The 57,671-nt window shown below is 61.5% G+C and carries 52 protein-coding genes and 2 pseudogenes (1 of these 54 running past the window's edge); 28 read left to right on the top strand and 26 right to left on the bottom strand.

The annotated features are described in order from the left end of the window. Positions 1-160 precede the first annotated feature (160 nt). The 3 genes from ATY77_RS02490 (at position 161) to ATY77_RS02480 (ending at position 4,373) form a co-directional block, all read left to right on the top strand. Entirely contained in the window at positions 161-1,615 is a 1,455-nt protein-coding gene (locus ATY77_RS02490) for an APC family permease (protein WP_088685928.1), read from the top strand. Between the two features lie 64 nt (positions 1,616-1,679). Continuing rightward, the gene (locus ATY77_RS02485; RefSeq protein ID WP_088685927.1) at positions 1,680-3,158 is read left to right on the top strand and encodes an aldehyde dehydrogenase; all 1,479 of its coding nucleotides are present in this window, start codon (positions 1,680-1,682) and stop codon (positions 3,156-3,158) included. A 33-nt stretch (positions 3,159-3,191) separates the two neighbouring features. After that, on the top strand, positions 3,192-4,373 hold the full coding sequence (locus ATY77_RS02480) for a cytochrome P450 (RefSeq protein WP_088685926.1): 1,182 nt from the start codon (positions 3,192-3,194) through the stop codon (positions 4,371-4,373). Positions 4,374-4,390: 17 nt separating this feature from the next. Here ATY77_RS02480 and ATY77_RS02475 read toward each other — a convergent pair whose 3' ends face one another. Together ATY77_RS02475 and ATY77_RS02470 are read right to left on the bottom strand one after the other, a co-directional pair. Further along, positions 4,391-4,903, bottom strand: coding sequence for a flavin reductase (locus tag ATY77_RS02475; RefSeq protein WP_088685925.1), 513 nt, complete (start codon positions 4,901-4,903; stop codon positions 4,391-4,393). Positions 4,904-4,913: 10 nt separating this feature from the next. After that, on the bottom strand, positions 4,914-6,476 hold the full coding sequence (locus tag ATY77_RS02470; protein ID WP_088685924.1) for a 4-hydroxyphenylacetate 3-hydroxylase N-terminal domain-containing protein: 1,563 nt from the start codon (positions 6,474-6,476) through the stop codon (positions 4,914-4,916). Between the two features lie 92 nt (positions 6,477-6,568). Between ATY77_RS02470 and ATY77_RS02465 the strand changes: the two genes are divergently transcribed. Beyond that, positions 6,569-7,441, top strand: a complete 873-nt coding sequence (locus tag ATY77_RS02465) for a helix-turn-helix domain-containing protein (RefSeq protein WP_088685923.1) — start codon at positions 6,569-6,571, stop codon at positions 7,439-7,441. Between the two features lie 12 nt (positions 7,442-7,453). Here the strand turns inward: ATY77_RS02465 and ATY77_RS02460 are convergent, their stop codons facing one another. The 3 genes from ATY77_RS02460 to ATY77_RS02450 all read right to left on the bottom strand — a co-directional run bounded on the left by ATY77_RS02460 (position 7,454) and on the right by ATY77_RS02450 (position 11,583). Continuing rightward, a complete protein-coding gene (locus tag ATY77_RS02460; protein WP_088685922.1) occupies positions 7,454-9,226 on the bottom strand; it encodes an SLC13 family permease in 1,773 nt (590 codons plus the stop codon). A 126-nt stretch (positions 9,227-9,352) separates the two neighbouring features. After that, positions 9,353-10,645: a mechanosensitive ion channel domain-containing protein gene (locus tag ATY77_RS02455; RefSeq protein ID WP_088686243.1), complete on the bottom strand. Its 1,293-nt coding sequence runs from the start codon at positions 10,643-10,645 to the stop codon at positions 9,353-9,355. Between the two features lie 134 nt (positions 10,646-10,779). Further along, positions 10,780-11,583, bottom strand: a complete 804-nt coding sequence (locus tag ATY77_RS02450) for a potassium channel family protein (protein ID WP_088685921.1) — start codon at positions 11,581-11,583, stop codon at positions 10,780-10,782. A gap of 207 nt (positions 11,584-11,790) precedes the next feature. On the opposite strand from ATY77_RS02450, the gene ATY77_RS02445 reads away from it, so the two are divergent. After that, a complete protein-coding gene (locus tag ATY77_RS02445; RefSeq protein ID WP_088686242.1) occupies positions 11,791-12,687 on the top strand; it encodes a GGDEF domain-containing protein in 897 nt (298 codons plus the stop codon). 240 nt (positions 12,688-12,927) lie between these two features. On the opposite strand, the gene ATY77_RS02440 is transcribed toward ATY77_RS02445, so the two are convergent. Beyond that, complete coding sequence (locus ATY77_RS02440; protein WP_245314270.1) at positions 12,928-13,425, bottom strand: DUF5086 family protein; 498 nt, start codon at positions 13,423-13,425, stop codon at positions 12,928-12,930. Between the two features lie 397 nt (positions 13,426-13,822). Between ATY77_RS02440 and ATY77_RS02435 the strand changes: the two genes are divergently transcribed. The 4 genes and pseudogenes from ATY77_RS02435 to ATY77_RS02420 all read left to right on the top strand — a co-directional run bounded on the left by ATY77_RS02435 (position 13,823) and on the right by ATY77_RS02420 (position 16,496). Then, a complete protein-coding gene (locus ATY77_RS02435) occupies positions 13,823-15,010 on the top strand; it encodes a hypothetical protein (RefSeq protein ID WP_088685919.1) in 1,188 nt (395 codons plus the stop codon). Between the two features lie 152 nt (positions 15,011-15,162). Further along, positions 15,163-15,786 carry a hypothetical protein gene (locus tag ATY77_RS02430; protein WP_088685918.1) on the top strand — a complete coding sequence of 208 codons (624 nt, stop codon included), beginning with the start codon at positions 15,163-15,165 and terminating at the stop codon, positions 15,784-15,786. A 93-nt stretch (positions 15,787-15,879) separates the two neighbouring features. Continuing rightward, positions 15,880-16,165: pseudogene (locus tag ATY77_RS02425) on the top strand (type II toxin-antitoxin system RelE/ParE family toxin). Between the two features lie 13 nt (positions 16,166-16,178). Next, on the top strand, positions 16,179-16,496 hold the full coding sequence (locus ATY77_RS02420; protein WP_088675824.1) for a HigA family addiction module antitoxin: 318 nt from the start codon (positions 16,179-16,181) through the stop codon (positions 16,494-16,496). Positions 16,497-16,612: 116 nt separating this feature from the next. Here the strand turns inward: ATY77_RS02420 and ATY77_RS02415 are convergent, their stop codons facing one another. Both ATY77_RS02415 and ATY77_RS02410 read right to left on the bottom strand, forming a co-directional pair. After that, positions 16,613-18,796 carry a DUF1217 domain-containing protein gene (locus ATY77_RS02415; protein ID WP_088685917.1) on the bottom strand — a complete coding sequence of 728 codons (2,184 nt, stop codon included), beginning with the start codon at positions 18,794-18,796 and terminating at the stop codon, positions 16,613-16,615. Positions 18,797-19,045: 249 nt separating this feature from the next. Then, positions 19,046-19,693 (bottom strand): TetR/AcrR family transcriptional regulator, encoded by a 648-nt coding sequence (locus ATY77_RS02410; RefSeq protein ID WP_088685916.1) that lies wholly within the window; start codon positions 19,691-19,693, stop codon positions 19,046-19,048. 164 nt (positions 19,694-19,857) lie between these two features. On the opposite strand from ATY77_RS02410, the gene ATY77_RS02405 reads away from it, so the two are divergent. The 8 genes from ATY77_RS02405 (at position 19,858) to ATY77_RS02370 (ending at position 27,818) form a co-directional block, all read left to right on the top strand. After that, complete coding sequence (locus ATY77_RS02405; RefSeq protein WP_088685915.1) at positions 19,858-20,724, top strand: EF-hand domain-containing protein; 867 nt, start codon at positions 19,858-19,860, stop codon at positions 20,722-20,724. Positions 20,725-21,048: 324 nt separating this feature from the next. Then, positions 21,049-22,341 carry a flagellar hook protein FlgE gene (locus tag ATY77_RS02400; RefSeq protein ID WP_088685914.1) on the top strand — a complete coding sequence of 431 codons (1,293 nt, stop codon included), beginning with the start codon at positions 21,049-21,051 and terminating at the stop codon, positions 22,339-22,341. Between the two features lie 13 nt (positions 22,342-22,354). Further along, a complete protein-coding gene (flgK, locus tag ATY77_RS02395; protein ID WP_088685913.1) occupies positions 22,355-23,815 on the top strand; it encodes a flagellar hook-associated protein FlgK in 1,461 nt (486 codons plus the stop codon). A 2-nt stretch (positions 23,816-23,817) separates the two neighbouring features. After that, the gene (locus tag ATY77_RS02390; protein ID WP_088685912.1) at positions 23,818-24,864 is read left to right on the top strand and encodes a flagellar hook-associated family protein; all 1,047 of its coding nucleotides are present in this window, start codon (positions 23,818-23,820) and stop codon (positions 24,862-24,864) included. 10 nt (positions 24,865-24,874) lie between these two features. Next, positions 24,875-25,249, top strand: coding sequence for a hypothetical protein (locus ATY77_RS02385; protein ID WP_088675817.1), 375 nt, complete (start codon positions 24,875-24,877; stop codon positions 25,247-25,249). Between the two features lie 154 nt (positions 25,250-25,403). Next, positions 25,404-26,297 (top strand): DUF6502 family protein, encoded by an 894-nt coding sequence (locus ATY77_RS02380; RefSeq protein WP_088685911.1) that lies wholly within the window; start codon positions 25,404-25,406, stop codon positions 26,295-26,297. Then, positions 26,294-27,340 carry a DUF5666 domain-containing protein gene (locus tag ATY77_RS02375; protein ID WP_088685910.1) on the top strand — a complete coding sequence of 349 codons (1,047 nt, stop codon included), beginning with the start codon at positions 26,294-26,296 and terminating at the stop codon, positions 27,338-27,340. Before ATY77_RS02380 ends, ATY77_RS02375 begins: the two co-directional genes overlap by 4 nt. A gap of 229 nt (positions 27,341-27,569) precedes the next feature. Further along, positions 27,570-27,818 (top strand): hypothetical protein, encoded by a 249-nt coding sequence (locus ATY77_RS02370; protein WP_088685909.1) that lies wholly within the window; start codon positions 27,570-27,572, stop codon positions 27,816-27,818. Positions 27,819-27,878: 60 nt separating this feature from the next. On the opposite strand, the gene ATY77_RS02365 is transcribed toward ATY77_RS02370, so the two are convergent. Further along, complete coding sequence (locus ATY77_RS02365; RefSeq protein WP_088685908.1) at positions 27,879-28,127, bottom strand: type II toxin-antitoxin system VapB family antitoxin; 249 nt, start codon at positions 28,125-28,127, stop codon at positions 27,879-27,881. A gap of 192 nt (positions 28,128-28,319) precedes the next feature. Between ATY77_RS02365 and ATY77_RS02360 the strand changes: the two genes are divergently transcribed. Beyond that, complete coding sequence (locus ATY77_RS02360; protein WP_088685907.1) at positions 28,320-30,137, top strand: HAMP domain-containing methyl-accepting chemotaxis protein; 1,818 nt, start codon at positions 28,320-28,322, stop codon at positions 30,135-30,137. 145 nt (positions 30,138-30,282) lie between these two features. Next, on the top strand, positions 30,283-30,678 hold the full coding sequence (locus ATY77_RS02355) for a DUF4112 domain-containing protein (RefSeq protein WP_088685906.1): 396 nt from the start codon (positions 30,283-30,285) through the stop codon (positions 30,676-30,678). 52 nt (positions 30,679-30,730) lie between these two features. On the opposite strand, the gene ATY77_RS02350 is transcribed toward ATY77_RS02355, so the two are convergent. The 6 genes from ATY77_RS02350 to ATY77_RS02325 form a co-directional block, all read right to left on the bottom strand. Next, positions 30,731-31,768: a Gfo/Idh/MocA family oxidoreductase gene (locus ATY77_RS02350; protein WP_088685905.1), complete on the bottom strand. Its 1,038-nt coding sequence runs from the start codon at positions 31,766-31,768 to the stop codon at positions 30,731-30,733. A gap of 155 nt (positions 31,769-31,923) precedes the next feature. Beyond that, positions 31,924-32,709, bottom strand: a complete 786-nt coding sequence (locus ATY77_RS02345) for a ThuA domain-containing protein (RefSeq protein WP_088685904.1) — start codon at positions 32,707-32,709, stop codon at positions 31,924-31,926. A 62-nt stretch (positions 32,710-32,771) separates the two neighbouring features. Beyond that, entirely contained in the window at positions 32,772-33,797 is a 1,026-nt protein-coding gene (locus ATY77_RS02340; RefSeq protein ID WP_088685903.1) for an ABC transporter ATP-binding protein, read from the bottom strand. A gap of 11 nt (positions 33,798-33,808) precedes the next feature. After that, the gene (locus ATY77_RS02335; protein ID WP_088685902.1) at positions 33,809-34,639 is read right to left on the bottom strand and encodes a carbohydrate ABC transporter permease; all 831 of its coding nucleotides are present in this window, start codon (positions 34,637-34,639) and stop codon (positions 33,809-33,811) included. Next, the gene (locus tag ATY77_RS02330; RefSeq protein WP_088685901.1) at positions 34,639-35,625 is read right to left on the bottom strand and encodes a sugar ABC transporter permease; all 987 of its coding nucleotides are present in this window, start codon (positions 35,623-35,625) and stop codon (positions 34,639-34,641) included. Before ATY77_RS02330 ends, ATY77_RS02335 begins: the two co-directional genes overlap by 1 nt. Before the next feature lie 65 nt (positions 35,626-35,690). Further along, the gene (locus ATY77_RS02325; RefSeq protein WP_088685900.1) at positions 35,691-36,956 is read right to left on the bottom strand and encodes an ABC transporter substrate-binding protein; all 1,266 of its coding nucleotides are present in this window, start codon (positions 36,954-36,956) and stop codon (positions 35,691-35,693) included. 109 nt (positions 36,957-37,065) lie between these two features. Between ATY77_RS02325 and ATY77_RS32740 the strand changes: the two genes are divergently transcribed. Next, positions 37,066-37,239: a hypothetical protein gene (locus ATY77_RS32740; protein ID WP_190237563.1), complete on the top strand. Its 174-nt coding sequence runs from the start codon at positions 37,066-37,068 to the stop codon at positions 37,237-37,239. After that, positions 37,226-38,239 (top strand): substrate-binding domain-containing protein, encoded by a 1,014-nt coding sequence (locus ATY77_RS02315; RefSeq protein ID WP_088685898.1) that lies wholly within the window; start codon positions 37,226-37,228, stop codon positions 38,237-38,239. The genes ATY77_RS32740 and ATY77_RS02315 overlap by 14 nt, the downstream gene beginning before the upstream one ends. A 108-nt stretch (positions 38,240-38,347) precedes the next feature. Here ATY77_RS02315 and repC read toward each other — a convergent pair whose 3' ends face one another. The 6 genes and pseudogenes from repC to ATY77_RS02285 all read right to left on the bottom strand — a co-directional run bounded on the left by repC (position 38,348) and on the right by ATY77_RS02285 (position 43,842). Continuing rightward, complete coding sequence (gene repC / locus ATY77_RS02310) at positions 38,348-39,649, bottom strand: plasmid replication protein RepC (protein WP_088685897.1); 1,302 nt, start codon at positions 39,647-39,649, stop codon at positions 38,348-38,350. A gap of 153 nt (positions 39,650-39,802) precedes the next feature. Beyond that, the gene (gene repB / locus ATY77_RS02305) at positions 39,803-40,804 is read right to left on the bottom strand and encodes a plasmid partitioning protein RepB (protein WP_088685896.1); all 1,002 of its coding nucleotides are present in this window, start codon (positions 40,802-40,804) and stop codon (positions 39,803-39,805) included. A 2-nt stretch (positions 40,805-40,806) separates the two neighbouring features. Further along, positions 40,807-42,000, bottom strand: coding sequence for a plasmid partitioning protein RepA (gene repA / locus ATY77_RS02300; RefSeq protein ID WP_088685895.1), 1,194 nt, complete (start codon positions 41,998-42,000; stop codon positions 40,807-40,809). 275 nt (positions 42,001-42,275) lie between these two features. Beyond that, positions 42,276-42,464, bottom strand: a pseudogene (locus ATY77_RS02295) (hypothetical protein); the annotation flags it as partial. A gap of 335 nt (positions 42,465-42,799) precedes the next feature. Beyond that, complete coding sequence (locus tag ATY77_RS02290; protein ID WP_088675802.1) at positions 42,800-43,015, bottom strand: AbrB/MazE/SpoVT family DNA-binding domain-containing protein; 216 nt, start codon at positions 43,013-43,015, stop codon at positions 42,800-42,802. Positions 43,016-43,089: 74 nt separating this feature from the next. Continuing rightward, complete coding sequence (locus ATY77_RS02285) at positions 43,090-43,842, bottom strand: NAD(P)H-binding protein (RefSeq protein WP_088685894.1); 753 nt, start codon at positions 43,840-43,842, stop codon at positions 43,090-43,092. Positions 43,843-44,181: 339 nt separating this feature from the next. Here ATY77_RS02285 and ATY77_RS02280 point away from each other — a divergent pair, with 339 nt between their 5' ends. The 7 genes from ATY77_RS02280 (at position 44,182) to ATY77_RS02250 (ending at position 51,616) form a co-directional block, all read left to right on the top strand. Continuing rightward, a complete protein-coding gene (locus tag ATY77_RS02280) occupies positions 44,182-47,814 on the top strand; it encodes a PAS domain-containing protein (protein ID WP_088686241.1) in 3,633 nt (1,210 codons plus the stop codon). Continuing rightward, a complete protein-coding gene (locus ATY77_RS02275; RefSeq protein ID WP_088685893.1) occupies positions 47,811-48,452 on the top strand; it encodes a response regulator in 642 nt (213 codons plus the stop codon). The genes ATY77_RS02280 and ATY77_RS02275 overlap by 4 nt, the downstream gene beginning before the upstream one ends. Positions 48,453-48,454: 2 nt before the next feature. Continuing rightward, the gene (locus tag ATY77_RS02270) at positions 48,455-48,817 is read left to right on the top strand and encodes a response regulator (protein WP_088685892.1); all 363 of its coding nucleotides are present in this window, start codon (positions 48,455-48,457) and stop codon (positions 48,815-48,817) included. A gap of 14 nt (positions 48,818-48,831) precedes the next feature. Continuing rightward, positions 48,832-49,524: a response regulator transcription factor gene (locus tag ATY77_RS02265; RefSeq protein ID WP_088685891.1), complete on the top strand. Its 693-nt coding sequence runs from the start codon at positions 48,832-48,834 to the stop codon at positions 49,522-49,524. A gap of 216 nt (positions 49,525-49,740) precedes the next feature. Then, a complete protein-coding gene (locus ATY77_RS02260) occupies positions 49,741-50,094 on the top strand; it encodes a metalloregulator ArsR/SmtB family transcription factor (RefSeq protein WP_088685890.1) in 354 nt (117 codons plus the stop codon). A gap of 231 nt (positions 50,095-50,325) precedes the next feature. Further along, entirely contained in the window at positions 50,326-50,991 is a 666-nt protein-coding gene (locus tag ATY77_RS02255) for a nitroreductase (protein WP_088676078.1), read from the top strand. Positions 50,992-51,043: 52 nt separating this feature from the next. After that, complete coding sequence (locus tag ATY77_RS02250) at positions 51,044-51,616, top strand: NADPH-dependent FMN reductase (protein ID WP_088685889.1); 573 nt, start codon at positions 51,044-51,046, stop codon at positions 51,614-51,616. Between the two features lie 64 nt (positions 51,617-51,680). Here ATY77_RS02250 and ATY77_RS02245 read toward each other — a convergent pair whose 3' ends face one another. The 5 genes in view from ATY77_RS02245 to ATY77_RS02225 are tightly spaced (at most 12 nt apart) and all read right to left on the bottom strand, a layout consistent with a single transcriptional unit that may run on beyond the window. Then, positions 51,681-52,868 carry a galactarate dehydratase gene (locus ATY77_RS02245; protein ID WP_088676077.1) on the bottom strand — a complete coding sequence of 396 codons (1,188 nt, stop codon included), beginning with the start codon at positions 52,866-52,868 and terminating at the stop codon, positions 51,681-51,683. Between the two features lie 12 nt (positions 52,869-52,880). Then, complete coding sequence (locus tag ATY77_RS02240) at positions 52,881-54,098, bottom strand: mandelate racemase/muconate lactonizing enzyme family protein (protein WP_088685888.1); 1,218 nt, start codon at positions 54,096-54,098, stop codon at positions 52,881-52,883. Further along, positions 54,095-55,816, bottom strand: a complete 1,722-nt coding sequence (locus tag ATY77_RS02235; protein ID WP_088685887.1) for an ABC transporter ATP-binding protein — start codon at positions 55,814-55,816, stop codon at positions 54,095-54,097. Before ATY77_RS02235 ends, ATY77_RS02240 begins: the two co-directional genes overlap by 4 nt. 7 nt (positions 55,817-55,823) lie before the next feature. Further along, positions 55,824-56,945 carry an ABC transporter permease gene (locus tag ATY77_RS02230; RefSeq protein ID WP_088685886.1) on the bottom strand — a complete coding sequence of 374 codons (1,122 nt, stop codon included), beginning with the start codon at positions 56,943-56,945 and terminating at the stop codon, positions 55,824-55,826. A gap of 9 nt (positions 56,946-56,954) precedes the next feature. Further along, positions 56,955-57,671, bottom strand: the 3' portion of a protein-coding gene (locus tag ATY77_RS02225; protein ID WP_088675792.1) for an ABC transporter permease. 270 nt of this gene lie beyond the right edge of the window; only the last 717 of its 987 coding nucleotides appear in the window; the start codon falls outside the window, past its right edge — the gene reads right to left on this strand; the stop codon is at positions 56,955-56,957.

Raw genomic sequence — 57,671 nt, 5'->3', positions numbered from 1 at the left:
ATATTTGAAGCTGAGGTTCAAATAATGAACCATAAGCTCTGACGGCGGCAAAATCAACAAAAGCCGAAAACACCCGCTCGTCAGTCCGGTTCTGGTGGAGGTCGCCTGCGCGCAATCGCAGCGATGATCGGATACTCTTACGCAAGGGGAACGAAGACAGATGAATACGCAAAATTCGCAAGGCCCGGCTGAGAACCAGCTGCGCAAAAACAGTCTCGGCGTCGGCGCCGTGACCTTCCTGGTGGTTTCGGCCGCCGCACCGCTGACGGCGGTCGCTGGCGGCGTGCCGCTGTCGATGATGCTCGGCAACGGAGCGGGCATTCCGCTGACCTTCCTGCTAGTGACCGGCATCCTGCTGCTGTTTGCCGTCGGCTATGTCGCCATGGCGCGCCATATCCGCAATGCCGGCGCCTTTTATGCCTATACCGCGCAGGGGCTCGGCGGCCTGATGGGTGGGGCGGCGGCGCTGATCGCGATCCTGGCCTATAATGCCATGCAGATCGGCGTTCTCGGCCTCTTCGGCGCGGCGACCAAGGGCTTTTTCGCCGAGCAGATCGGCCTCGACCTTCCCTGGTGGGTCTGGAGCTATATCGGCATCGCCTTTGTCGCCGTCTTCGGCTATCGGCGGGTCGATCTTTCAGCCAAGGTGCTGATGGTTCTCGTTATTCTCGAATATCTCGTCGTCCTCGTCATCGACGCGGCGATCGTCGTCAAGGGCGGCGATGCCGGCCTTTCCGGCGCACCCTTCACGCCGACTGCTTTCTGGAGCGGAAACGCCGCAGTCGGCATCCTGTTCTGCTTCGCCGCCTTTATCGGCTTCGAGGCGACGACGATCTACAGCGAGGAAGCGCGCGAACCGCACAAGACCGTGCCGCGCGCCACCTATATCTCGGTGCTGATCATCGGCCTCTTCTACATGCTGACCTCCTGGCTGATGGTGAACGGCGCCGGCGTCGACAAGCTGGTGCCCGAGCTTCAGGGCCTCGCCGATCCCACGACCTTCCTCTTCGGCCTTGCCGAGCGTTATATCGGCCACTGGATCACTATGGTGATGAGCGTCCTCTTCATCACCAGCCTGTTTGCCGGCGTCCTTGCCTTCCACAACGGCGTTGCGCGCTACATGTATGTCGCCGGTCGCGAAGGCCTGCTGCCGAAGTCCGTCGGCGTCACGCATCCGGTCTTCCAGAGCCCGCATATCGGCTCGCTCATCCAGACCGTCATTGCGGTTCTCGTCGTGGCGCTGTTTGCGCTGACGGGGCAGGATCCGGTTCTGGCGCTGTTTTCGTGGCTGACCAATGTCGCGACGCTTGCCATCATCCTGCTGATGGCCTTCACGGCCTTTGCGATCGTCGTGTTCTTCAGCCGCAATCCGGGGCTCGAACACAATGTCCTGGCCGTCAAGATCTTGCCGGTCGTGACAGGACTGATCCTGCTGGCATTGGTCTATTATATCTCGGCGAATTTCGGCGCCATCGCCGGCGCCAATGGCGTGCTCGCCGTGTTCCTGCCGGGTCTGGTGCTGATCGCCGGAATTGTCGGGCTGCTGGCGGCGGCGCGGCTGAAATCGGCGGATGCCATCGGTTTTGCCCGGCTCGGCGCCGGGCAGGAAGCCTGACACGAACCCCATCAATGGTGGCGGATATATATATCCGCCACCCTTTTTCTTATGAGGGCATGATATGCAGGACAAAATCGATCAGCTCCGGACATTGTCCGTTCCCTCCCAATCGCTGTTCATCGACGGCGCCTGGCGCCCGGCCGTCAGCGGCGCCGCGATGGATGTCATCTCGCCGATCGACGGCATGAGGCTGACGACGATCGCCGATGCCGGCGCCGAAGACGTCGATCGGGCTGTCAAGGCGGCGCGCTGCGCCTTCGAAAAGGGCGGCTGGTCGCGGGCAGCCCCTGCCGAGCGCAAGAAGGTGCTGCAGAAGATCGCCGAACTGATCGAGAAAAACGCGCTCGAACTCGCCGTGCTCGGCGTGCGCGACAACGGCACGGAAATCTCCATGGCGCTGAAGGCCGAGCCCGGCAGCGCCGCTGGCACCTTCCGCTACTATGCCGAGGCGATCGACAAGGTCTATGGCGAGATCGCACCGACGGCCGACAATATTCTCGGCCTCGTTCACCGCGAGCCGGTGGGCGTCGTCGCCGCCATCGTGCCGTGGAATTTCCCGATGATGATCGGCGCCTGGAAAATCGCGCCCGCACTTGCGGCCGGCAATTCCGTGGTGCTGAAACCGGCCGAGGGCGCGTCGCTGACGCTGCTGCGGCTTGCCGAACTCTGCGCCGAAGCGGGATTGCCGGATGGCGTGCTCAACGTCGTCACCGGACGCGGCGCCGTCAGCGGCGAAGCACTCGGACTGCACATGGATATCGATGTGCTGGCCTTTACCGGCTCCGGCCCGGTCGGGCGGCGTCTGCTCGAATATTCGGCGCGTTCCAATTTGAAGCGCGTCTATCTGGAACTCGGGGGCAAATCGCCGAATATCGTCTTTGCCGATGCGCCGGATCTCGATCAGGCCGCCAAGGTCTCGGCCTACGGCATCTTCCGCAATTCCGGCCAGGTCTGTGTCGCGGGCTCCCGCCTGCTTGTGGAGAAATCGATCCACGAGGAATTTTCAGCAAAGGTCGCCGGCATTGCCGCGGCCATGAAGGTCGGCGACCCCCTGCAGCTTTCCACCGAAGCAGGCGCGATTTCAAGCGAGATCCAGCTGCAGAAGGATCTCGGCCACGTCGCCCAGGCCTTGTCGGAAGGTGCTCGATTGCGCACCGGCGGCGCACGCATTCTGGAAGAGACGAGCGGCTATTACATGCGCCCGGCGGTCTTCGATGTCACGCCATCCATGACGCTTGCCCGCGAAGAGGTCTTCGGGCCGATCCTGTCGATCATTCCGTTCGAGACGGAGGCGGAAGCCCTAGAGATCGCCAATGCCACGGAATACGGCCTCGCTTCCGCCGTCTGGACCTCGAACCTGTCGCGCGCTCACCGCATGGTGCGCGGTATCCGCGCCGGCGTCGTGCACGTCAACACCTATGGCGGCGCCGACAACAGCGTGCCGCTCGGCGGCGTCAAGCAATCGGGCAACGGCCACGACAAATCGCTGCATGCGCTGGATAAATATGTCGATCTGAAAACGGCATGGATTCAGCTCTGAACCGGAATTTCGGCCAGCAGGAGGAGGCTGCCCATGACTTTCCCCGAAACCATTACTGTCGAGGACCTCGAAGCCGATCCTTATCCGATCTATGCCAGATTGCGACGCGAGATGCCGGTCGCCTATATCCCCGCTGTCAATCTCTGGTTCGTGACGCGTTTCAAGGATGTCGAATACCTGTCGAAGACGCCGGAAATCTTCACTGCCGCGGTCCAAAGCTCGCCGCTCGACCGGAGCTGGGGCAAACCGACCATCCTGACCGCTGACGGTCCGGTGCATAAGAATCTTCGCAGCGGCGTCGATCCGAAATATCATCCAAAGCGTGTTGCCGCCTATATGGACGATCTGGTCCTGCCGATCGCCCGGGAATACCATGAGCGTTTGCGAGACAGTGGCGGCGGCGATCTGATGTCGGACTATTTCGAACCGATTTCGATCCTCAGCCTCGCTCGTTCACTCGGGCTCGGCCATGTCGATCTCGAAACGCTCAGGCGCTGGTTCTTCGGCCTGGCACAGGGGGCGATCAATTTCGAATGCGATCCCGAGCGGCAGGCCGTTGCCGATGCGATCAGCACGGAAATCACCGGGATCGTGACGCCCGTGATGCAGAAACTCATCGAAGAACCGGACGATTCCGCCTTGTCGCATATGCTGCATGACGGCATGCCGGAGGGCGAGGTCCGCACGATAGAATTCGTGCTGCCGACCCTCAAAGTTCTGCTGCTCGGCGGCATGCAGGAGCCTGGCCACGGAGCGGGTTCGATCATGGCTGGGCTTTTGCAAAACCCGGCTCAGCTCGCGGAAGTGAAGGGCGATCCCGACGCGCTTCTGCCGCGCGCCGTCGACGAAGGCTTGCGGTGGGTGACGCCGATCGGCACGCAAACGCGGCAGACGACACAGGCTGTCGAAATCGGCGGCGTGACAATCCCCGCCAATCAGCCGGTCGCGGCCGTGCTCGCTTCCGCTTCGCATTGCGAGAGCCGGTTCACGGATCCGGGACGCTTCGACATTCACCGCAACGAAGGAAGTCATGCGGCTTTCGGCTTTGGCCATCACTTCTGCGCAGGGCGATGGTTTGCCCGGCAACAGATCACTTCGGCACTCCGATATCTGATCGACCATTCGCCCGAGATCGCGCTCCGTGATGATGGCCCGGTGCGGTTTCGCGGTTGGGAATTCCGTGCGCCTTCGGCATTGAACGTCACGCTGCGATAGGTGTTACAGCCGATGCGCTAGCCTCCGAAGCTCCCCACCTGTGTCGGCACATTGATGTAGTTGCGGTCGAAGTAAAGCAGTGCATTTCCATCCGTCCGCGAGCGAATGCCAATGACCTGGCCGATGAAAATGTGGTGCGTGCCGACCAGGCGGGCCTCGGTAAGCCGGCAGTCGAAGGAGACCATGGCGCCGGCCAGCGCCTGGCTTCCCGACGGCATGTCGACCCATTCCGCCGCGGCATAGCGTGCCGCCATATCCGACTGGCGGCCGGCGAAATAGCCGGCGAGCTCCTGGTGGTCATCGGCGAGTACGTTGACGCAAAAGCGGTGGTTTTCCAGGAAGAGGGCACATTGGGCCGAACGGCCGTTCATGCAAACCAGCAGCGTCGGCGGCTCGTCGGTGACGCTGCACATGGCGGTGGCGGTGAACCCGCCGCGCCCGGCAGGTCCGTTGGTGGTGATGACGTTGACCGGGGCGCAGACCCTGGCCATCGCGTCGCGGAACTCGGTTTTCGAGACTTGCTCCTCCATGGCCATCTCCTCATTCGGCCGCGTTGCGGACGGCGGATGCCTGACCGAGCGGCGGCAGCCAGGTGTCACCGGTCCAGCCGGTTTCGTCGTAATCGCTCATGCATTGGTCGACAAGCGCTTCCATCTCCTTGAGCCGCCCGCCGCGCTCGGCACCTTTCAGCACCTGCAGCCGGACTTCCTCGGGCGCGCCGGCGTAATTGAGTTCGTAAAGCGCGTGACGGCCGCCGAATTCGGTGCCGGTCGCATCCCACAGCAGTTTCATGATCTTGATACGCTCGACATGGCCCATATCGTTGGAGCCGCGCACATATTGGGCGAGATAGCGGTCGATCTCGGGATTGCCGAAATCCTTGGCGGAGGAGGGGAGGTAGATCAGCCCCGAGGCAACGACCTTGCGCACCGTCTCGATGACGCGCGGATAGGCCTCCGACATGAAGGTGCGGTAGGAAAGGGCGGCCTCCATGTTTGGCAGGACGGCGCCGTTTGCCCATGGCTGCGGATTGTAGGCCATAGCATTGGAGAAGGACCAGAACATGTGGCGCAGCGCAATGACCTCGCCGAGTGCCGCCTGATTGCCGCGGAAGGCGTCGCCGCCGGTGGCGCGCAGCGCCTTGGCCAGCAACCCCGCCATAAAGTCCAGCTTGACGGCAAAGCGCGTGCAGCCCTGGAAGCAATAGCCGTGCATGAAGCCGGAGGCCGGGTGGAAGGACAGGATCTTGGCCGCATCGCGCAACACCAGCACGTCCTCCCAGGGCACGAAGACATTGTCGAGCACCAGGATCGCATCGTTCTCGTCGAAGCGCGACGACAGGGGATAGTCGAAGGGATGGCCGACCGTGTTGGCGGTCTGCTCGTAGGAGACGCGGCAGAACATCTTGATGCCAGGCGCATTCATCGGCACGATGAACATGACCGACAGAGAGGGGTCTTCCGTCACCGTCGCCGAGCTCTGGGCGAGGAAGTTGTAGTGGGTCAGGGCCGAGGAGGTCGCCACCACCTTGGCGCCTGACACGTAGATACCCGCATCGGTTTCCTTGGTGATGTGGACGAAGACATCCTTGACGGCGTCCGCCGGCTTGTGGCGATCGATCGGCGGATTGACGATCGCGTGGTTCATGAACAGAACGGATTCCTGCGCGCGCTTGTGCCAGGCGAGCGCGTTCTCCTTGAACGGCCCGTACCAGTCGGCATTGGCGCCGAGCGTGTTCATCAGCGCCGCCTTGTAATCGGCGGTGCGGCCCATCCAGCCGTAGGACATGCGCGCCCAATCGGCGATGGCGCCCTGCTGGGCCGCGAGTTCGGCGGAGGATTTCGCCACCCGGAAATATTTATGGGTATAGCCGCCATTGCCGGTATCGGTCGGCGAGGTCAGCCGGTCCTTGGTCTTCTCGTCATGCAGCGCGTCATACATCCGTGCGATCGAGCGGGCGGAATTGCGCATGGAGGGATGGGCCGTTACATCGGCGATGCGCTCGCCGTTGATATAGACCTCGCGCCCGTCGCGCAGGCTCGCGAGATATTCGGCGCCGGTAAACGGTCTTGTCTTGTCGCTGCGGTGATCTTCGGCTCGCATAAGCATCTCCTCCGTGAGATGGGACGAAACTAAGCCTGAACGGCGCGCGCAGCCATGGACAAAGCCCACAATTCGCTGGTACTTTTTCCGGAATGGTGATGCGAAGCGAGGTTCCGAATTTCTTCGTCTATGGCGAGCCGAGCCGTTCGCTCGAGGTCGGCTTCCTGCATGTCGAAACGGTGATGGAGCGGAAAACCGTGCATTTCGGCCATGTCTCTCCGCATAAACATCCGCTGATGGGACAGATCACCTACTGGTTTCAGGGCTCTGGAACCTATCGGATAGAAGACGAGAGTTGGAATTTTTCCGCTCCCGCCGTGAGCTTCGTGCCAAGCAATGTGGTGCATGCATTCGATGTCGGCGAGAACGCCGACGCGATCGTCGTGTCGGTCTCCGACGATATGCTGAAGGCGCTCGCGCCGCAGGTGGTGCTCGATCTCGACGCGCCGATCTTCCTGACCGGGCAGCCCGCAGATCCGGTATGGCCGAAGCTTAAGGTGCTGCTCGACATGATCTTCGAGGATTATCGCGAGCGGGGCGCTGAAGGCGAAAAGGTACTCTCCGGCCTGATATCGGTCGTGCTTTCGCTGATGGGCCGCATCGGCGGCCGCGCGGCTCTGCCGTCCACGTCGCTGACCGTCTCGCTCGGTCTGGCGCTGCGTCGCGAGATCGATCTGCATTATAGGAAGGATTGGCCGGTCGGGACCTATGTGACCCTGCTTGCGACCACGCCGCATCTTCTCGACAAGGCGGCCCGCGAGGTCTTCGGGCGGTCTGTCAAGGAGCTGCTGTTGGAACGGCGGCTGCTGGAGGCGAAGCGTCTCTTGTTGTTCACCATCCGCTCCGTCGAGGACATCGGCCATGAGGTCGGCTTTGACGACCCGGCATATTTCTCGCGCTTTTTCCGCAGAATGACGGGAGAGGCCCCAGCTGCGTGGCGCCGTCATCATCTGCGACAGGAATGAGCAAATACGTTTTTATCGAACCGGCCAGACATAAAGCAGAGCAGGCACGCTGACGAAAATGATCAGCAAGGAAAGGGGCAGACCCAGCCTTGGATAATCGGAAAATTTATAGCCGCCGGGCCCGAATACCAGCGTGTTGCACTGGTGGCCGACGGGAGTCAGAAAGTCGCAGCCGGCGCCGATGGCGACGGCCATCAGGAAGGGTTCGGGCCTGAAACCGAGGTTTGTCGCGAAACTTGCGGCGATCGGGCCCATCACCAGCACGGTCGCGGCATTGTTGAGAAATGGCGTTACCGCCATGGCGGTCACCAGGATCAATGCCAGCGCACCGCATGGCGGCAGACCTGCCGCAGCGCCGCCAAGCCAGCCTGCGATCAGCTCGCTGCCTCCTGATGTGCGCAGCGAATCCGAGACCGGGATCAAGGCTGCGAGCATGACGAGGATCGGGCCATCCACCGCCTTGTAGACATCGGCCAGCGGGATCGCGCGAAACACGACCATTCCGAGCGCGGCGGCAAAGAACGCGACGGGTACGGATGCGATGCCCACGGCCGTCGTCGCCATGGCGAGGGCGAGGATAACGAGCGGGACAAAGGCGCGACGCCGGGTGCCGAGCAAGACTTCACGCTGGGCAAGCGGCAACAGCGCAAAGTCCTGCAGCAAGGCGGTCAGGCTTGTGCGGCTGCCCTGCAGCACGAGCACGTCCCCCGTCGCCAGCGTCAGGCTACCGAGCCTCTCCTTGAGGCGTTCGCCCCCGCGGCTGATGGCCAGGAGATTGACACCACGGGTATAGGAAAGCGCAAGTTCCTTGGCCGACAGGCCCGCAAGCGAGGACTCCTGGCTGACGATCGCTTCCAGAGAAACAATGTCTGCTTGCGGCTGGCCGTTCTCGCGCAGGGGTTTTCCGGAGAGCTGAAGCTTGCCTCCCGATACAAGGCGGTCAATTGCGGCGGAGGGTCCTTCCAACAGGACAATGTCATTCTCCCGCAATCTGAGGTCCGGGAAGGGAGCCATGCGGGTCGCGCCGCGCAGCACGGCGGTGGCGATGACCTCGCCGTCACCTATTTTGAGCAATGCGCTCAACGGCTCCTCCCGCAGGATCGACCCCTCGGGGATCGTCACTTCGCTCGCATAGTTCTTGATTTCGATGGCGTCTTCGATCGAGCTGTTCTGCCTTGTGCGGCTCGGCACCAGCCAGTGGAAGAACAGAAGGAATGCGATGCCGACCACCGTCAGGATGGCGCCCACGGGGGTAAAGTCGAACATGGTGAAGGAAGATCCCGTCAGCTCCTCCCTCAGCCGCGATACGACAATGTTCGGCGAAGTCCCGATCTGGGTCATCAGCCCGCCAAGCAAGGCGGCGAATGCCATCGGCATCAAGTATCTCGATGGCGATACGCCTGACTTTTTCGCAAACTGGAAAGCGACCGGCATCATGATTGCCAGCGCACCGATGTTCTTGATGAAGGCGGAAAGCACGGCCACCACCACCATCAGAAGCGCGAGTTGGGTGTGCAGCGTGTTGAGGTTCGGGAAAAATTTCTTGATCGCCGTATCGACGATGCCGGACCGCGCGACGCCCGCGCTGACGATGAGGGCACTGCCGACGATGATGACGATATCGTCGGCAAATCCGGAGAACGCCTTGTTTGGCGGCACGATGCCGATGGCGACCGCGATGACCAGGGCGCAGCAGGCGACGATATCGTAGCGAAACCGGTCCCAGATGAACACCGCCATCATGACCGCGATGACGGAGAAGGCGAATATCTGTTGTGTCGTCATGGGGTTCCACAAAATAAGGCTGAAATGTCACGAACAGGCAGGCGATACAGAGACGCCGCTGCAAACGAAGCGGAGATCGGCAAGTTCCCAGATGCGATTCTCATCGGCAAGTGTTGGAGCAACAGATCAGTCCGGTTGTTTGATCTCGACAGGGCTCTTCAGGATGATTTCATGATGTGGGAACGGGATCGATATCCCGGCTTTCTTGAAGGCGTCCCACAGCGCCATCAGAACCTGGCCGCGAACGTTGGTCAGCCCGTTCGCCGGATCCGAAATCCAGAAGCGAAGCCGAAAGTCGAGCGACGAAGCGCCAAAGCCGGTCAGCCAGCAGACGGGTGGGTTGTACTGGTTTTCGACCCGGGCCACGGTTGACGCTGTCGCTATGGCGATCTTGGCGACCTGATGCGGATCGCTGTCATAGGAGGTCCCGAAGTCGACGTCGATACGGACGAAATCGCTGGAGAACGACCAGTTGACGACCTGCTGCGATATGAACTGTTCATTCGGAATGAGGTATTCCTTGCCATCTCTGGTGATCACGGAAACGAAGCGCGAGCGCAGATCACGGATCGAGCCGAATGTGTCGCCGAGTGTGATCGTGTCACCCGGCTTTATCGACTTGTCGAGCAAGATGATGATGCCGGAGATGAAGTTCGATACCACTTTTTGAAGGCCGAAGCCTATTCCGACGCCGACCGCGCCTGAGAAAACGGTGAGCGCCGTAAGGTCGACGCCCGTCGCCGACAAAGCGATGGCTCCCGCGATCATGATCAGGCTGATCTTGATGAATTTGCTGATCAGAACCTTGATGGAAGGCGACAGGTCGGCCGACCGCTGGACCGAATTGGAAAGCACATTTCCGACGAGAACGGCGATCCAGATCAAGGCTATCGCCAGGACCACGACTTTGAGCACAAGCAAAAGCGAGAATCGCACCGCGCCCAGATTGATCGCGAGCCCGTCGAGAGCAGACAGAGCCGGTCCATCGAGGCCGACTGCATAAAGAGCGATGTAGCTCCAGCTGGCGATGGCGACGGCCCGTGACAGGGTTGGATTGCGGATGATCTTGGTCAGGACTGATATGACGAACCATGCGGCCGCCAGCGTCAGAGCGGTGGAGACCAGCCAGCGTTGCGAGGGCCAGGCGCTCATGCTCAGCACGACATTGGCGAGCCACAGCCAGGCCACCAGGAAAAGCCACATAAGCCGGCGCATAAGAGCAATGATAACCCGAAGCAGGTCAGGATTGCCCTTGATCAGGCGCGCTCTTGCTTCCATCGCAGGCTCGGTGCGTGAGGCAAGGAAGGACGCAAAACCGTAGCCGGCCGCGATGATCGCGAGCTGATAGAACGTCCATTCGTTCAGGACGAATGTCGTCAGCCACCGCTCGGCGATCTCGGTCATCTGCTTGATATTCATGATGATGATCCGATGAATGTCAGCTGGATAAAGCGATCGCATGAGTTTAGTTCATTTGGAAGCAACACGCATCGCCATTCCTCCGAAGACTGAATGATCCTCAAGATCTCGGCCGCCGGACGCCAACAGGCCGGTCAGTCATCGAAGTCAGGGATGTTCAGCAGCTCGCCGCAAGCCTTGCAATGCACCGCGTCCACATCATGCCTCTGGAGCCCGCATTTGGGGCAGGGGAAGTTGACCTTGTGCGGGCGCACCACCGCCTGCGCAAGACGGACGAAAAGCGAAATGCCGACAATCATCGTCACCACCGAGGTCAGCTTTCCAAGCGTTCCCGGCAGGGTAATGTCTCCGAACCCGGTCGTCGTGATGGTCGCCACCGTGAAATAAAGGGCATCGACGAAACCCTCTCCACCCGGCCTGCCGTAAAAGAAACCGGTATACACAAAGCCGGTGACCAGAAAGAGAAAGACCAGGAAGTTGAGGCAGGCGCGCACGACATCCTGATACCGGATGCAGCCGGCGCGGCGCAGGCCTTCGCGCAGCAAAGGGCTCTTGCCGATTGCCCAGATCCGCATAGCGCGGAGGAAGGCAAAATTGAACAGCAAGTCCGGGAATAGGAGCGTCGCCAAAATGATGAGGTCCACCCACGTCATCAGCCGCCGCAGGAAGCTGGCGGGGCGGTCGGCGGCAAGCGCCCGCGCCGCCAGCTCGCAGCCGATCCAGGCAGCGATGGCATAATCGATGACCAGATAGGAGGGGCCGCTCCTGAAATAGGGGCCGAGAATGAAGAACACCAGGATGCCGACATCGATCGACGCCAGCAGCGCCTGCCACCGCAGCGCCCAGCGGTCCCGGCCACGCTCTATACGGCGAATGGTGGTCCTGAGACGGGCAAGCCTTCTGGGCAACGAGCGGTGCGGGCGACGAGGCAGATCCATCCCGGGGCAGATATGAGCCGATCGGCAGCGGTCAAGAACGCCGGAACGGCGCCTTCATCGTTTTCCCCTGCCGATGTTTCGCGGGCCTGCCCCGGCGCGCGCGTCACGCAGTGGATATAGCCAGCTGGGAGGCGGCTTTTGCCCGAAAGGTCTTTTCTCCCGGAATCCGCGCGATATGATGCCAACGGCAACCAGGCGGGGGTCGATATGGACGAGATCGTCGAACAGCTTCTGCAGCTCTCTGCGAATACCTCGACGCTCATGGCGGTCTATGATGCCGATGACCGGCTGCGATATGCCAACAGGGCGTTCCGTTCGGCCTATTTCATCCAACCTGACGAGAGCCCGCTTTGGCCGGATCTGATGCGGCGGAATTTCGAGCTCGGACGGGGCACGGTCATTCACGCGAGCAATTTCGAGGAGTGGCTGCGCTCGACGCAGTCCCGCCGGGGCAAGATCGGCTACAGGGCATTCGAAACCGACCTGGCGGACGGCCGCTGGCTCTGGATGACCGAGGCTGTCCAGAAGAGCGGCTGGATGCTGTGTGTCGCAAGCGATATCACCAGCCTGCGCGCCGAGGAGCGAAGCGTCCGGCAGGACCGGGACCTGGCTATCAAGGCTTCTCAAACCGATGAGCTGACCGGAGTTGCCAACAGGCGCTTCGTCATGGCGCGGATAGAGGACATGCTTGTCGCCGCCGGAGACGGCGGCCTGGGATGCCTGGCCGTGTTCGACATCGACAATTTCAAGCACATCAACGATAGGCTCGGCCATCACGCCGGCGATCTCGTGCTGCGCGACTTCGCGCAGCGAATCCACCAGCATGTTCGGCGCACCGACTGCTTCGGGCGCGTGGGAGGAGAGGAATTCGTTCTGGCGATGCCTGGAACCTCTGTGGAAGACGCCGTCGAGATCATCGAACGCATGCTGATGATGGTCCGGTTTTCCCGCCCGCTGACGGAATCGCCCGATTTTTCCTACACCTGCTCGGCCGGGGTTGCCGCCTGCCTGACGGCAGACAGCGCGCCCGAACTCTATCGACGCGCCGACCAGGCGCTCTATGCCGCCAAGCTCAGCGGCCGTGATCGGGTCCGCGCTGCTTGACGGTCGACGCAAAGACGGATTGAGAAGAACGCAGTAACGTGTTGAACTGCCGCGCAGTTTTCTCGTTGAGCGGTTTTCGGTTTAAGGAATTTTACAGCAGCGTCTTCTGGAGTTCTGAAAGTTCCATAAGCTATCTTATGCCACAAAAGCAATTTATAGTTGAATATCTCTCCGCTTCACGCCTTTTCAGGGCTGCACCCTCATATCCCAGCAGCATGGACGAACGCTATCATCTCCCCCTCAGTCGGAACCGGCATTCTTCAGGCAACTGAGGATCGTCTTATCGCAAACAGGCGTTTCGGCGCGTATCGCCGGATCATTCAGCCATCGGCGATACGTCCCGAGAAACTCGACATCCTTGTAGGCGTAGGTCTTCGCCTTCCGTTTGATCCGGCTAGCCTCCAGAGCCTGCGGCGTGACCACGAGATGATGGGCCAGTTCCTTGAAGACCCAGGGGTCGGTGCCTTTCTTCTTCTCGAGGACGCGCAGGTGAAGATACGGATCGTCGGCGCGGCCGGTGATTTTATAGACGTCGGCCCACCTAACGGTGGAGGACGACACCGACAGGACGACGGTCTCCGTCAGTTGCTGAGCATGCGCCGAGGCGCCCGTCAAAGCGAAACCGAAAATAAAACAGCCGAAAAGACGCATAAATCCCCCTGCTCCTCCTATGGCGCATCCCGTGATGGAGAATATTGCCAGGGCCTGCGGCGGTTTCGTGGTCATTGAGCCGATCACAAGTCCCGCTCTTCCGGCCGGATCCCCGCACATCTGCTTCCATTCTCAATCGAAAGGCGAAGAATCGTTAACTTCGCCTAAACCAGATCGATGGGTAAGGGCGGGCCGCCCAGCCGGGCGCGGTCCAAACGACGGCAGGGCGATTGATTCCGAATTGGAAATCTTTATGCAAAAGGTTGCAAGATTCGCGGAGATATACGAATGAGACGCCGCCCTCCCCGCGGCCGCACGATAGTTCTTCTGCCTGAGCTTTCAGCTCTCAAAATCCGTCGTCCCGCAATCACGCCAACAGGATGATGCCGCAGCACACGGCCCTTGTTCGTGCCGTCTCGCAGCCTCTTCGACCAAGGGCAAAGAGAGCTGCTTCTCACATCCATTTCTCCAAAAGGACCTTTCGATGAAACATATACGCAATCTCCAGCTGATGACGGCAAGCGCTGCATTCCTGACGCTTGCCGGCCCGGCCTTCGCCCTGGACGGCGAGGACATGATGAAGAAGTTCAATGCAGCCACCAGCGCCGGCGGCACGGTCATCACCTTCGAAAAAGCCGAAGTCGACGGCGACACGGTCAAGGCATCGGGCGTCAAGGTCGGATTTGCAAGCCTGCCCGGCGACAAGCTCGATATCGGCGACGTCACCTTCGAGGGCGTAAAGGAGACCGACGGCGGCGGTTACTACGCCAAATCGGTCGCCTTCCCTGACGTCGACATGAAGCAGGAGGAAGGCCATTTTTCCGCAAAGGACATCCTGATCCAGGGCCTCACCATCCCCGCCCATGCCGGGGGCGCGACGCTCGACGACATGATGCTCTATGAGGTCGTCAGCACCGGCCCGATCGCCCTCAACATCAAGGGCAAGGACGTCCTCTCGATCGAAAGCACCGAGTCCGATCTCGGGCGCGAGAATAACGGCTTCACCTACGACGCCAATGTCACCGGTCTGAAGATCGACCTGTCCGAGGTTGAGGATCCCGCTTCGAAAGACGCGATCGAGAAGCTGGGACTGACGACGCTCGACGGCGCCGTGACGATGAAGGGCAGCTGGGAGGCCGAGAGCGGCAAGATCGCGGTCGACGAATATGCCTTCGACTTCAAGAATGTCGGCCGGCTGAACCTCGCCGTCGATATCTCCGGCTATACGCTCGATTTCATCAAGACGCTGCAGGAAGCGTTGAAGACGGCCGAAGCCAACCCGAACAAGGAAGAGGCAAACCAGGCGATGGGCCTCGCCATGATGGGCATGATGCAGCAGCTGACGTTCAACAGCGCCGAACTGCGCTTCGACGACGCTTCCATCACCAAGAAGGCGCTCGACTATGCGGGTTCGCAGCAGGGCGTGACAGGCGACGAACTCGCGCAGTCGCTGAAGGGCCTCGTGCCCGTCATGCTGGCCCAGCTCAACCTGCCGGAACTGCAGAACCAGATCTCCGCCGCCGTCAACGCCTATCTCGACGGCCCGAAGAGCCTGACGATCAGCGCCGCGCCGGAAAAGCCGGTGCCCTTCCCGATGATCGTCGGAGCGGCCATGGGCGCGCCGAACACGATTCCCACGGTGCTCGGCGTCAAGGTGACGGCGAACGACTAACGTCTTCGTAGGACCGCCCAAACCTCTGGTGGGGCCGCGTGTCTGCAAAGACCCGCGGCCCTTTGACATTTGCGTTCCGCGCATGGGTTTGACATCAACTCGCAGGCTCGGCGCCCATTGCAGCGATCGGAGCAGCGCCATAAAACAGAGGCATGAACCGGATCGAGACGCTGCCGCCTGCCTTCGAACGCTTCGAAATGATGATGGGCGTGCTTGACTTCGCCATCTTCGAGAATGCGACGGGCGATCGGGAGAACATGCTTTTCGCCATTCCGCAGGCGTTGCGTCACTTCGAGAAGTTCGATGCGGAAAAGCTTCGGCAGCTCGGAGGCAGGCCGATATCCGAAAAAGCGTTTTTCGGCGACTGGTACGACTTCGACCGTGGGCATTTGCTGAAGCTCGGCCGCTATAAGACCGCCGCCGGCCCGGAGCTGGAGAATCCGCAGCTGAGCTCACTCGACGATATCAGGATCATGTCGGGGAGCAGCTCTTGCCCGGAGCCCGGAAGCGGCGGCCAGTTCGCCTACGCTTTTTCCAACCCGCCCTACCCGCTTGCGGCCAGACCGGGCGAGATGCAGGCGATGTTCGAGGAGATCAGGGATTTCATCCTGCCGCCGGGCCGGAACAGCGAGATTATCGACTGGTCCAACCCGCACCTTCCTGAGGTTTCGGATTATTTCGACGCGGGCGCCGAATGGTGGGGCATCTTCCTGTTCGCCATCTTCATACCGTCGATGCGCCGGCTGACGATCGTTGCGGGATCGACCACGGACTGAATGTCGCTCTTGCCGGACACGTCCGCAAATACCGTCCATGAAAATAGATTGTACGATTGACGTACAACATAAAAACCTGATAAAACAGTTTCAATGATACTGGGCTTCCGGGACAAAAGAACTGAAGCGTTCGCAGGCGGCGAATTCACCCGCACGTTTCAGGGATTCGAGAAACAGGCCTATAAACGGCTGGAAATCCTGGCCGCTGCTACGAACCTCAACGACCTGCGCGGCCTTCCCAGCAATCGCCTGGAGGCACTGAGAGGCGATCGAGCTGGACAGTACAGTATCCGCATCAACGACCAATGGCGGATTTGCTTTGAATGGCCTCAGGACGCCCAGGGGGCCTTCAAACGTTGAAATCGTGGACTATCACTAAAGGAGGATAAGCCATGGCAAGACCACCGATACATCCCGGCGAGGTCCTCGCGGACGAATTGGACGAACTTGGGTTCAGCGCCAACCAGCTTGCGCAGCAGATCAAGGTGCCGGCAAACCGCATCAGCGAGATCATTCGCGGCCGGCGCGGAATCACGGGCGATACCGCCCTGCGCCTGGGTCACTGGTTCCAGACCAGCCCCGAGTTCTGGCTAAACCTGCAGACGGCCTACGATTTGCGTGTGGCAGAGCAGGCAGCCGGTGAGGAGATCAATACCCTGCCGGTCCGGCCGCAGCAATCGACTGATGCCGCGCAGCAGCCTGTCATGTAGAACAGGCCGACACGGCCGCAGCAGCTGGACGGCGGCATTAACGCGCCATCATACTCGACGCATTAGCAAGCGGAACTGAAGCGCAAACGCCACAGACCTTCGATCGAAAGCTCCCCTCACCCGCTTTTCAGCTGCGCCACGGCAAGCAGCGTATCGGCGCTGATCGATGCCGAGCCGGTCAGGATGGAAAGTGCGGTCGAGGTGGTGCCGGTGCCATTGGCCATGTCGTACATGGCGGTAAAGCGCTTGATCAGGTCGTCCACCTTATCGGGGTCCGACAGGTCCTCGATGTCGATGAAGTTCTCGATCATCTCTGCCTGCTTGTCGACGTCCATGTTCGAGACATAACTCGAGAGATTGAAGCTCGTGGTGAAGAATTCGAAGAGCGCGCTGTCGCCCAGAATGTCGTAGGCGCTGGAGATCTCCGGCGCCTTGCGTTCGAAGTAGAGCGCGAGGCGCACGCCGGTATTGCTGTCGCCCTGATCGTCTTCGAGCGTCAGGCGCACATAGGCGTCGACCGTTTCCAGCACATCGCCGCGCTGCTGCACCGTGCCGGTCGGATCGGCTGAAATATTGCCGTCCTGATCGAAATTGAACGCGCCGACCAGTTCGGCGAAACGATTGTCGTCCAGCTTGTTGACGTAGCTGTCTTCGTCGTCGAGATCGGAGGCAAACATCTTCTCCAACTCGTCCGAGGTCACTTCCTCAGGGTCCAGCCCCTTGGCCTCGAGCGCGAAGGCGACCAGCCGGTCGTCGGCCAGGAATTCGCTGGCCGATGTGATCGTCGCCATCTGATCGCGGAAATAGGTGATTTCCTCGTCGGCGGCATCGGTCGCATCGGTCAGCTCCTCGCCTTCGAGATAGCGGATCTTGTTCTGCTTGTAGTAGGCGGCATAGTCGTCGACGACGGATTCCGACATGGCCTGCAGCGGAACGCTCACCTCGCCCCCGCTGTCGAAATTGAATGCCTTGCGAAAGGCGACAAGCCTGTCGTCATCGAGGCTGTTGACGTAGCTCTTGGCGTCCGAGGGATCGCTTTCGAGAATCTTGCGGACTTCGCTTTTCGAAACCTCGGTGGAAGCCAGGCCATAGGCGCGCAGCGCCATCTCCCACAGTTCCGGCAGATCGTCGTTGTCGTCGTCGTCATCATCGGCGTTCGATACCAGGAAATCGTCGATCGAGGTGACGCTGGCAATGCGCGTCGTATAGTTGTCGACGGCGTCCTCCGTATCGGTGTTGGCGATCAGCGCCTGATAGTTTTCGTCGAAGGCTGCCGTGGTCGCGGCTGTCTGTTCCGATGTCTGGGCGGTATCGCCATCGGCAAGCGCGCCCTCCTCATCGAAATTGAAGGCCTCGTGCAGCTCGGACAAGCCGATCGCTCCGGCGACGTCGGCATTCTTCAGCGCTGCGGAGATGTAATTGTCCGGATCGTCGTCGGAAAGGCCATAGGCGGTCCTGAGGTAGGAAACCAGCTTGTCGTCGCTCATCAGCTGATCGACCGAGCTGATGTTTCCGATTTGCGCGGCGAAATAGGTGTCGTAAGCCTCCCCGGTTTCGGTGGAGGCGATCGTCGACGCGGCCACCACATAGCCGCTCGTCGCCAGCGAGATCTGGTCCTCCGACATCACCTCGCCGTCGACCGAGCCGTCCTCGTTGAAATTGAAGGCCTCTGCCAGGCTGAGATAGACATCGTCGTCGAGCTGGTTGACGAAACTGTCGGCATCGTCGAGATCGCTCGTCAGAACGTCCTTGAGGAAGCTGGTCGACGTATAGTCGGTGCTGAGGCCGAAGGCGGTGAGCACATAATTCCTCAGTCTCGAACTCGACAGCAGCTCGTCGACCGAGGTGACCGACGATATATTCTCTTCGAAATATTCCGTCTCGTCCTCGATATTCTCCGCCTCGGCGTCGAAGGATCCCTCATAGGCATCGAGCAGGTTGTCGCGCTGCGCATCCGATTGCGCCGTCTTCGTCTCGCCGGAAAATTTGAAGGCGGCGGCGAACTCGGCATAGCGGCTGTCGCTCAGGCTGTTGGCGAAGCTCGAGGAATTGCTGAGATCGCTCTCCAGCACCTTCTTCATGAAGGCCTTGGCATAGGTCATGTCCTCAAGGCCATAGGCCTTCATGGCGTAGGAATAGAGCTTGTAATCGCTCATGAATTCGTCGACCGTCGTGACCTTGTCGATGTTTTCCTTGTAATAGGCGCTGTCGCGGGCAACCGTGGCCTGGGATGCCACGCTGGAGAGACTGGCGTTCAGATTCCTGGCAACCGCGAGATAGCTTACATAGGTGGAAACCAAGGCCTGTCCCTCTAACCTCTTGTTTTTGCGCAATCGCACTCGTGCCGGTATCGCTCTGCGCGCGACATGGCGCGCGAAAGCCTGCCGGCAGCCGCGGTGAAAATTCGATCTTTGCTGGGATGTCACCGCCGGTCATGGCGATATGCAGCCACGGTCATGCGGCCGAATCAAATTAAAAGAACTATATAGTTCTATAATTCATCCAAAATGGAATTGGAAGCCGAAAGTCGAGGGATCGCTTTCCGTGGTCTACGCAGCCCCGACGCCCGCGGCGAAGATGGCGATGCAGCGGCGCAGATGGGCGAGCAGTTCGGCCCGTTCGGGCCATGCCTGGGCGCGCCCTTCCGGCGGACCCATACCGCCGAAGATCATATCCATCAGCATGCGGGCGCCGCTTGCCGGATCGTCCAGGGTCAGCCTGCCTTCCGCCCGGCGTTCGCTCAGCCAATCGGCAAGATGCTGGCGGCTGGCAAGCATGCCCTCGCGCTGGAGAATATCGATGAGCTCGGGAAACTGCGCGGCTTCGCGGAAGACGAGTTGCAGGAAGCCGGCGCGATCCGCATCCATCTCCTCGTCCATGTCGATCATGAAGATGCGCTCGAGGCTTTCGGCGATCGAAAGATCTTCGGCCGGCCTCGGCAGGTCGAGCATCAGGCGCCGATGCGCCCCGACCACGGCGGCAAACAGCTCTTCCTTGCTCTGGAACAGCTTGTAGAGCGTCTGCTTGGAAACACCTGCCTCGCCGGCAACGACCGCGGTCGTGCTTCCGGCATAACCGTATTTTACGAAAACGCGTCGGGCGATTTCGACGATATGCGTCCGCTTGTCCTCGTCGCTGGAGACTTTCGGCCGGCCTCGCTTGCGCGGCTCGTCTGCGGGCTCGTCGACAATATCCATGGCGATCTAAACCGCGTTTCCGAAGAGCATGCCACCCAGCATGGAAAGCGGACTGCTATTTCTGAGGGATGATTTCTTCGGTTGTGGCATTAGCAATTTCGATTTAGAGAACTCATAAGTTCTGTAATGCGTTGCATCCCCACCCTCTTAGCGATGGAGCGCTTATGACGACCATTTCCGCCGCGACATCAATTTCTTCCTATTCCTACAGCAAGAATTCGACGTCCACAGCCCAGGACATTCTATCCTGTAATACTGTTTCGGCAAAAAAATCAACCACAAGCCAGCGGCTCGGCGACGACGCGACCAACAGCGCCGAGAAGCTCATGTCCCAGCTGATGTCGCTGGCGATGAACGGTCTTGCCGGTCAGTCCGGCTCCAGCGGGGAGCAGGATGGCGGCGAAGGCATGGACGTCGCCGAATTGGACACCGATGGCGACGGCTACGTGAGCAAGGCCGAGTTCGTGGCCGCCAGACCCTCCGACGTGAGCGAGGATCAGGCCGGCACGCTGTTCGACAGCTTCGACAGCGAAGGCACTGGCTCGCTGTCGGTCGATGCGCTCGCCGAAACCATGTCCGCCCAGCGATCGGAGCGGGCCGGTGGGCCACCGCCGCGGGACGGCGATGACGAGCTTGCATCGCGGCTCTCCGAACTCGATACCGATGGCGACGGACTCGTGAGCAAGGCCGAGTTCGTCGCGGGCCGTCCTTCCGATGTGAGCGAGGACCAGGCTGGCACGCTGTTCGACAGCTTCGATACCGAAGGCGCGGGTTCGCTATCGGTCGACGCTCTGACCGAGGCCATGTCCGCTCAATCGTCGGAGCGCCCCGGCGGCCCGCCACCACCGGCTGAGGACGACCAGTCTGCGTCGCTGCTCTCCGATCTTGATACGAACGGAGATGGGCTCGTCTCGTTGGAGGAGTTCATGGCGGGCAGGCCGGATGACGTCACCGAGAGCCAGGCGAGCGAACTTTTCGACCTGCTCGACACATCGAACACCGGTTCACTGTCTGCCCGGTCCACGGGCTGACAGACGATAAGGAGCGTCGCATTTCAGTTACTGGAGAGACTGTAATGCAACGCTCCGACAGCGGCCCGGCAGTCGTGCCGGCAGAGCCGTCGGCCGGGCCGCTTCTTCGCCAGTGATATGTTTGAAATGGTGCACCGTGACAGGCGCACCATGCCAGCGCGCGGATGAGCCGCGGCGCCTATCGCCATCACGGGGTCAGTCCAGACAATCAGATCATCGACCGGTGTGGGCCCTGCCCGGCGCCAGCGATGTCGTGCGCCCGGATCCGGGACCTGGAAACCCCTCGTCACATGGCATGTTCCCAAACCTTTGAAGGATCGAGCCATGAGCATTTTTGGAAGCATGAAAACCGCCGTCTCCGGCATGAGCGCACAGGCAAACCGGCTGAGCACGGTTTCCGACAACATCGCCAATGCGAATACCACCGGCTACAAGGCCGTTTCCACGTCCTTTTCGTCGCTGGTCCTGCCCTCTTCCTCCGGCAACTACAATTCCGGTGGCGTTCAGACATCGGTGCGCCAGGCGATTTCCCAGCAGGGCGACATTTCCTATACGACCTCCGAATACGATCTCGCGATTTCGGGAGACGGTTTCTTCATCGTCGAAGGCGCCGATGGCACGCCGGTGCTGACCCGCGCCGGCGATTTCTCCGTCGATAGCGACGGCAATCTCGTCAACAGCGCCGGCTATACGCTGATGGGATATTCCTATGATTCCGGCGTGCCGGCCGTGGTCGTCAACGGTTTCGACGGGCTGGTGCCGGTCAATGTCGCCCAGTCGGGTTTGAGCGCGATTGCTTCGACCAGCGCCTATTTCAGCGGCAACCTGAATTCCGAAGCGACCGTCGTCACCGATACGACGACGCTGCCGAGCGCCAACACGTCTGCTGTCACCGACGATACGCAGAAGATGTCGCTGGTCGCCTATGACAGCCTCGGCGCCACCGTCCAGTATGATTATTACTTCACCAAGACGGGCGTGACGACGGATGCGAGCGGCGCAGTCACCGGCAGCACCTGGGAAGTCGCGGTCTACCGCAATGCCGATGCGGCGACCGGCGGCACGACGTCCTTCCCCTATTCCTCCAGCGCGGTCAGCGTCGCCACGCTCTCCTTCGACGCCAATGGCCAGCTGACCTCCGCGACCGATACCGACATCGTCGATCCCGTGACGGCAAAGACGATCACCATGGATTATTCCGATTTCACCCAACTTGCCTCGGACTTCTCGGCAACCGGCTCGGCGGACGGTCAGGCCGCAAGTTCGGTGAGCGCGGTGTCGATCGATACCGATGGGGTGGTGTCGGTCTCCTATGCGAACGGCACGACGAAGGCGCTCTACCAGATCCCGCTCGCGAACGTCGCAAGCCCCGACAATCTGACGCTGCTCAGCGGCAACGTCTATACCGCCAACGGCCAGTCCGGCGTCACCGTCACCGGCTTTCCGCAGACGAACGGCCTCGGTTCCATTCAGTCCGGCGCGCTCGAAAGCTCGAATGTCGACCTCGCCGGCGAACTGACGGAGATGATCGAGGCGCAGCGCAGCTACACCGCCAATTCGAAGGTGTTTCAGACCGGCTCCGACATCATGGATGTCCTCGTCAACCTGAAGCGATAGAGGGAGCGCCTGGATGTCGCTCACCTCCGCCTTGAACAGCGTCCAAAATATTTTCAACAATACCGGACAGCAAAGCAGCGTCGTCTCGACCAATATCGCCAATGTCGGAAATTCCGACTATATCAGGCGGGAGGCGTCGATCACGACGTCTCTTTCCGGCGCGCAGGTCGTCAGCATCAGCCGGGCGCAGGAAACTGCGCTGCTGGCCCAATATCTGCAGTCGAATGCCAAAGACAGCGCCCAGCAGACGCTGGTGACCGGCCTCGAAAGCCTGAAGTCGCTGGTAGGCGGCAATGACTACGAGACTTCGCCGAGCACCTATCTCTCGGCATTCCAGGAGGCGCTGCAGACATTCGCGACCTCGCCGAGCAGCACGACATCAGCGCAATCGGCCGTCACCGCTGCGCAGGATCTCGCCAATTCGCTGAATACGGCAAGCGACGGCGTCCAGTCGATCCGGGCTGAGGCGGACGCGGAGATCGCCACGCAGGTCTCCACGCTGAACACGCTGCTGTCGCAGTTCGAGGCGGCCAACAATGCGGTCAAGCTGGCAACGGCGACCGGCACGGATACGTCTTCGGCGCTCGACGAGCGCGAGAAGCTTTTGAAGCAGATCTCCTCGATCGTCGGCGTCAATTCCGTCGTGCGCGACAATAACGACATGGCGCTCTATACCTCCGACGGCACCGTGCTGTTCGAGACCATACCGCGCACCGTCACCTTCGCTTCGACCGCAACTTACGTCGCGGGAACGGAAGGCAATGCCATCTATATCGACGGCGTTGCACTCGATGCCGGCGAAGGATCGACGACGAGCGCCTCCGGCAGCCTGCAGGCGCTGCTGCAGCTTCGCGACGAAATCGCCCCGACATTCCAGGCCCAGCTCGACGAAGTCGCCAAGGCCCTCGTTCAGGTCTTCTCGGAAACCGACGGCACGACCAGCGCGCCCGGGCTTTTCGTCTGGACCACGGCCGCAGGCGCAACCGGGGGAACGCCGTCGTCCACGGACGACACGACCGGGATCGCCTCGACCATCTCGATCAATACAGCCGTCATCACGAGCGAGGGCGGCGATGCGACGAAGCTGCGCGACGGAACGATCAGCGGCATCACCGATCTCAATACATCAGGCGACAGCGGCTTCTCCGACAATCTCGATGCTCTCTACACGGCACTGACGGAACAGCGCTCGTTCTCTTCGGACGCCGGTCTCTCCACCACGCAGAGCCTGACGGACTATGCCAGCGCCTCCATCGGCTGGCTCGAACAATATCGCAGCGACGCGACATCGGCCTCCGAAACCACGGCCGCCGCCCTGTCGCGCTCCGACGAAGCCTATTCCAACGAAACGGGCGTGAACCTCGACGAGGAGCTGACGCTCCTCCTCGATATCGAACAATCCTACAAGGCAGCGACGAAGATCCTGAACGTCATCGACGAGATGTTCCAGTCGCTCCTCGACATAGCGAGCTAGTCATGAAGGCATCATTCGTTTCATCATCGGCGATGCAGAACGTTCTGAGACTCACCATCAGCCAGTCCCAGACCAAGCTGCAGCAGGCCTCGACGGAGGCGACGACCGGAACCTATGCCGATATCGGCGTGTCGCTCGGCGCCGGCGCCGCAAAGTCGATCAATCTCACCAGCGCCATCGACCAGGCGGCCTCGTTCAAGACGAGCAATTCCGTCGTCGCCTTGCGCATGGAAGCATCGCAGACCGCGCTTTCCAGCCTCAAGGATGCCGGCGACAGTCTGGTCTCGAACCTGACCGCGCTCCAGGCGAGCCAGGATACGACGAGCATCGCGGTTGCGCTGCAATCGGCGAGCGCCACGATCGCGCAGCTGACCTCGACGGCGAACACCTCCGTCAACGGCGAGTTCCTGTTCGGCGGAACGAACCTCGACAGCCAGCCGCTGAGCGATCAATCCTCGGCGGTCTCGGATGCGATCGTCACGGCGCTCGGCGATTACGCAACCAGTCTCGGCAAGGACGTCAACGAGCTGACCGGCGAGGAAATCGGCACGTTCATCACCGACACGGTCGAGCCGATGTTCTCCGAAAGCGCCTGGACCGACGCTTCGGCAGGCTGGTCGACCGCCTCCAGCACCGACATGACCAGCCGGATCAGCGGATCGGAAACCATCACCTCGTCGACCAATGCCAATTCCGAAGGCATGCGTTATCTGGCACTTGCCTCCGTCGTCGTCTCCGCCCTCTTCGGCCAGGATTTGAGTTCCGACGCGCAGAGCACCGTCGCATCCAAGGCAATTGCCTATGCCGCGCAGGCGACGTCAGGCATCGTGACGCAGCAAAGCCAGCTCGGCCTGTCGCAGGAACGGCTCGAAAAGGCAAATGACGCGCTCGACGCCCAGTCGAGCCTGCTTCAGGGCAAGCTCGTCGATCTCCAGGGCGTCGATACCTACGAGGCCTCGACGCTCGTCAACCAGCTGCAGACGCAGCTGGAGACCGCCTACACGCTCGTCTCGAAACTCCAGAGCCTCAGCCTGGTCAACTATCTCTGACGGATTGAAGATGCGGGAATTCAAGCGGCTGCAAATACCGGCCTTATCGAAAGAACCCAATATGACATGCTCCGAAATCGTCGCCGAGGCCGCCTTCGCGCTTGCCTCCGGCATCATCGATACGATCCCCTTCGTCGGCTGCAAACTCGACGAGCAGCAGGCGCAGGCATGGCCGCGATCGGGCGTCTTCACCGATGACGGCGTCGAGATGACGGGAACGCCGCCCGAGATATTCGAGCTTTGCGAACTGCTGGCAGCCCATATTGAGAAGGGCACGGCCTTCGACGTCTTCGAGGTTTTCCACAAGATTGCGCGCATCGACAGGCTGATCGACTGGAGCCACGGCGCTGTGCTTTCACCCGAGCCGCATCCGGTAACGCATTGACAGAACACCTGAAATATCTTCCCAATGGCGGCGTGTCCGCGGCCACGCCGCCGGGAAGCGTGGCATAGGCCGGCCTTGCATGCCGCCCCTCCGTTGCGGCAGTCTGGACTTTGCCATAGGGAGACTGAGGGCGACTGCCGAAGGTCCGCCGGCAATGGTCTTTCAGAGACCGAGTGTGTTCTTGATGTCGAAGCCGCGCGCAAAGCTACCCTTCTCCGAAGAGACCTTGCAGGCCATGCTGGTGCGCGTGCTGCGCCCAATGGTGAGGCTCGCTCTCGCCTCCGGCTTCAACTTCACCGCCTTTTCGGCCGTGCTTCGCCGCCTCTACATCGAGGTCGCGGAGAAGGAATTCGCGCTGCCGAACAAGCAGCAGACGGACAGCCGCATCTCGCTTCTGACCGGCGTCCACCGCAAGGACGTCAACCGGCTGCGCGGACAGGCGCTCGACCCATCCTTCCTGACCGTCGGCGTTTCGCAGACGAGCCGCATCCTTGCCCGATGGCTTGCCGACCCGCTCTATTGCGATGCCGAGGACAGGCCGACCCCCTTGCCCCGGACCTCCAGCGACGGCGGCCCGTCATTCGAGAGCCTGGTGACCGACATCACCAAGGACGTGCATCCGCGCTCCATCCTCGACGATTGGCTGGACCGGGGCATCGTCGTTCTCGATGAGGACGGCCGGGTCAAGCTCGACCTCTCGTCGATCGTTCCGAATGCCGGCGACGACGCCCGCCGGCATTATTTCACCCGCAACCTTCGCGACCATGTGCAGGCTTCAGTCATGAACCTGATGCACGAGCCTCCTCCCTATTTCGAACGCGCGGTTCACTATGACGGCATGTCCGCAGCACTTGCGGCCCGGCTCGACGAGCTTGCGCGCCAGGAAAGCATGGCCCTGCTCCTGAAGCTCAACAAGATCGCCCATCAGGCGATCAAGGACGATGCCGGCGGCAGCAGCCGCTGGATCGCGGGGCTCTACGTCATGACCGAGGAAAACGAAACGGCCCCTGCGCCAGAAACCGCGTCCAGGACGGAGACCGGCGAATGAGCGCGTCGGTGATCTCGAGAAGGCAGTTTCTGCTGGGCGGCATAGCGCTTCTGGTCCTCGGGCCGAAGCTTGCCGCCGCGCAGCCGACCGGCACCAGCGATCATGGCATCGGCGGGTCCGGCCTTTCCATCGGAGGCGGGGAAAACGAAGATCACGGGATTGGCGGAACGGGTATCGTCGGAACCATCCAGGGTTTTGGCAGCATCATCGTCAACAACATCCACATTCCCTTCAGCGCGGCGACGCCGATCGAGATCGACGGACGGCGCGTTCGCGCGAGCGCGATGAAGGTCGGTCATGTCGCCAGGGTGCTGCTGACGGGAAAACGCGCCGCCCGCATCACGATCGTCAGCGAGGTCCAGGGCCGCATCGACCGGATGGACAAGAGCGGCCTCGTCATACTGGGACAGAAGATCGACACGACCGACATCGCCACGAAGGGCCTGCGGAAAGGCAAACGGGTCGCGGTATTCGGAATCCGCAAACCGGATGGCACGATCCTCGCACGGCGCATCGAGCCCCGCTCCGTTTCCGACGGCGCCCATGTCCGCGGCATCCCTTTCAAAAGCGGCACCCGCACCCTGATCGGTGGCTTTTCGCTTGGAAGCACGCATGGATATCTGGCCGGCAAACAGACACTCGTGCGCCTCAAGGCAGTCGCCGACCGTTTGGTCATCACGCGCGTACAGGCCGAACCCATCGTGCCGGGCCTGAAACGCGGCATCATCAATGTCGAGACCTTCCGGCCGACCGACAGAGGCGCGGCCGGCTCGGGACCGGGCCCGTCGTCGCCCGACGGTCATGGCTTCGTCGATATCGGCGTGCGGGATTCGAGCAGAATGACCGGCTTTCCCGGACGTGGTCCCGATGGATTCGGTTCCCGCCCGCCGCGCGGCCCCTGGGATGGGCCGCGGCCCGACCACTCGCCTTTCGGCAGAGGCGGGCCGGGCGGAGATTTTCCGGGTCCGGACAGACGAGGCCCGCCACCTGGCTCCGACGGCCCACCGGGGCCGCCGCCCGACGGTTTTCCAGGCCCGCACTAAACTGCGATCCGCCAGGTTGACAAATGGGAAATTTTCCCATTTTATAGATCTTGCGATTCTCGTTTGAGTCATCTCAAGAGGGAATTGCCGATTGGCTAACGGGTCCGCCCCACACCCGCTAGCCAATCGTCTGATTTCAAATCGTTTATTGTCAAAACCGCGTTCCGAATAATTGCAGCGGAGGCCCTGCCCAATCGCGCGCCATCCGACCCGTCCAAAGGAAACAGAATTGCTTTTGCTGGAACGCGAACCCGACACATCAAACGAGATGGACGAACCGGCTGTCGTCGCAACCTGGGAAAACCGCGCGCAGATCATCGAAATCATGGGCAGCGCCCTTCAGATGAGCCAGGAATTCCAAGATCTCTGGAATAGCAGCGGCGAGACCGGCCGCCTCAGCCAGGACGACACGGACAGATTGGTCGAGCTGCTGCGAGAGATCAGCGACCTCAATGAAGTGCTGATGCGACTGGCTTGAGTCTGGCAATCGGATGTAGAACCTTTTCAGCGGTTCCGAAACAACGTCGCTATCAAGAAATCAACGGTCGATACCCTTGTGACCCTGCCGGCCCTCCTTGATGACGGCTTCCAGGTCGATATCCCTCCCGCCTTGCTGTGAAAAACTGGCATAAAAGGACGCCGCCGGCTCGCGGCAGGCTTCACGTATTTCATAAAATTCGAGAGCCCGCTCGACGATATCGACAATCGAACGATTTTCACGCCGTGCGAGCCGGCGTGCAAGATCGCGCGCCTTTGCGCTTCGTATGGAAAGTCGAGCTTCGGCCATGCTGATCTCCTATACGGATCCCGCACTCTCGAATAACCCCAATTTTGGACGGGCGCCAGAGCTCCCTGAATAGGAAAGCCTAATTCCTACCCTCCAAAGAATTAACCATATCTCAGTTTTCTTGCGAAATAATGCCGTACGTAGATCAGGCCGTCTCGAAGCAGAGACGCCAAAAGTTATTTGGAGACAGTCTTGGCATTTACTATTGCGCGCAGTCTGGTGGCCTTCGGTGTCGCCGTTTCAACAGGTCTTTTCATCTCGATCGGATTGCAGCAATCGGCGCTCGAAAGGCTGAAGGTCAACGGACCGGTTTACGAGCAGGTCGTCTACGGCAAGGATCTCATCGCCGATATTCTGCCGCCGCCGCTCTTCGTGGTCGAGTCCTACATGCTCTCCTTCGAAGCGAGCAAGTTTCCCGAACTCACCGAGACCAACCTGGCGAAGATCGCCAATCTGAAGGCCGCCTACGATGATCGCCGCGCCTATTGGAAGACCACCCGGCTGCCGCAGGCCTTGAAGGACGAGCTTGAGAATGACGTGCTGGCCAAGGGCGATACGTTCTGGGACGTGATGAACCGCGAGATCATCCCGGCGCTCAATGCAAAGGATGAAGACAAGGCGCACGGCGCGATCGAGCAGCTGCGCATCGCCTTCCATAAGCACCAGGATGCGGTCGAGAAGCTCGTTGCCAATTCCGACGCCTTCCTGAAGGGCGAGGAAAAGAACGCAGCGTCGGAAATCGTCACCTGGACGATCTATGCGGGTGCGGCCGGCTTCGGCTCCTTCGCCCTGCTGCTGGTCGGGCTCTATCTCCTGCGTCGCCGGGCTATCGTGCCGCTCGACGGCATGAAGGCCTATATGGGCAATCTTGCCGAGGGCGATTTTTCGACCGACGTTCCCTATGCCAACCGTTCCGACGAGATCGGCGCCATGTCCAAGGCGGTGGCGGTCTTCCGCCGCAATGCGCTGGAACGCCAGGATGCGCAGAAGCGCGAGACGGCGCTTCGCGATGCCGAATTCGAACGCGAACGCAGCCAGATGGCCGAAAAGGCGGCAGAGCAGCAGACACGCGAAACGGTCATCGATCAGCTGACATACGGCCTGGATCAGCTGTCGCACGGTAATCTCGATTGCCGGATCCAGACACCCTTCGCCGCCGCCTACGAGGCCTTGCGCGCAAAATTCAACGACAGCATGAAGGCGCTTTCCGCCTCGATGGCCGAAATCGCCCATACCTCCCGGCAGGTCGGCAATTCCTCGACCGGCATCACCAATGCGGCCGACAGCCTCGCCTCGCGCACGGAGCAGCAGGCCGCGATGCTCGAAGAGGCCACCGCCGCGCTGAAGGAGATGAACGTCAAGACCAAGGATGCCTCGCATCATGCCGGCAGGGCAACCGGGCTGATGGCCGAGACCCGCAGCAGCGCCGAACACTCCGCCGCCGTCGTCCGCGATGCGATCGCCGCCATGGAAAGGATCGAGGGCTCGTCCGCCCAGATCGGCGAGATCGTCAACGTCATCGACGAAATCGCCTTCCAGACCAATCTTCTGGCGCTGAATGCCGGCGTCGAAGCCGCGCGGGCCGGCGAGGCCGGCAAGGGTTTTGCCGTCGTCGCGCAGGAAGTGCGCGAGCTCGCCCTGCGCTCGGCCAACGCCGCCAAGGAGATCAGGGCGCTGATCTCCACCTCATCGACCCAGGTGTCCACCGGCGTGGAGCTCGTCAACCGCACCGGCAAGGCGCTTCTGGAAATCGAAGGCCAGGTCGAACAGGTCTCCGGCCTGATCGCCCGCATCGTTTCCGTCTCCTCCGAGCAAGCCGTGGCGATCGGCGAAATCAACACCTCGGTCAGCGCGCTCGACGAGGTCACCCAACGCAACGCCGCCATGGCCGTGGAAACCGTCTCGGCCTGCCGCGCGCTGGGCGGCCAGACGCAGACGCTGGAGGGCGTGGTCGGCCGTTTTCAGATCGATGCGCCGGCCGGCGGGACACGACCGCAGAGAGCGGCCTGACGCCCAGCAACCTCGAGGATCGACGCCGCGGACGAACCTTATCGGGCGTGCCGCGTTTCACGGCAATGGAAAGTCATTGTCGTAACATCGCACGGTCGCTGCGCCAGGATCTGCCGCAGCGATCTGCGGCGCTGCAAGGGTTCTGATGCCAAGGTCGACCAGCACGAAACGCCTCACCTCGACCGAGCGTGACAGGATCCAGCGCGCCGCGCGCATCGCCCGGCTCATGGATACCGCCGTTCGTCTGCCCGTCCTCGGCGTGAGGATCGGCGCGGATTCGGTGCTCGGCCTCCTTCCCGGCGTTGGTGACATCGCCACATCGCTCATCGGGCTTTACATCCTCAATGAGGCGCGCCGCCTCGGGGTTCCTAACCACAAGCTCGCACGCATGGCCGTCAATCTCGGCATCGATGCGGCCGGCGGGACGGTTCCGCTGGTCGGCGATCTTTTCGACGTCTATTTCAAATCGCATCGCCGCAATGTCGGCATCATCCTCGACCATTTCGGCATCAGCGAAGACGAGCTGAATCGGAGAGCCTGAGAAGCCGCTTCGCCGCCGGCCTCCGAAGAGACCATGCGGCTGTGCTCCTCGCTTAAAGTTCCGCCAATGCGCCGGCCGTCTTCACGGCATGATCGAGAACGAATTGCAGCTTGGCGGCGTGGGCAAAACCCGGCTCATCCAGCTGTCCCTTCTGCACGGCATTTGCAAATCGCTCAAAATTGGTGATGACCGGTTCGACCTCGATCTTGCGCCAGACCGCCTTGTCGGCATCGGCGCCTTCGCAGGCCCTCAGCGTCGAACCTTCAGGCGTATGCACCACCTCGAGCGCGCCCTTGTCTCCATGCAGGCGCAGGCGCAATTCGTTGAGATGGCCGGTCGCCCAACGCGTCGCATGGATGACGCCGGCCGCACCATTTTCGAGTTCGGCCATCATCAGGAAACTGTCGTTCGCGTCGAGATCATACTCGCCGATGCGGTTCCCGGGGCTCTTGTCGAACACCTTGAGATGCGATGCCGCCGCCTTGACCTCGCTTCCGGCGGCAAACACCGCGAAGTCGAGGATGTGGATACCGACATCGCCCAGCACGCCATTGGAGCCGTGCTTCGTCGACAGCCGCCAGAGCCACTGCGATTCCTTGGTCCAGTCACCCCAGGCCTTCGAGACCAGCCAGCTCTGGAGATAGGAGGCTTCGAAGTGGCGGATGGCGCCGAGGCGGCCATCCAGCACCATCTTGCGGGCTGCCTGCAGCGGCGCCACATTGCGATAGGTCAGGTTTACCATCGTGACCTTGCCGGATGCCGCCGCGGCGTCAGCCATCTCCTTGGCCTCGCGGTAGTTGACCGCCAGCGGCTTCTCGCAGAGCACATGCTTGCCGGCGGCGAGGATCCTCATCGTCGTCGAATAGTGCGCGCGATCCGGCGTCACATTGGTCACGGCGTCGAACTCTCCCCAGGCAAGGGCGTCGTCGAGCGACGTGAAAGTCAGCGGGATAGAATGCCGGAGCGCGAAGGCCCGCAGCCGGACCTCGTCCGTGTCGACGGCGGCAACGATCTTGACGCCGGCGATTTCCGAGAAATTCATGGCATGGGTATTTGCCCATCCTCCGGTTCCGAGAATGATCAAGCGCATTTTTGTCCTCATGGTCCTATTGTTCGCAGCAAAATCGATGGTCTTTCACAAGCGCCGAACGGCGGTGCCAAATGGAAAGATCGGCGCCGACTGTCAGCGCCGTTCTTCCCTGGCCGGCCGCATGCGTCCGCGCCGAAGCAAGCCGTGTCAGTTCTTTAGCGGTAACCGGCTTCGCCGGCCTGGTGCAGTCTCGGGCCGCGTTCGACGATCGGCTCCAGCGCCTTTTCTACCGGCACATTTGGTGCGTCGGTAATGCTCGTCAACGCGCCCTCAGGGTTATAGGCCCATTTGACGCCATTGATCAGCACCTTCTGGACGGTGGCGTCGTGATAGGTCGGATAGGTCTCGTGGCCGGGGCGGAAGTAGAAGATGTTGCCGGCCCCGCGCCGCCAGGTCAGGCCCGAGCGGAACACTTCGCCGCCCTGAAACCAGGAGATGAACACCGTTTCCAGCGGCTCCGGCACCGAGAACTGCTCGCCATACATTTCCTCGTTCTCAAGCTCGAAATGCTCGCCGATGCCGGCGGCGATCGGGTGGCGCGGATTGATCGTCCACAGCCGCTCGCGCTCGCCCGCCTCGCGCCATTTCAGCGCGCAGGGCGTGCCCATCAGCCGCTTGAAGATCTTGGAGAAATGGCCGGAATGCAGCACCAGCAGGCCCATGCCCTCCCAGACCCGCTTGGCGACACGCTCGACCACGACGTCGGAGACGGCGCCATGATCCTTGTGGCCCCACCAGGTCAGCACGTCGGTCTCGGCAAGCCTGGCTTCGCTCAGCCCATGCTCCGGTTCCTGCAGCGTTGCCGTCGTCGCCGAGATGGCGGGATCGGCATTCAGCGCATTGGCGATCGTCGTGTGCATGCCCTCGGGATAGATGCCGCGGACGATCTCATTGATATTTTCGTGGATGTTTTCACCCCACACAACGGTGCGAATGGTCACGTCGTTTTCTCCTTGTCGTTAAAGCGGATCGTGTCTTGGGAGGAACATCGATCCTGGGAAGGTCAGGCAGCCTGCATAGATTGACGCTCGAGCGCCCGGCCCGAACGGTCGAAACGGTGGACATGGCCGGCAAGCGGGGCGAGGCCGAGCATCTGGCCCGGCTCGTGACGGGAGACGCCCGCCTCGCGCACGATGAGCGGCTCGGCCGTTCCGATATCCACATAGACGAAGCTGTCGGAGCCGAGGATTTCCGAATGGACGACCGTGCCGCTCCAAACCGGCGACTCGGGCGCGATGCGAACGTGCTCCGCGCGCACGCCGATCGTATGGCAGCCATAAGGCTGCGCCAGTTCGGCCGACAGGAAATTCATTTTCGGCGAACCGATGAAGCCGGCCACGAAAAGCGAATTGGGGCTTTCATAAAGTTCCAGCGGCGTGCCGATCTGCTCGACAACGCCGTCTCTCAACACACAAATCCGGTCCGCCAGCGTCATGGCCTCGACCTGATCATGCGTCACATAAATCATCGTCGTATTGTGCATGCTGCGATGAAGCTTGGCGATTTCGAGCCTCGTTGCCACGCGAAGCGCCGCATCGAGATTGGACAGCGGCTCGTCGAAGAGAAAGACCTTGGGGTCGCGGACGATCGCCCGGCCGATCGCGACGCGCTGGCGCTGCCCGCCGGAAAGCTGCCGCGGCAGGCGCTCCAGGTAGGATGAAAGCTGCAGCATGCCGGCCGCCTGTTCCACGCGCTTCCGGCATTCGTCCTTGCTGCGTCCCGACAGTTTCATGCCGAACGCCATATTGTCGAAAACCGTCATATGCGGATAGAGCGCATAGGACTGGAACACCATGGCGATCCCCCTCTTCGAGGGCGCGTGCCGGTTCACCATCACGTTGTCGAAGGCGAGCGTCCCCGACGTAATGTCCTCGAGGCCGGAGATGAGCCTGAGCAGCGTGGACTTGCCGCATCCCGACGGCCCCACGAATACCATGAACTCGCCGCGGCGGATGTCCATCGTCACACCCTTGATCACCTCGAAAGCGCCGAAGCTCTTGCGGATGTTCTCCAGTCGGATCTCTGCCATGTGCTACTCCCTCAACCTTTGACGCCGCCGGCGGTCAGCCCCGAAATGATCCGGCGCTGGAATATCAAAACGAGCACCACGACCGGCACGGTGACGATCACCGAAGCCGCCATGATGTTGCCCCATGGGATTTCGAATTCGCTGTTTCCCGAAAGCAGGGCGATGGCGACCGGGACGGTGCGCTGCGTATCCGACGATGTGAACGTCAGCGCAAAAAGGAACTCGTTCCACGCGGTGATGAAGGCGAGCAGTCCGGTCGTCACCAGCGCCGGCCACATCAGCGGCATGAACACCTGGGTGACGATGACCCACGGCGAGGCGCCATCGACGATCGCCGCCTCCTCGATCTCGATCGGCAATTCGCGCATGAAGGTCGTCAGCACCCAAACGGTGAAGGGCAGCGTGAAGATCATGTAGGAAAAGATCAGCGCGAAGGGCGTGTTGAAGATGCCGATCCAGCGAATGAGTTCGAAGAGGCCCGCAAGAACCGCGATCTGCGGAAACATCGACACCGAGAGAATGGTCAGCATCAACAGCGCCCGCCCGCGGAAATGCACCCGCGCCAAAGCGAAGGAAGCGGTGACCGACAGCAATAGCGACGCCGAAACCACGATGCAGGCGATCATTGCGGAATTTGCCAGACTGCGGACGAACCCGCCCTGGCCCATCACGGATGTGTAGTTGCCGAATGAGATCGAGGTCGGCCAGTAGTCGACTTTGAAAAGGGCCGTGCCGGTCTTCAGGCTCGTGAGGATCGCATAGTAGAACGGAAAGACCGCAATGACGACGATGATCGTGACGAGCAGGTAGAAGAGCGTGTTCTTGGTGATCGACAGCAGCATCAGCGTTCCTCCCCGCCGAGCCTGACGCGGCCGAGCCAGATATAAAGGATGGTGACGGAGGCAATGATCAGGAAGAGCACCGTCGAGGCGGTGGCGCCGTAGGCGAACTTGTCGAAGTCGAACAGGTTCTCGCGCGCCATGACCGACATGGTCTTCGTCTGCGCATTGTTCGGCGTCAGAACATAGATCAAATCGAAGATGCGCATCGCATCCAGCATCCGGAAGATCACGGCAACCATGATGGCCGGGCGGATCAGCGGCAGCGTCAGACGCCAGAAAACCTTGATCGGATTGACGCCGTCGATCTTGGCCGCCTCGTAGATATCGCCCGGAACCATCTGCAGTCCGGCAAGGATCAGAAGCGCCATGAAGGGCGTCGTCTTCCAGACGTCGACGATCAGCACGGCGACCATCGCCGTTTCCGGGTTGGCAGTCCAGGCGATCTTCTCGCTGATCAGGCCGAAGCCGAGCAGGATGTCGTTCAGGATGCCGAACTGGTCATTGAGCATCCAGGCCCACATCTTGGCCGACACGATCGTCGGGATCGCCCAGGGAATGAGGATTGCGGCTCGAACGATCCCGCGCCCGACGAAGCGTGCGTTCAGCACGAGCGCGACGATCAGCCCGAGCATGGTTTCGAGCACCACCGAAAGAAGGGTGAACTTGGCCGTGTTCCAGACGGCTTTCCACCAGACCGGATCGGCAAGCAGCCCGCGATAGACCGTCTTTCCGCTCTTCAGCGTCACCCACGACAAATAATTGTCAAAGCCGACGAAGCGAGCATTGCCGAGCTCGTTGAGCGACGCATTCGTAAAGCTGAAATAGATCGTTCTGAACAACGGCCAGCCGGCGACAATCGCCAGGATCAGCAGCGTCGGCGCCAGGAACATCCAGGCGGATCGAACCCGCTCGGATCGCAGCTCCGTAGCGGCTCTGAGCCTGGAAATCCTTGGTGCAACTGCTTGCGGAACTACGATTTCAGTCATGAAACGCTCTCCCCGTTCGCTCGTCCGAAATCGGGCCGGCGGCTTCACAGCCGCCGGCCGGAATCTCACCAGGCGTCGCCCTTGAGGGTAGTCAGATCGGCCTCGAGAAGCTCGAGGTTCTCGGCGGCCGAGCCGCTGCCGGAGAGCGTGTTGTGCACGGCCGTCCAGAACTTCGAAGACACTTCGTTATACTTGACCTTAGCGGTCGCCGAAGGACGCGGCACGGCATCCTGGAAGATGGGTTTCCAGTTCGGCATGAAGGGCTGCGCGGCGGCAACATCCTTGTCGTCATAGAGGTCGCTCAGCGTCGGCAAGTTGGATAGCTCGATGGCGCGCGCCTTTTGAACGTCCTTCGACGCCAGGAACTTTACCAGCGCAATGGCTGCTTCCTGCTTTTCGGAATATTTGGAAACCGCCAGATTCCAGCCGCCAAGCGTCGAGGACGGCTTGTCGCCGGCCGCCGCAACCGGCAGCGTCATGACGTCGAACTTGCCCTTCACGGCGCTGTCGTCGCCATTGCCGAGAGCATAGGCATAGGGCCAGTTGCGCATGAAGACGGCGTTGCCGGTCTGCCAGACGCCACGCGATTCTTCTTCCTGATAGGCGAGCACCCCGGGCGGCGAGATCGTGCCGATCCAGCCCTTGGCGCGCTCAAGCGCGGCTGCCGCCTTCTCGTTGTTGATCGAGATCGTCCCGTCCGGCTCGACGATCTGGCCGCCGCCCGACGACTTCACCCACTCCAGGGCGTTGCAGGTCAGCCCTTCATAGGAATTGCCCTGGAAGACGTAGCCCCAGAGGTCTTTCTGTCCGGCCTGACGTTCCTTCTCCTGAACCTCCTTGGCTGTCGCGGCCATCTCGTCCCAGGTCTTCGGCGGCTGCTTGCCATATTTTTCAAGCAGGTCCTTCCGATAAAACAACGCCGGAGCATCGGTAAACAGCGGCAGCGCCACGAGCCGGCCGTTGACCGTCTGCGAGGCGATGATGGACGGGAAGAACTGGCCGGCCACGTCCTTGGTGGCCTCCTTCAGATCGATCAACTGGTCGGCAAGCTGCGGCGCCCAGATGACGTCGGTCTGATAGACGTCGATGTCCTTGTTTCCGGCGGCAAGCCACAGGCGATATTGGGAGAACTGCTCGCTGCTCGACGACGGCATGGTGACGAGCTTGACCTGATTGCCGGTCTCCTTCTCGAAAATCGCCAGCTGCTTGTTGAGGAATTCAACGTTTTTTCCCGTGGTGTTGGCGGCAAACGAAATCTCAGCGGCACGGATCGGACCGGCGACTGCGATGGCGACGCCGAGCGCCGACAGGCCCAATGCAAACTTCTTCATGATCTCCTCCCAGAAATTGAAATCGATTTGGCTCGCAAACCATTACAGAAGGTTCCAACGTCGTCAAGCCACCAAATTCGCCCTTAGGAGTTGCATTAGCGAGTATCACATGACACTGGATACAGCTTATAAGTCCATCCCAGACCTTGTAGACACTGTTTTCGCGGCAGAACAGTTGAAATCGATTTCAATTATCAAGGGATTGGTCACTTGCCCGTTGCGCACCGCCAACACATCGTCCATTGATTGCCAGGACAAAGAAGACACCGATGAAACTTCGTGAATTCGCAAAGCAGCTTGGGCTTTCTCCGACGACGGTCAGCCGTGCACTGAGCGGCTACCCGGAGGTGAGCAAAGCCACGCGCGCCCGGGTTGCAAGCGAAGCGATAAGACTTGGCTATCGCCCCGATATCAATGCCGTGCGGCTAAAGACCGGACGAGCCGGAGCGATCGGCGTGATGATGGCGCGCTCGGGAGAAATCCATTTCGCTGAATTCATGTCGGGCATGGCGCAGCGCCTGGAAACGGCTGATACGGATATTCTCATCACGCCCATCACCGCGCACAATGATGACGACGAGATGCAGGCCTACAGACGCTTGGTCGAAAGCCGCCGCGTGGACGCGGTGATCATTCATTCGCCTCGTCCCAACGACCCGCGGATCGAGCTGCTCAGCAGTTTGCGTCTGCCTTTTTTGGTTCACGGCCGGTCGGAGACGGAGCACGTTCACGCCTGGCTCGATATCGACAATGAAAATGTGGTGCGCAGATCCACTGAACATCTGCTCGATCTCGGGCACCGCCGCATCGCCATGATCAACGGCCTCAGGGGCAAGACCTATTCGATCCATCGCGAACAGGGTTTTCGGCTCGCCCATCAGGAGCGTGGGCTCATCGCCGATTCCAATATGATGATCTGCGATAAATTCTCCGACGAGAGCGGTTTTCGTCATGCCCGCTCCTTCCTCGAGAGAGCGAATGCGCCGACCGCCATCGTCGCCGGTTCAACGATGACGGCGCTTGGGGTTTATCGCGCTGTCCGCTCGCTCGGGATGACAGTGGGACAGGATGTTTCCGTTATCGCCCATGACGACGTCTTCCCTTATCTGACCGCCGAAAACATGGTGCCGTCGCTCTCGACAACCCGATCCTCCATGCGAGCCGCCGGCACACGCTGCGCCGAGCTGGCGCTGCAGCTCATCGCCGGCCGCGCCGCCGAAGAGATCCATGAATTATGGCCGGTCGAGCTGATCCTGCGAGAAAGCACCGCGCCGCCGCGCTGACTGGGCGGCTCCTCTCGCCGCAACCTTTCGTCCAGCCCGCCAATCGGACTGAAAAAGGTGAGTTTACCGGATGAGGCAACGGCGCAACCGCGTTGCAGCTGAAATCCATCACCCGGCATGTCGTCTTACCCCGCCATTTGCGCGCACCAGCGCCATCAGCATCGGCCCGATCGCAAATTCACCTCTCTCGGTCCTGCGGGTGAGATCGCGGAGATAGCCGCCGGGCGAGTTGATATGGCCTCCTCGTTCCAGGATGCAGGCGATCACGGTTGCGGCGTTTTCCGGCCCCATGCCGGCGCAGGCTTCCTCATAGGCCGAGGGGCTGACGCCGAGCATCGAGCGCACGACGACGGCGGCCGACATCAGGTCGCGCCAATTGCCGATCGCGCCGCCCGGCCCATAATCGAGAATGGCAGGGCAGGCCTGCAGGACGAGGCCGAGCGGGAAGGATTTCAGGCCGTGGCCAGCGGCCGCAGCGGCATCCGGCATCTTGCCAGCAGGTCCTGCGGAAGGCCTCGGCGGTTTCAGCCTTCGCACATCCAGCGGTTCGGCCATCCCTTCATTGTTTGCTACCGCCGTTTCGCCCTGCTTCGTGTCGAAGCTTGGTTCAAGTTCATAAATGCAGTTGGGGTTTGAATTCTGTTTGTGACGCTCAATTTGAGACTCATTGGCGTCTATTTTTTCTCGTTTAATGTGTCTTTCCAGCAGGTTGACCGCTTCGGCACGCAGCAACCCCATTTCGTCGAGCAACGATATCAGCTCTTCGATGCTAGCCATGCGCGGGATCCTCGCGACAAGATCGCGAAACATCATCGTCATCTGCTCCCAGTCGCCGGGAACGGCTTCATCGATGGCCGTGGAGATCAGCTTGGAAATATCGCGCCGGCAGACCGTCAGGCGTTCTCTCGTCGCCCGCAGCAATTCCCGGTCGGCAATCGCCTGGGCCGCAAGGTTTTCAATCTCGACGGCGCGGGCCAGAAGCGGCGCGACGCTGAAGCCGAAGGCCTCGCCGATCGCCCCTGCCCTGTCGCGGCGGGCATAACGTTTTCCGTTCGGGCTGTCCTTGCGCAGGATCAGACCGGCCTCGACCAGGACGGCAAGATGGCGCCGCAGCGTCGCCGGCGTCATGCCGCGGGCACGCAGCGAAAGCTGTGCATTCGAGGGAAAGACGATCAGGCCTTTCTCCTCGGAGATTTCATCGTCGGGATAAAAGGTCAGCAGCGCGTCGAGCACCGTCAGCGCCCGATCGGTCACGCCGAGCGCCGGCCGCGCCTCGCAGATTGCCCTGAACAGTTTCCACTTGCTGCGTTTCATCCCCGGCTCGATCGTCTCGGCCAGTTGCTGGCTTGCCAGCATGCCAAGCGACATCGGCCGCCGCCCAAAGGGCGTCGTCACATATCCACTCTCCATTGCCTTCACCTTCGTTCAGGCAAAAGAAAACCATCCACCAATTTGGCGCCTAAGACGCTTGACTGTGATTCGTGGAAATGCGATTCTCGATGTGCTTAAGATCTGAGAAGGGCTTCCACGACGGCGTCGTTGGGGGCCTTTTTCTTTTGCGCGTTACGCTCCTCTGTTCTTTTTGAACTCCTGGAACAGGCCTTGCAGCCTTTCCTGGACGAATTGATCGAAACCGGGCGCGGTCTTGCTGTCGAAGACGAATGTCGCGCCGGACGCTGTTTTCTTGATCATTACAGGCACGCCGCTGACTTCGGATTTCGCCGCGGCCGGCTTCGGCGCCGCCTTCTTCTTCGTCGCCAGAGCAAACGCCTTATGAAACCGCTCATCGCTCGACATCCTGCGCGCGTCGTCCGCGGACAACTCGGCGATGATCTTGCCGATATCGGCGCTCTCGAGTTGCTCGCCGAACTCCAGCCACCGCCGACGGCCGATATCTGGTGCCGCGCCAATGGCGTTGATGAGCTCCAGGGGAACCTGGCGCATGACGATCAGCATCCTCGACAGCGCCGCCTTATCGACGCTGAGAGCGGCCATGATCGTATCGCGGCCGAAGCCGCGCTCCTCAAGGCGCGAGGCGAAGAGCGCGCGCTCGATATAGGAGAGGTTGGTCCGGGCGCTGTTTTCCTGTCCCTGGCTGACGACGAGCTGGCCATCGGTGAGATCGCGGACGACCGCGCGCACCCGGATGCCGATCTCTCTCGTGGCCGCCAGACGGCGATGGCCGTAGGCGACCTGATAGCGGCCCTTGGTTTCGGGGTGCGGACGCACGAGGATCGGAACCTGCTGCCCATGCTCGCGGACCTGCACGACGAGATCGGCCAGTTCCGCCGCGTCGATCGCCAGGCGGTCGCTGACGAAGGAAGCATCGATCAGGCCGGGATCGAGCTCGACGATCATCTGGCCCGCCGCAAGCTGCCGTTCCAGCTCGCTCGCCCGCTCCATCTTCTCGGTGATATTGCCGAGCGTCTTGGTAATACCGCCGACCGGCGCGCCGACACGCTCCTGCGGCACGAAGCCGGCAATCGGGCGATTGTCGCGGGGCGCGACCGCTTCTGCCCTTGCCGGGCTTGGAGCCGAGATTTCGATCAGGTTCTTGCGCGCCATGTCTATCTCCTCCCCCAGGTGGAGCGAACATGCGCTTCGATCTCACCATTCACGAGGTTCAGCGACTCCAGCGCCCGGTCATAGGTTCCGCGGGTGAATTGCGACCGCTCGACCTCATAGAGAGTCTGCTTGGTGACGCCGGCGTCGGAGACTGCCGTCGACTTCACCATGGCGTTGTGGAGCATGCGATTGCCGAAGATCGCCCGCATGAAGCCGGTCATCTGGCTTTGCGGCCCGTCATTCGGTTCGAACCGCGTCACGAGATAGCGCATCCAGTCATAGCTGGTGCGCCCGCCTGCCTTCTCGACGACAGACATCAATTCGCTGGTCATCGTCAGGAACTGCGACATCGACATGACGTCGAGCATCTGCGGATGGACGGTGATCAGAACCGAGGTCGCGGCGCAGAGCGCCGACATCGTCAGGAACCCGAGTTGCGGCGGGCAGTCGACGACGACGACGTCGTAGAGGCTTTCGATATCGGTCAAGGCCTCGCCGATCCGGGCAAAGAACATCGTTTCGGCCGTGCCCGAGGCCATGGCCTTCGGCGTCTCGTGCTCGAATTCCATCAGCTCGAGATTGCCGGGGATGAGATGCAGGTTCGGCGTATAGGTGGCGCGCACGATGTCGGCGATCGGGCGTGGATCCTCGTAGCGGATCGCGCCGTAGATCGTCTCGCCCTCACCGACGTCGAACTCCGGCTGATGGCCGAACAATGCGGACAGCGAAGCCTGCGGATCGAGGTCGACGGCGAGCACGCGGTAACCCCGGAGCGCCATGAACTGCGCGAAATGGGCCGCGGTCGTGGTCTTGCCCGAGCCACCCTTGAAATTCATGACGGAGACGATCTGGAGCTTTTCGCCTCCCCTGCGGGCCGGCACATATTTCGGCGTTCCGTTGCGCTCGTCGAGGACGCGGCGGATCCGGTCCATATCGGTTGCGCTGTAGAGGCGCCGTCCGTTTGCCAAAGGATCCGGACCATGACCGTCGGCAGCCACCTGCCTGAGATAACCTTCGCCGATGCCGATAAAGGCTGCGGCCTCGGCCGGAGAAAATGTCCTGATCGTCTTTTGCGACAGCGGGGGAAAGATTTTGGCCTGATGCTGCTGAAGTTGATAGGATAACTCCTTGGCATCCGTTGCCAGAAGCGACGGGAGGTGCTCTTGATCATCTTGAAGAGCAAGACTCGGCTGCATGATCTTTTTCCCAAGTAACTGCGCAATTTTGAACGAAAGCGCTTCAGTTGCGCAGTTACTATATGCCGCGATTCGTGACCGAATTACAAACGCTTAACCAAAGCAGGCCTCGAGGCATGCCAAACCAGCCCGCAAATCCAGCGGATTAGCCGACAAACAGGCAGGTGATTCGCACCTGTCGAGGCTATGGCAGACAAGGCCGACCTCCTCGTTATGCACATGAAATTCATTGATTTTCACAATGCCGCCAGCAGGGCCGGAAAGGCTCCATCCGGCTATTGACCATCATCCTTCAGGTAGTTCTGGCCGTTGATGACAAGCAGCCCATCGGAACCCTTGTCCGGCTCGAAAATGCTGAGGCTCTCGGTCTTTCCGGCGGCGTCGGTCAGATCAAGGCGATAGCCGGAAAGCCTATAGCGGCCGCTGGAACCGGGCCGCTCGCTCGATGCTGTCACGCCCGATCGGTGGGCGCAGCGAATGCGAGCAGGCAGGAGAAGAGGCCGAAAAGAAAGCCGAGGATTTGTCCAATTCCGCAGGCCCGATCGATACACCCTTTGCCCATACGCCCCTCTCCGGTTCCGGCTGCCGCCGACGGGATTTGGAGCGGTCGCAGCAATTTCAACTTCAGGCTTTTATGAAGCTTTTTTGAACGCATAGACAGAGGCGGCTCAGGAAGCTGCGCGGCAACTTCAAATGAAAACAGCTGCGTCAGCTGTCTGCATCCCGCATCAGCAGCGGCCCTTCCATTTCCGGTTAACGGTCAGGAGATCCATTATCGAATGTCACATCTCGCTGCGCGTCAAGCCATGATCGCATCGGTATCCAAACCTTTGCCGGCATGACCGTGCAGCTTTTCAAATCGGCTGGCCGGCTGTTTCCTGTCGGCGCATGTCAGAAGCACGCTGCCATCGGCAGCACAGTGAAAATCAACCTTGCTCCCCGGAACGATGCCGAGCATGTCCTGGATCGGTTTGGGAATAGTCACCTGTCCTTTTGCGGTAACGGTCGTGGCCATATCCGAGCGCCTTTGTTCCTTTCCTAAGGGAGCCTATCACCCGAGGAATAGAATTTCGAGCCTCATGCTCGCCGCTAAGCCGCCATCGATTGGTAGAGCCAGTCGGAAAGCTTCTCACTCGCCATGCGCGCGCCGAGACCCGGAAGCAGCACATCATCCGTCAGCTGGACGCCGAAATAGGAGGTGGACGGATCGGTGACCACCTGCCGGCCGTCCTCATTTGCGGCGAGATAGATCCGGGCGATGTCGTCGATGCCGAACTGTTCCGGGCCGCCGATCTCGACGATATCACCCAAGGGCCTGCCGGCTGCCAGGTCCGCCAGGAATCCCGCGACGTCGTGTGCCGCGACTGGCCGCATGAAGGCCGGCGGCAGGTGGAGGACGTTGCCTCTGGCACCGATGTCGATCAGTCCGTTTATGAATTCGTAGAACTGGGTGGAGCGGAGGATCGTGTAAGGTCTGCCCGCAGCTCGGATGAGGTTTTCCTGCACCATCTTGGCGCGGAAATAGTCGCTTACCACCAGGCGCGGCGTGCCGACGACCGAGAGCGCGAGATAATGCCCGACATCGGCTTCGGCCGCCGCGGCGAGCAGGTTCTTTGTCGAGGCCTTGAAGAAATCCAGGGCCGAACTGTCGCCGAACGATGCGGCGTTGGTTACGTCGACGACGGCTTCGGCCCCCGCCATGACCACTTCCAGGCCCTTGCCGGTTACCGTGTCGACGCCGAGCGACAATGACGCTGCCGTGACGTCGTGGCCCGACCGGCGCAGCTTTGCCGTAAGTTCAGTTCCGATAAGCCCGTTTGCTCCAACGACGGTGATTTTCATGTCGGCATCCTCTGCTTCAGCTCTTCCGCTTGCCTCGCGCGGATCGACAATGGCCGCAAAGCCGCACGCCTTCCATCATGCCCGAGGTCCGGCGCCCTGGACGCAGGGCGTAGCAGAGCCAGACCGAAGTCTAGGACCCCTTATCGGAAAAACAGGATTGCGCGCTCGCCCGAAAATTCCCGGCTACATTCCCGCGCAATGCATGGGTTTCCATGAGTTGCGGTTGTGATGCGGCGGGATTACGGTTCGAGCATGAGCTTGCCAGCGCCGAAATCGACACAGACTGCTGCAGGAAATGCTGACGATCCCCTGGCTTTCTCTGCCCGGCAGGAGCGGTTGCTGAGGAGCGTCTGGTCGCACCGTCCCCGCTTCCTGTATCTGGCGCTCTTCTTTCTCGGCTATGTCCTTGCCTGCGGCTTCGCGCAGTCGCTCGCAATCGTGCCGGGAACGGGTATTTCCATCTGGCCTCCCGGCGGCCTATTCGTCGCGACACTCATCCTCGCCCCCCGGCGCAGCTGGCCGTGGTGGATCCTGTCGGGCTGCCTGGCGGAGATGTTCGCCAATGCCCTGTGGTTCTTCAGTCCAGTCCTGGCAGCCCTTCTGATCTATGTCGGCAACGCCCTTGGAGCGGTGGTCGCGGCATGGCTGGTCAACCGGACGCTGAAGCACCCTGTTCGGATGGAAACTTTGCAGGAAGTTCTCACCTTCGTCATCCTGGCCGCCGGAATTGCGCCGATCGTCAGCGCGACCATCGGAAGCGCCACGCTGGCCTGGTTCGCGATCCAGTCGCAATCCTTTGCGACCGCCTGGCCTCTATGGTGGGTGGGAGATGCCACCGGCGTGCTGATCGTCGCGCCGCTGGCGCTCGTCCTCTTCCACAGCTGGCGCGGCAAGACGCGGTTCTCGGCCGCGCAATGGGTGGAAGCCTGCGTGCTTGGGCTGATCTTTCTCGGCGTCGCCGCTCTGTCGCTGAGCGGCTATCTTCCCTTCGCCTATATCATCATGCCGCCTCTCCTCTGGGCCGCGGTCCGCTTCGAATTCAAGGGCGCTGCCGTATCGCTCGCTCTGCTGGCCCTGATCACCGCGATCTTCACGATCACAGGCGCCGGCCAATTTGCCGGCGATCCGGAGTCCCAGCGGCATAGGCAGGTCATGCTGCAGCTGTTTCTGGCCATCTCGGCCTTTTCGGCGCTGATCGTCGCGGCCATTTCCAGGCAGCACCAGCTGGCCGTATTCACATTGCGCCAAAACGTCGAGACGCTACGCGACCGCGAACGGGAACTCTCGCAGCTCGTGGACATGGTGCCGAGCCATGTCTGGCGTCTGACGCCCGAAGGCGTGCCGACCTTCTTCAACAGGCGGATGGTCGATTTCCTCGGCATGGATGTGGCGGATATGGACAGGCCGGGCATCAGCCGGCTGGAGGCGCTTCAAGCCGCCGTCCATCCCGATGACGCGGCAGGCTTCGGCAACGCGCTTCGCCATTGCCTCGCCACCGGCGAAAACTTCGTCATGCGCTATCGGCTGCGCCGCGCCGACGGCAGCTACCGCTGGATGTCGAGCCGTGCCGAGCCGATGCGCGACGAAGCCGGAAACATCGTCCAGTGGTACGGACTTTGCCACGACATCGACGATCAAGTGCATGCCGAAGAGGCGTTGCGGCGAAGCGAGCAGCAGCTCCAGCAGATGATCGATGCCGTGCCTGTCCGCGTCTGGAGCGTGGAGCCGGCGGGCGGGTCGATCTATTTCAACAAGCGGTATCAGGATCATTTCCGCTCCGTCATCGCCGATTTCGACACCCGCGGCGAGCCGCGCATCGAAGACCTGCTGCAGCAGCTGATTCACCCCGAGGATGCGCCCGACGTCCAGAGGACCCTGCAGAACTGTTTCGAAAGCGGCGGCGGCACCGCGATGCGATTTCGCTGGCGCGAACAGGACGGCGTCTATCGCTGGGCCGAATGCCGGGTGGAGCCGCGGCGCGATGATGACGGCAAGGTCGTGCAATGGTACGGCGTTTCGCTCGATATCGACGAGGAAGTGCGCGCGCTGGAGACCCTGCGCGAGCGCGAGCGCGAGCTCTCGCAGCTCGTGGACATGGTCCCGGTCCAGATCAGGCGCCTGACGCCGAAGGGCGAGCCGGTCTTCTTCAACAAGCGGCTGATCGACTTTTTCGGTGTCGATGTCGAGGATATGGACAGGCCGGGCATGAGCCGTCTCTCGTCGGTCATCCATACCCTCGTCCATCCCGACGATGCGTCGAGGCTGCTGGAGACGGTCCAGCGCTCCCTCGTCACCGGCGATCCCTTCTCGATCAAATACCGCATGCGCCGTTTCGACGGGGCATATCGCTGGGTCGACGGCCGGGCCGAGCCGCTGCGCGACCAAAGCGGCGCGATCACGCAATGGTATGTCATATCGGTCGATATCGACGACGAGATGCGCGCGCAGGAAGCGCTGCGCGACCGGGAGCGGGAGCTTTCGCAACTGGTGGACATGGTTCCGAGCCTGCTCTGGCGGCTCGATCCGCAGGGCAATCCGACCTTCTTCAATCAGCGCCTGATCGATTTTCTGGGTGTCGGCATCGGCGATATGGAAAAACCGGGCGTAAGCCCGCTGGCCACGCTCATCGAAGCGGCCGTCCATCCGGACGATGCCGCCAGTCTCGCCGAAGCGCTCAACCATTCCTTCCTGACCGGCGAGCGTTTCTCGAAACAGTATCGGCTGCGCCGCGCCGACGGCGTCTACCGCTGGGTGAAGGGCAGCGCCGAACCGTTGCGGGATGACAATGGCCGGATCGCGCAATGGTACGGGCTCTCGCATGACATCGACGATCAGCTGCGCATCGAGGAGGCTCTGCGAGAGAGGGAACGTTCGCTCTGGCAGATCGTCGAGACGCTGCCGGTCATGATCGATTGCGCGGCTCCTGATGGAGAGCCGGTCTATCGCAATCCGCAGCTCCGCGACTTTCTCGGATACAAGCTCGAAGAGCTGGATGGAACCGGCAAATCACGGCTCGCCGGCACGCTCGATGCCGGCGTTCACCCCGACGACCTTGCCGACGTCAAGGAGAAATACGCCCTGTCGCTCGCCACCGGCGAACCCTATGCGCGCAAGCATCGCCTGAGGCGGTTCGATGGCGAATATCGCTGGGTCGAGACGCGCGCCGCGCCGATGCGCAATGCCGAGGGCGCGATCGTGCAATGGAACGTCATCTGCCTCGATATCGATGGCGAGGTCCAGGCGCAGGAAGAGCTGCGCCTGACGCAGGAGGGCCTTGCCCGGGCAAGCCAGGCGGCGAGCCTGGCCGAGCTTTCCGCCTCCATCGCCCACGAGGTAAACCAGCCCCTGGCGGCCGTCGTGGCGAATTCGCACGCCTGCCAGCGCTGGCTGATGGCCGAGCCGCCGAACATGGAGCGGGCGCAAAGAACGGTCGAACGCATCATCCGGGATGCCAATTCGGCCGCCGAAGTCGTCAGCCGCATTCGCGCCCTGTTCAAGCAATCCGCCGACACGAGAGCGCGAACGACGCTCGCCGGCATTATCGACGAAGTGCGCAGCCTCATGGCCGACGAGGCCTGGCGACGGCGCGTCCGCATCGAGGCCGATGTCGACGCCAATCTGCCGCTCGTTGCCATCGACCGCGTCCAGATTCAGCAGGTTCTGATCAATCTCATCCGCAACGGCATCGAAGCGCTGGACGCAGCGACGAGCGACAGGGTGGTCGAGATACGCTCGCATCATATCGGCAATGCCGTCCAGACCGAGGTCAGCGACCTCGGCCGCGGCATCGAGTCTCCCGAGAAGATGTTCGAACCCTTCTTCACCACGAAGCAGAACGGCATGGGCATGGGACTGGCGATCTGCCGCTCGATCATCGAATTGCACGGCGGAAGATTATGGGCGGACAAGAACGAACCGCGCGGAGCGACGTTGATCTTCACATTGCCCGTTGAAGCGAAGGCGGCGTCATGAAGGCCGACGACCATATTGTCTTCATCGTCGACGACGATGAACGTATTCGCGAGGCGCTCGGCGAGCTGCTGGCTTCGCACGGCATGCACGCCGTCGCCTTCGAGTCCGCCGGCGATTATGTCACGGCGGACAAGCCGGACCGGCCTGCCTGCCTCATTCTCGATATAGAGCTGCCCGATATAAACGGCCTCGACTTGCAGAGGCAAATCGCCGACGGCGATCATCCGCCGATCGTGTTCATCACCGGACATGGCGACATCCCCTCCTCGGTGCGCGCGATCAAGCGCGGCGCGGTGGATTTCCTCACCAAGCCGTTCAGCGACGAGGATCTCATGGCGGCGATCCACGCGGCTCTCGCCCAGGATCGGGAAAAGAGAGCCGAGCGCGCCGAACGCGACATGCTGAAACAGCATTATCTCGACCTGACGCCGCGCGAGCGAGAGGTGCTGCCGCTCGTCGTCAGCGGCCTTCTCAACAAGCAGGCGGCAGCCGAACTGGGGATCAGCGAAGTCACGCTGCAGATCCATAGAAGAAACGTGATGCAGAAGATGGCGGCGGCTTCACTCGCCGACCTCGTGCGCATCGCGGAGAAACTGGAAATACCGATAACCCACTCGCGCCGGGTGGGAGGGAATTGAACATGAACAAGACAAGACATGTCGTGGCAATCGTCGATGACGATCCGAGGCTTCTGGAATCGATGGGCGACCTGCTGGAATCGGCAGGCTATGTCGCCCGCGGCTTCTCGTCGGCGGGCTCGCTGCTCGTCAACGGGCTGTCGGAGCTCGACCTGCTCATCACCGATATCGGAATGCCCGGCATCGACGGCTTCGAACTTCGCGATCTCGTCAGGAAATCGCGTCCGGAGCTGCCGGTCTTCCTGATCACGGGCCGCCACGAGATCGCCGATCAGGGCCGCGCTCAAGGCGCCGGCGGCTTCTTCCGCAAGCCTTTCGATGCCCAGGCCCTGCTCGCGGCCATCGCCAATGCTTTACACAAATAGAGATGGAGGGTGACATGAGAGTTGACCAGCCGTTCGTCCGGAGATCGGCGCCGTTATCAGTGCAGCGCGGGTGTGAGGAGGATCAGCCGCTCGTCATCATCGTGGATGACGACGCACCCCTTCGCGAGGCACTGTCCGAGCTGATCCTGTCGGCGGGTTTCCAACCGGTCAGCTTTGCCTCGACCCGAGAGTTGCTCGATGCTGATATATTGGACAGGCCCGGCTGCCTGATCCTCGATGTGCGCATGCCGGGGGCAAGCGGCCTTCACCTGCAGAGCCATCTGGCCGAAAACGGCGTCGTCAAGCCGATCATTTTCCTGACCGGCCATGGCGACATTCCCATGACCGTGCAGGCGATGAAAGCCGGTGCGGTGGACTTCCTCACCAAGCCGGTGCGGGACCAGACGCTGCTCGATGCCGTGACCGCGGCCATTGCCATGGACTGCGAGCGACGGGCGGAAGCGGCAATCGCCAATCGCAACATCGAGCGGCTGGAGACGCTGACGCAACGCGAGCGCGAGGTTCTCCATGAAGTCGCCCGCGGACGGCTCAACAAGCAGATCGCCTTCGATCTCGGCATCAGCGAAGTGACGGTCAAGCTGCATCGCAGCAATGTCATGCACAAGATGGAGGCCGGCTCGATCGGCGAGCTGATCCGGGCATGGGAAACCCTGCCCGCGCAAATGCGCCAGAGCGGATCGCGCTAGCTCAAGCCTCGAGCGCGATCCAAGGTGCGTGGACGCCAGTCCTCGCGCATAAGCTGCCGCCGCTGTCCAATTTTTGCGAGTCCTATCCGATTCGCGCCAAAAACGACCACGCGGCGCCGGCAATGGGTTTCGGCATCCCACCCATGCGTTATCTCTAAATTAAAGCTCGGGGATTTGCCTGGTTCCCGGCTTTGGTTCCCTAAAGGAGATCTCGCCTTGAACAATCGACCGTCCGCCGCGCCCTCCCCTGAGGTCAACCCTTTCGACAACGAGGCGAACCTCTTGTCGGCCATGGGCAATGCCAAACGGCTTCACATCCTGCATCTGTTGACCGAGGGCGAAATGTCCGTGTCCATCCTGGCCGACGAGGTGGGGTTGAGCCAGTCTTCCACATCCCAGCATTTGGCGATTCTCCGAGAACAGGATCTCGTACAGACCCGAAGGGCCGCCCAGACGATCTATTATTCGCTTCAATCCGGCGCAGCGAGAGCCGTGCTCGATACGCTCGCGGACATCTTCGGATCGCATCCTCGCACCGCAGTCGAGCACGTGCGGGCCGTAAACGCCTGAAGAAATGACGAAGCGCTGCTCTTGCCGCTATCCCTGATGAACGTTTGATGTACGCCTCCTAGACCACGGTGTGATTACGTCTCCATCGCACATGGAGATAATGAACCGCATCAGGAACGGTCAGGAGGAGACGGCCATGAACATGGACAATATCTCCTGCATCGACCGCAACCCGAAGAGCTGATTCCACCGCGCATGCGCTCAGGATCGGCCAACGGCATGGAGATGATCATGGACGTATACGAGGCAGTCACAAGCCGGCGGTCGGTGCGCGGATTCAAGAACCAGCCTGTGGCGAAGGAGATACTCGAGCGGGTGCTCTCCGCCGCGGCCTGGTCGCCGTCAGGATCGAATATTCAGCCGTGGAACACCTACGTGATGACCGGCGCGGCGCTGGCCGAACTCAAGACATCAGCCGTCGAGCGCGTGGCTCACGGCACAGCTTGGGACAAGCGGCAATATGAAATGTATCCATCCGCGCTGAAGACCCCATATGGCGAGCGCCGATCCGCCTTCGGCAAGGAGCGTTACAGCGCGCTCGGCATTGCGCGCGAGGACTGGGAGGCGCGCCAGCGGGCAGCGATCGCCAACTGGAATTGCTTCGGAGCGCCGGCCGCCCTGTTCTGCTATATCGACCGTGAGCTCGGCCTGCCCCAATGGGCCGACGTCGGCATGTATCTGCAGACCGTCATGCTGCTGCTGCGCGCCGAAGGCCTGCACAGCTGCCCGCAAATGGCGTGGTCACAGGTGCGAGAGACGGTCGCCGAGGCTTTGTCGCCCCCGGACGGGCTTATCCTCTTCTGCGGCATGTCGATCGGGTACGAGGACCCCGCGATCAATTTTGCCCGTACGGGCCGCGCTCCTCTCGCCGAGACGGTCACATTCGTCGGTGACTAGCTGCTTGCCTTGAAAGCACAAGAAATTCCCATGATCCTTGCGGGAGAACGCCATGACCACGCATAAAGTAGGCTATCTCATCGGGAGCCTCGCCAAGGGCTCGATCAATCGCAAGCTCGCCAAGGCGTTGGTGCGCCTCGCCCCGCCGGAGCTTGAAATGTCGGAGATCTCCTTCAAGGAGTTGCCGCTCTACAGCTATGACTACGACGCCGACTTCCCGCCGGCCGGCAGGGCGTTCAAGGCTGATATCGCAGCCGTCGACGCCGTGCTGTTCGTCACGCCCGAATACAATCGATCCATACCCGGCGGGCTGAAAAACGCGATCGACTGGGCGAGCCGCCCCTACGGCACCAACTCCTTCACCCGCAAGCCGTCGGCGGTCATCGGCACATCGCCGGGCGCCATAGGCACAGCCGTCGCCCAGCAGAATTTGCGCAGCGTGCTCAGCTTCTGCAACTCTCCCCAGATGAATGCCCCGGAAGCATACATCCAGTTCACGCCGGGACTGATCACCGATGACGGCGAGGTCACGAACGCCGCCACCGCCGATTTCCTTCGCAAATTCATGCAGGATTTCCATGTCTTCATCGCAAGGGTCCGCTCGGTGCTGCCGAGAGATGCCTAAAGCGCTTTAATAATTGGCTGCCTCCCTGCGGCGGCAGCCAATTCCCGATTTTCGAGCGACGTCTTCAAGCGAAGGCGTAGGAACCATCAGGCCGCTTCGGCACGCGCCGCTGCCAATGGATGTAGCCTTCCTCCTGCATTGCCTTCTCGTCCATTTCGACGCCCCAGCCCGGCCGGTCGGGACGCAGTTCGAGATAACCGTCCTTCGGCAGGTAGGGATCGACGACGTAGCGGGTTTCGCCCTGCCGCTGCTCGATATCGAGCCCGCCATAGACATAGGCCTGTCCCTTGGGAAGCCGGTACTCGAGGATGCGGAAATTCTGCGCCGCGGCCGAGAAATGCACGTTGACGGCGGTGGCCAGCGGCCCCATCGGATTGTGCGGCGCCACGCCGACGAAGAAGGCTTCGGCAAGGGTGGCGATACGGCGCATTTCGCTGATGCCGCCGACGACGCAGATATCGGGCTGGATGAGATCGGCGCCCTTGACCTGCAGCAGCCGCAGGAACTCGTTCCTGTTATAGAGCGATTCACCGGTCGCAAGCGTGCAGTTGAGGCCCTGCTTCAAGTCGCCCCAAGCCTCGATATTCTCCGGACGCAGCGGCTCCTCGAAGAACAGAGGATCGTAGGGCGCCAGCGCATTGCCGAGTTGGCGCGCGGCGATCGGCTCGAAGATCTTGGCATGGGCGTCGAAGGCGATCTCGTATTCGTCGCTGACCGTCTCTCGAAGCGAGCGGAAATAATCCGCCGAGGCCTTCACGACATTGCCCCAGCGATTGGAGTGCATGTCGATCCGCCAGGGGCTGAGCTTGAAGGCGGTGAAACCCCAGCCTTCCTTGAGGCGATCGAACTCCTCGCGGGCCGCCGGGGCATCGGGGGCGGTATAGACCCCGGCATAGACCTTGATGCGGTCGCGCACCTCGCCGCCGAGCAGCTTGTAGACAGGCACGTTCGCCGCCTTGGCCGCGAGGTCCCATAAGCAATGGTCGAGCGCGGAGATCGCGGCAAGGCCGAGCGCGCCTGGCGGGAAGCGGCTCTGCTGGATCAGCAGATTGACGAGATATTCGACGCGTGTCGGGTCCTGGCCCGATATAAATCCGTAGAGGTAGTCGAGCAGCGGCGGCAGCGCCTTGTCCGGGCCGTGATTGTAGCATTCGCCCCAGCCGGTGAGCCCGTCATCGGTGTCGAGCGCGACGATCACGCGGGGGCGGTCCTTGTCGCGGGTCATGAAAACCCGCATCCGGTCGATCTTCATCAGTCTGTCCTTCTAGCGATTGAAATAGTTGCGGCGCGCCACGCGCGTCTGCACGTAAACGTGCTGGTCATAGGTTCCGGGATTGTAGGCGCCGCTTGTCTGCGGCACGGGCACGGAGACATTGCCGCCGCTCGGGAAGCGCGCGACGAATTCTTCGTCGATATCGCAGCCGAGTCCCGGGGCGTCAGGCACTGCGATCAGGCCGTCAACCTGCTGCGGGTGCGGCACGATCGTCTGGCGGCGGCCCTCCCAATCATCGTCTAGCCGTTCGAGAATGAGCGCATTCGGGATGGCGGCGAGCAGATGCAACGCCGCATATTCCGCCACCGGCCCGAGCGAGCCGGAATGCGGCGCCATCTGGATATGATGCGCCTCGGCCATGGCGGCGATCTTCTTCATCTGGGTGATGCCGCCCGCCCGGCCGGTATCCGGCTGCATCACATCGACCAGCTCTTTCTCGATCAGTTCGCGCTCGCCGAAGATGGTGGCCGAGCGCTCGCCGGCCGCAAGCGGCAGATGCGCTGCATCGCGGATGCGCTTGTAGCCTTCGAGATTGTCCGGCGCGATCGGATCTTCCACCCACATGAGCTCATAGGGCTCGAGCGCCCGCACCAGCCGGCAGGCATCCGCGGGTGTCAGCCATGGCGGCCCGTGCAGGTCGATCGCGATATCCATGTCGTCGCCGACGGCATCGCGCAGGGCGGCAACCTTGCGGACGGGATCGGCCACACCGCCGCATTTGATCGCCTTGATGCCGCGCTCCTTGAGAGCAAGCGCCCCCTCGGGCGTATTCGCATGCGAATAGATCGGGATCCTGTCGCGCACCTTGCCGCCGAGCAGCATCCAGACGGGCACGCCGAGCGCCTTGCCCTTGATATCCCAGAGCGCCATGTCGATGCCGGTCATCGCGCCGCCTCCGACCGTGCCAAGCATGCCGTGACCCATCATGGCGATATGCATCTTCTGCCAGAGGCGCTCGATATGGGCGGGATCCTCGCCGATCAGCAGCGGCGCAAGATCGCGGATCGCCGTCTCGACGACACGCGGCCAGCCCGAGCATTCGCCGATGCCGGTGATGCCCTCGTCGGTATCGATCTTCAAGAAGAGCCAGTTCCTGGTGCCGCCGAATGGCTTGGAGGTGCCGCTGCCGGCCTGTCGATCGGATGCCCATTTCGAAGGGTCCGGCTGGCCGACATGCATGAGAAATGTTCTGATACCGGTGATCTTCATCTCTGAGAGCTCCCGTTCTTCAGGTTCTCCGGCTCGACATAGCGGAAACGCCTGGAATGATCCCGGTCGCGCGGATCGGGGCGCGGGATCGCCGAAAGGAGGGCCTGCGTATAGGCGTGCTCGGGCGTGCTGCAGACCTTTTCCGCATCGCCGATTTCGACGAGTTGGCCCTTGTACATGACGCCGACGCGGTCGCACATGTAGCGGATGACGCCGATGTCATGGCTGATGAAGATATAGGCGAGCCCGAGCTGGTCCTGCAGGCGCATGAGAAGATCGAGCACCTGCGAGCGCACGGAGACGTCGAGCGCCGAGGTCGCCTCGTCGGCGACGATGACGCGCGGATCGAGCGTGATGGCGCGGGCGATGCCGATGCGCTGGCGCTGGCCGCCGGAGAAGGCATGCGGATAGCGCTCGCGCGCCCGCGGATCGAGACCGACCTGATCCATGAGGTGGCAGACGCGCTCATCCAGCGCCCGTCCCCTGGCGATACCGTTGACCAGCAGCGGTTCGCCGATGATCTGCGAGACGGTCATGCGCGGATTGAGCGAGCCGAAGGGATCCTGGAACACCATCCGCAATTCGCGGCGTGCGGCCGCAAGCGTAGGCCCTTTCGCCGTCGCCAGATCGATGATGTCGCCGCCGGCATTGCGATAGAGGATTTCGCCTGCGGAGGGATCGATCAGCCGCATGATCGAGCGGCCCATGGTCGTCTTGCCGGAACCGCTCTCGCCGACGATGCCAAGCGTTTCGCCCGGCAGCAGCGAGATGGAGACATCGTTCAGAGCCTTCACCTCGCCGAAATCCATCGAGACGTTGCGCAGCTCGAGGATCGGCGCCTTCGTCCTGTCGAGCGGCGGCCGCGCCAGGCGGATCTCAGCCTTTTGCTCCAGCTTCAGGACCGAGCCGATCAGCATGCGGGTGTAGTCGTCCTGCGGTGCGTGGAAAATCTGCTCGACCGGTCCGTATTCCTTCGCCACGCCATTGTGCATGACCAGCACGTCGTCGGCGATCTGCGCCACCACGCCCATATCATGGGTGATGAACAGCACGGCCATGCCGTTGGCCTTCTGCAGCCGGGCGATCAGGTCAAGGATCTCGGCCTGGGTCGTGACGTCGAGGGCGGTGGTCGGTTCGTCGGCGATCAGGAGCTGCGGTTTGCAAGCGAGCGCCATGGCGATCATCGCGCGCTGGCGCATGCCGCCGGAATATTGGAAGGCATAACGATCCAGCGCCTTTTCCGGCGAGGGAATTTCCACCTGCTTCAGCAGCGACATGGCTTCCGCCCGCGCCTCCGCCTTGCTCATCCGGGTGTGAAGGCGAAGCGCCTCGACGATCTGGTTGCCGACCGTGTGGATCGGCGACAGCGACGACATCGGCTCCTGGAAGATCATGGCGATGTCGCGGCCGCGGATCGCGCGGATCTGGCGGCCGCGCGGATTGAGGCTGGTGAGATCGGTCGAGACGCCCTTCTGATCGTTCAGGACGATCGATCCGCCGGCAATGCGGCCGGGCGCATCGACGATCTGCAGGATCGAGCGCGCCGTCACCGACTTGCCGGAGCCGCTTTCACCGACGACGCAGAGCGTCTTGCCCGGTTCGATCGAGAAGGAGAGATCGCGGACGGCGCGGAAGACGCCGGTGCGCAGACGGAATTCGACCGTGAGGTTCTTCACCTCGAGCAGCGGCCTGCCGGCAATGGGAATGATATCGGTCATGCCGGCCTCATTTGTTGTAGGGGTCGGCCGCATCGCGCAGGCCGTCGCCGAGAAGGTTGAGCGCCATGACGGCGACCACGACGGCGCAGCCCGGCATGAAGAGCCAGGGTGCGGTGGCGATCGAGCGGATGTTCTGGGCCTCGCGCAGCAGCACGCCCCAGGAGATCGTCGGCGGCTGCAGCCCGAGCCCCAGGAAAGAGAGCGAGGTTTCGGCGAGGATCATCGCCGGCACCGCAAGGGTGATCGAAGCGATGATGTGGCTCGCGAAACTCGGCAGCATATGGCGGAAAATGATGCGTCTTTCGCGAACGCCGTCGAGCCTTGCGGCGGCGACGAACTCCTCGGTGCGCAGCGACAGGAAGCGGCCGCGCACGACGCGGGCGAGCTGCGCCCAGCCGGTTAGCGACAGGATAATGGTGATCATCATATATTGCAGCGTCGCCGGCCAACCCTGCGGCAGCGCTGCCGCCATCGCCAGCCAGATCGGGATGGTCGGTAGCGCCAGGACGAAATCGATCAGCCGCTGCATGAAGAAATCGATGCGGCCGCCGTAGTATCCCGAGATGCCGCCAAGCACGATGCCGAGCATCAGCGAGAAGAAGACGCCGACAAGGCCGATGGACAGGGAGACTTGCGAACCCTGCACCGTCCGGCTGAAGACGTCGCGCCCAAGCCGGTCGGCTCCGAAGAGAAGCAGCGGCGTGGTCTTGTCCGGCGAGGCGAGGAGGTGGATGTTCGTGTTGAAGAGGCCGAACACGGAATATTCGTAGCCGCGCCCGAAGAGCTGCACGTCGATCCGCTTCGTCGTATCTTCCTTGAAGATGGCGGCGAGCGTTTCCGGATCGCGGGTCAGCTTCATCGGGTAATAATGCAGGCCGAAGGAGAAGCCGTTCGTCGTATCGATCAGATGCACTCTCTGCGGCGGGTGAAAAGTCGCCCGCGCATTCTGCAGGTTCGGATCGTTTATGGCAAAAAAGCCGGGAACCAGCGCGACGATATACATCATCACGGTGACGACGAGCGCCACCATGGCCAGCTTGTGCCGGCGGAAAGCCCACCAGATGAGCTGCCATTGCGACGCGACGGCGGCGCGGTCGGGCTGCAGGTTTGTAATGGTGATGTCGGCCACATCAGCCTCCTATTCCAAGCGGATGCGGGGATCGACCAGCGCCAGAAGAATGTCGCTGATAAGGGAGCCGATCAGCGTCAGCGCGCAGATCAGGAGCACGAAGGCGCCGGCGAGATACATGTCCTGCGCCATCAGCGCCTGTAGCAGGAGGGGTGCTGCCGTCGGCAGATTGAGGACGATGGCGACGACGACCGAACCGGAAATCAGGTTGGGCAGCAGCCAGGCGATCGTCGAGATGAACGGGTTGAGCGCGATCATCAGAGGATATTTCATCAGCAGGCGGAATTCGGAGAGACCCTTCGCCCGTGCCGTGACCACGTAGGGTTTCGGCAACTCGTCCAGCATGTTGGCGCGCATGACGCGGATGAGGCTTGCCGTCGAAGAAACGGCGAGAATGATGACGGGAAGCCAGAGATGGCTCAGCAGATCGAGCATCTTGGCAATGCTCCAGGAGGCGGTCTCATATTCCGGCGAGAAGAGCCCGCCGACATCCTGGCCGAACTCGACCGCCGCCACATACATCAGCACCAGCGCCAGCAGGAAAGACGGGATGGACAGGCCGAAGAAGGTGAAGGCGGTGAAGAAATAGTCGCCGATCGAATATTTCTTCACGGCGGAGAAGACGCCGATCGGCAGCGCGATCGCCCAGGTGGCGATCAATGTCGAGAGCGCCAGAACGAGCGTCAGCGCCATCCGCTCCCAGATCAGATCCGAGACCGGCTGCTG

It is taken from the genome of Rhizobium sp. R634, from assembly GCF_002211305.1.
Lineage (GTDB): Bacteria > Pseudomonadota > Alphaproteobacteria > Rhizobiales > Rhizobiaceae > Rhizobium.
Note: the sequence above shows the minus strand (reverse complement) of the source record. Positions and strands in the feature narration are given on the sequence as shown.

Coding starts and splice junctions, on each gene's coding strand:
- ATY77_RS02245 (WP_088676077.1), bottom strand. CDS start 52,868: ATGAAGATCGACCGGATGCGGGTTTTCATGACCCGCGACAAGGACCGC.
- ATY77_RS02270 (WP_088685892.1), top strand. CDS start 48,455: ATGAACAAGACAAGACATGTCGTGGCAATCGTCGATGACGATCCGAGG.
- ATY77_RS02235 (WP_088685887.1), bottom strand. CDS start 55,816: ATGACCGATATCATTCCCATTGCCGGCAGGCCGCTGCTCGAGGTGAAG.
- ATY77_RS02470 (WP_088685924.1), bottom strand. CDS start 6,476: ATGCGAGCCGAAGATCACCGCAGCGACAAGACAAGACCGTTTACCGGC.
- ATY77_RS02275 (WP_088685893.1), top strand. CDS start 47,811: ATGAAGGCCGACGACCATATTGTCTTCATCGTCGACGACGATGAACGT.
- ATY77_RS02315 (WP_088685898.1), top strand. CDS start 37,226: ATGAAACTTCGTGAATTCGCAAAGCAGCTTGGGCTTTCTCCGACGACG.
- ATY77_RS02350 (WP_088685905.1), bottom strand. CDS start 31,768: ATGCGCTTGATCATTCTCGGAACCGGAGGATGGGCAAATACCCATGCC.
- ATY77_RS02240 (WP_088685888.1), bottom strand. CDS start 54,098: ATGAAGATCACCGGTATCAGAACATTTCTCATGCATGTCGGCCAGCCG.
- ATY77_RS02455 (WP_088686243.1), bottom strand. CDS start 10,645: ATGAATATCAAGCAGATGACCGAGATCGCCGAGCGGTGGCTGACGACA.
- ATY77_RS02355 (WP_088685906.1), top strand. CDS start 30,283: ATGCCAAGGTCGACCAGCACGAAACGCCTCACCTCGACCGAGCGTGAC.
- ATY77_RS02250 (WP_088685889.1), top strand. CDS start 51,044: ATGACCACGCATAAAGTAGGCTATCTCATCGGGAGCCTCGCCAAGGGC.
- ATY77_RS02475 (WP_088685925.1), bottom strand. CDS start 4,903: ATGGAGGAGCAAGTCTCGAAAACCGAGTTCCGCGACGCGATGGCCAGG.
- repA (WP_088685895.1), bottom strand. CDS start 42,000: ATGCAGCCGAGTCTTGCTCTTCAAGATGATCAAGAGCACCTCCCGTCG.
- ATY77_RS02385 (WP_088675817.1), top strand. CDS start 24,875: ATGCGGGAATTCAAGCGGCTGCAAATACCGGCCTTATCGAAAGAACCC.
- repB (WP_088685896.1), bottom strand. CDS start 40,804: ATGGCGCGCAAGAACCTGATCGAAATCTCGGCTCCAAGCCCGGCAAGG.
- ATY77_RS02285 (WP_088685894.1), bottom strand. CDS start 43,842: ATGAAAATCACCGTCGTTGGAGCAAACGGGCTTATCGGAACTGAACTT.
- flgK (WP_088685913.1), top strand. CDS start 22,355: ATGTCGCTCACCTCCGCCTTGAACAGCGTCCAAAATATTTTCAACAAT.
- ATY77_RS02450 (WP_088685921.1), bottom strand. CDS start 11,583: ATGGATCTGCCTCGTCGCCCGCACCGCTCGTTGCCCAGAAGGCTTGCC.
- ATY77_RS02445 (WP_088686242.1), top strand. CDS start 11,791: ATGGACGAGATCGTCGAACAGCTTCTGCAGCTCTCTGCGAATACCTCG.
- repC (WP_088685897.1), bottom strand. CDS start 39,649: ATGGAGAGTGGATATGTGACGACGCCCTTTGGGCGGCGGCCGATGTCG.
- ATY77_RS02255 (WP_088676078.1), top strand. CDS start 50,326: ATGGACGTATACGAGGCAGTCACAAGCCGGCGGTCGGTGCGCGGATTC.
- ATY77_RS02380 (WP_088685911.1), top strand. CDS start 25,404: ATGGTCTTTCAGAGACCGAGTGTGTTCTTGATGTCGAAGCCGCGCGCA.
- ATY77_RS02340 (WP_088685903.1), bottom strand. CDS start 33,797: ATGGCAGAGATCCGACTGGAGAACATCCGCAAGAGCTTCGGCGCTTTC.
- ATY77_RS02375 (WP_088685910.1), top strand. CDS start 26,294: ATGAGCGCGTCGGTGATCTCGAGAAGGCAGTTTCTGCTGGGCGGCATA.
- ATY77_RS02410 (WP_088685916.1), bottom strand. CDS start 19,693: ATGGATATTGTCGACGAGCCCGCAGACGAGCCGCGCAAGCGAGGCCGG.
- ATY77_RS02430 (WP_088685918.1), top strand. CDS start 15,163: ATGAACCGGATCGAGACGCTGCCGCCTGCCTTCGAACGCTTCGAAATG.
- ATY77_RS02480 (WP_088685926.1), top strand. CDS start 3,192: ATGACTTTCCCCGAAACCATTACTGTCGAGGACCTCGAAGCCGATCCT.
- ATY77_RS02365 (WP_088685908.1), bottom strand. CDS start 28,127: ATGGCCGAAGCTCGACTTTCCATACGAAGCGCAAAGGCGCGCGATCTT.
- ATY77_RS32740 (WP_190237563.1), top strand. CDS start 37,066: ATGACACTGGATACAGCTTATAAGTCCATCCCAGACCTTGTAGACACT.
- ATY77_RS02325 (WP_088685900.1), bottom strand. CDS start 36,956: ATGAAGAAGTTTGCATTGGGCCTGTCGGCGCTCGGCGTCGCCATCGCA.
- ATY77_RS02335 (WP_088685902.1), bottom strand. CDS start 34,639: ATGCTGCTGTCGATCACCAAGAACACGCTCTTCTACCTGCTCGTCACG.
- ATY77_RS02405 (WP_088685915.1), top strand. CDS start 19,858: ATGACGACCATTTCCGCCGCGACATCAATTTCTTCCTATTCCTACAGC.
- ATY77_RS02420 (WP_088675824.1), top strand. CDS start 16,179: ATGGCAAGACCACCGATACATCCCGGCGAGGTCCTCGCGGACGAATTG.
- ATY77_RS02400 (WP_088685914.1), top strand. CDS start 21,049: ATGAGCATTTTTGGAAGCATGAAAACCGCCGTCTCCGGCATGAGCGCA.
- ATY77_RS02460 (WP_088685922.1), bottom strand. CDS start 9,226: ATGACGACACAACAGATATTCGCCTTCTCCGTCATCGCGGTCATGATG.
- ATY77_RS02485 (WP_088685927.1), top strand. CDS start 1,680: ATGCAGGACAAAATCGATCAGCTCCGGACATTGTCCGTTCCCTCCCAA.
- ATY77_RS02490 (WP_088685928.1), top strand. CDS start 161: ATGAATACGCAAAATTCGCAAGGCCCGGCTGAGAACCAGCTGCGCAAA.
- ATY77_RS02435 (WP_088685919.1), top strand. CDS start 13,823: ATGAAACATATACGCAATCTCCAGCTGATGACGGCAAGCGCTGCATTC.
- ATY77_RS02465 (WP_088685923.1), top strand. CDS start 6,569: ATGGTGATGCGAAGCGAGGTTCCGAATTTCTTCGTCTATGGCGAGCCG.
- ATY77_RS02390 (WP_088685912.1), top strand. CDS start 23,818: ATGAAGGCATCATTCGTTTCATCATCGGCGATGCAGAACGTTCTGAGA.
- ATY77_RS02265 (WP_088685891.1), top strand. CDS start 48,832: ATGAGAGTTGACCAGCCGTTCGTCCGGAGATCGGCGCCGTTATCAGTG.
- ATY77_RS02330 (WP_088685901.1), bottom strand. CDS start 35,625: ATGACTGAAATCGTAGTTCCGCAAGCAGTTGCACCAAGGATTTCCAGG.
- ATY77_RS02290 (WP_088675802.1), bottom strand. CDS start 43,015: ATGGCCACGACCGTTACCGCAAAAGGACAGGTGACTATTCCCAAACCG.